The organism is Neisseria gonorrhoeae (assembly GCF_003315235.1).
GTDB classification, from domain to species: domain Bacteria; phylum Pseudomonadota; class Gammaproteobacteria; order Burkholderiales; family Neisseriaceae; genus Neisseria; species Neisseria gonorrhoeae.
The window spans coordinates 1-55018 of sequence record NZ_QNRU01000009.1; the positions used below are offsets into that span (position 1 = coordinate 1).

At 54.7% G+C, this 55018-nt stretch carries 56 protein-coding genes, 4 tRNA genes, 1 other RNA gene and 2 riboswitches (1 of these 63 cut by a window edge); of the genes, 20 read left to right on the forward strand and 41 right to left on the reverse strand.

The window, feature by feature from the left end:
• Positions 1–313: 313 nt before the first annotated feature.
• On the reverse strand, positions 314–2215 hold the full coding sequence (thiC, locus tag DFR77_RS05450) for a phosphomethylpyrimidine synthase ThiC (protein ID WP_082295455.1): 1902 nt from the start codon (positions 2213–2215) through the stop codon (positions 314–316).
• A gap of 90 nt (positions 2216–2305) precedes the next feature.
• Positions 2306–2405, reverse strand: a riboswitch (TPP riboswitch).
• Between the two features lie 148 nt (positions 2406–2553).
• Here thiC and DFR77_RS05455 point away from each other — a divergent pair.
• From DFR77_RS05455 to DFR77_RS05470, 3 genes are all read left to right on the forward strand, one after another.
• Positions 2554–2630: transfer RNA gene (locus tag DFR77_RS05455), tRNA-Met, on the forward strand.
• A 182-nt stretch (positions 2631–2812) separates the two neighbouring features.
• On the forward strand, positions 2813–3688 hold the full coding sequence (locus DFR77_RS05465; protein ID WP_003686971.1) for an NUDIX hydrolase: 876 nt from the start codon (positions 2813–2815) through the stop codon (positions 3686–3688).
• An 8-nt stretch (positions 3689–3696) separates the two neighbouring features.
• On the forward strand, positions 3697–4638 hold the full coding sequence (locus DFR77_RS05470) for an ABC transporter ATP-binding protein (protein WP_003686969.1): 942 nt from the start codon (positions 3697–3699) through the stop codon (positions 4636–4638).
• A gap of 126 nt (positions 4639–4764) precedes the next feature.
• Here the strand turns inward: DFR77_RS05470 and ptsP are convergent, their stop codons facing one another.
• From ptsP to DFR77_RS05495, 5 genes are all read right to left on the reverse strand, one after another.
• Positions 4765–6540, reverse strand: coding sequence for a phosphoenolpyruvate--protein phosphotransferase (gene ptsP / locus DFR77_RS05475; RefSeq protein WP_003686967.1), 1776 nt, complete (start codon positions 6538–6540; stop codon positions 4765–4767).
• Positions 6540–6809 (reverse strand): HPr family phosphocarrier protein, encoded by a 270-nt coding sequence (locus DFR77_RS05480; protein WP_003686964.1) that lies wholly within the window; start codon positions 6807–6809, stop codon positions 6540–6542. The genes ptsP and DFR77_RS05480 overlap by 1 nt, the downstream gene beginning before the upstream one ends.
• Positions 6810–7029: 220 nt before the next feature.
• Positions 7030–7467: a PTS sugar transporter subunit IIA gene (locus DFR77_RS05485; protein WP_003686962.1), complete on the reverse strand. Its 438-nt coding sequence runs from the start codon at positions 7465–7467 to the stop codon at positions 7030–7032.
• 83 nt (positions 7468–7550) lie between these two features.
• A complete protein-coding gene (locus DFR77_RS05490; protein WP_003694420.1) occupies positions 7551–8114 on the reverse strand; it encodes a hypoxanthine-guanine phosphoribosyltransferase in 564 nt (187 codons plus the stop codon).
• 68 nt (positions 8115–8182) lie between these two features.
• Entirely contained in the window at positions 8183–9007 is an 825-nt protein-coding gene (locus DFR77_RS05495) for a DNA ligase (protein ID WP_003686958.1), read from the reverse strand.
• A 92-nt stretch (positions 9008–9099) separates the two neighbouring features.
• On the opposite strand from DFR77_RS05495, the gene DFR77_RS05500 reads away from it, so the two are divergent.
• Positions 9100–9732, forward strand: a complete 633-nt coding sequence (locus DFR77_RS05500; protein ID WP_003686957.1) for an MBL fold metallo-hydrolase — start codon at positions 9100–9102, stop codon at positions 9730–9732.
• Positions 9733–9798: 66 nt separating this feature from the next.
• Here the strand turns inward: DFR77_RS05500 and DFR77_RS05505 are convergent, their stop codons facing one another.
• The 5 genes from DFR77_RS05505 to DFR77_RS05525 form a co-directional block, all read right to left on the reverse strand.
• A complete protein-coding gene (locus DFR77_RS05505; RefSeq protein WP_047923882.1) occupies positions 9799–11589 on the reverse strand; it encodes a DNA recombination protein RmuC in 1791 nt (596 codons plus the stop codon).
• 331 nt (positions 11590–11920) lie between these two features.
• Positions 11921–12709, reverse strand: coding sequence for a cytochrome c1 (locus tag DFR77_RS05510; protein WP_003686953.1), 789 nt, complete (start codon positions 12707–12709; stop codon positions 11921–11923).
• Between the two features lie 14 nt (positions 12710–12723).
• Positions 12724–14073: a cytochrome b gene (locus DFR77_RS05515; protein WP_002215003.1), complete on the reverse strand. Its 1350-nt coding sequence runs from the start codon at positions 14071–14073 to the stop codon at positions 12724–12726.
• An 18-nt stretch (positions 14074–14091) separates the two neighbouring features.
• The gene (gene petA, locus DFR77_RS05520) at positions 14092–14673 is read right to left on the reverse strand and encodes a ubiquinol-cytochrome c reductase iron-sulfur subunit (RefSeq protein WP_113852057.1); all 582 of its coding nucleotides are present in this window, start codon (positions 14671–14673) and stop codon (positions 14092–14094) included.
• Positions 14674–14795: 122 nt separating this feature from the next.
• Positions 14796–15545: a Nif3-like dinuclear metal center hexameric protein gene (locus tag DFR77_RS05525; protein ID WP_113852058.1), complete on the reverse strand. Its 750-nt coding sequence runs from the start codon at positions 15543–15545 to the stop codon at positions 14796–14798.
• Between the two features lie 128 nt (positions 15546–15673).
• On the opposite strand from DFR77_RS05525, the gene DFR77_RS05530 reads away from it, so the two are divergent.
• Both DFR77_RS05530 and DFR77_RS05535 read left to right on the forward strand, forming a co-directional pair.
• Positions 15674–16603, forward strand: a complete 930-nt coding sequence (locus tag DFR77_RS05530; RefSeq protein ID WP_113852059.1) for a LysR family transcriptional regulator — start codon at positions 15674–15676, stop codon at positions 16601–16603.
• Positions 16604–16795: 192 nt separating this feature from the next.
• Positions 16796–17290: a hypothetical protein gene (locus tag DFR77_RS05535; protein WP_003694428.1), complete on the forward strand. Its 495-nt coding sequence runs from the start codon at positions 16796–16798 to the stop codon at positions 17288–17290.
• A 380-nt stretch (positions 17291–17670) separates the two neighbouring features.
• Here DFR77_RS05535 and rpsI read toward each other — a convergent pair whose 3' ends face one another.
• The 7 genes from rpsI to ppc form a co-directional block, all read right to left on the reverse strand.
• Positions 17671–18063, reverse strand: coding sequence for a 30S ribosomal protein S9 (gene rpsI / locus DFR77_RS05545; protein WP_003686946.1), 393 nt, complete (start codon positions 18061–18063; stop codon positions 17671–17673).
• A 12-nt stretch (positions 18064–18075) separates the two neighbouring features.
• On the reverse strand, positions 18076–18507 hold the full coding sequence (gene rplM / locus DFR77_RS05550; protein WP_003686944.1) for a 50S ribosomal protein L13: 432 nt from the start codon (positions 18505–18507) through the stop codon (positions 18076–18078).
• Between the two features lie 177 nt (positions 18508–18684).
• A non-coding RNA gene (ssrS, locus tag DFR77_RS05555) (6S RNA) lies at positions 18685–18864 on the reverse strand.
• A gap of 5 nt (positions 18865–18869) precedes the next feature.
• A complete protein-coding gene (locus DFR77_RS05560) occupies positions 18870–19175 on the reverse strand; it encodes a cell division protein ZapA (protein WP_003686942.1) in 306 nt (101 codons plus the stop codon).
• 10 nt (positions 19176–19185) lie between these two features.
• On the reverse strand, positions 19186–19515 hold the full coding sequence (locus tag DFR77_RS05565; RefSeq protein WP_003686940.1) for a hypothetical protein: 330 nt from the start codon (positions 19513–19515) through the stop codon (positions 19186–19188).
• 53 nt (positions 19516–19568) lie between these two features.
• Positions 19569–20558 carry an NAD(P)H-dependent glycerol-3-phosphate dehydrogenase gene (locus DFR77_RS05570; protein WP_003686938.1) on the reverse strand — a complete coding sequence of 330 codons (990 nt, stop codon included), beginning with the start codon at positions 20556–20558 and terminating at the stop codon, positions 19569–19571.
• 122 nt (positions 20559–20680) lie between these two features.
• Positions 20681–23383 (reverse strand): phosphoenolpyruvate carboxylase, encoded by a 2703-nt coding sequence (ppc, locus tag DFR77_RS05575; RefSeq protein ID WP_082285319.1) that lies wholly within the window; start codon positions 23381–23383, stop codon positions 20681–20683.
• 42 nt (positions 23384–23425) lie between these two features.
• On the opposite strand from ppc, the gene DFR77_RS05580 reads away from it, so the two are divergent.
• Positions 23426–24319: a HesA/MoeB/ThiF family protein gene (locus DFR77_RS05580; RefSeq protein WP_003686936.1), complete on the forward strand. Its 894-nt coding sequence runs from the start codon at positions 23426–23428 to the stop codon at positions 24317–24319.
• A 399-nt stretch (positions 24320–24718) separates the two neighbouring features.
• Here DFR77_RS05580 and DFR77_RS05595 read toward each other — a convergent pair whose 3' ends face one another.
• The 8 genes from DFR77_RS05595 to tldD form a co-directional block, all read right to left on the reverse strand.
• Positions 24719–24943, reverse strand: a complete 225-nt coding sequence (locus DFR77_RS05595; RefSeq protein ID WP_003686929.1) for a SlyX family protein — start codon at positions 24941–24943, stop codon at positions 24719–24721.
• Entirely contained in the window at positions 24944–26332 is a 1389-nt protein-coding gene (locus DFR77_RS05600) for a Na+/H+ antiporter family protein (RefSeq protein ID WP_003686927.1), read from the reverse strand.
• An 85-nt stretch (positions 26333–26417) separates the two neighbouring features.
• Entirely contained in the window at positions 26418–27239 is an 822-nt protein-coding gene (gene prmC / locus DFR77_RS05605) for a peptide chain release factor N(5)-glutamine methyltransferase (protein ID WP_010355833.1), read from the reverse strand.
• Between the two features lie 415 nt (positions 27240–27654).
• Positions 27655–28509, reverse strand: coding sequence for an amino acid ABC transporter substrate-binding protein (locus tag DFR77_RS05610; RefSeq protein ID WP_003704691.1), 855 nt, complete (start codon positions 28507–28509; stop codon positions 27655–27657).
• 112 nt (positions 28510–28621) lie between these two features.
• Positions 28622–29353, reverse strand: coding sequence for an amino acid ABC transporter ATP-binding protein (locus DFR77_RS05615; RefSeq protein WP_003686921.1), 732 nt, complete (start codon positions 29351–29353; stop codon positions 28622–28624).
• A 1-nt stretch (position 29354) separates the two neighbouring features.
• Complete coding sequence (locus DFR77_RS05620; protein ID WP_047924682.1) at positions 29355–30023, reverse strand: amino acid ABC transporter permease; 669 nt, start codon at positions 30021–30023, stop codon at positions 29355–29357.
• The gene (locus tag DFR77_RS05625) at positions 30013–30672 is read right to left on the reverse strand and encodes an amino acid ABC transporter permease (RefSeq protein ID WP_003686917.1); all 660 of its coding nucleotides are present in this window, start codon (positions 30670–30672) and stop codon (positions 30013–30015) included. The genes DFR77_RS05620 and DFR77_RS05625 overlap by 11 nt, the downstream gene beginning before the upstream one ends.
• 143 nt (positions 30673–30815) lie before the next feature.
• On the reverse strand, positions 30816–32300 hold the full coding sequence (gene tldD, locus DFR77_RS05630) for a metalloprotease TldD (RefSeq protein ID WP_003686915.1): 1485 nt from the start codon (positions 32298–32300) through the stop codon (positions 30816–30818).
• A 74-nt stretch (positions 32301–32374) separates the two neighbouring features.
• Positions 32375–32479, forward strand: a riboswitch (TPP riboswitch).
• A 65-nt stretch (positions 32480–32544) separates the two neighbouring features.
• Between tldD and cytX the strand changes: the two genes are divergently transcribed.
• The 6 genes from cytX to DFR77_RS05670 all read left to right on the forward strand — a co-directional run bounded on the left by cytX (position 32545) and on the right by DFR77_RS05670 (position 37217).
• Positions 32545–33771: a putative hydroxymethylpyrimidine transporter CytX gene (gene cytX, locus DFR77_RS05635; protein ID WP_047924318.1), complete on the forward strand. Its 1227-nt coding sequence runs from the start codon at positions 32545–32547 to the stop codon at positions 33769–33771.
• Positions 33768–34868, forward strand: a complete 1101-nt coding sequence (locus DFR77_RS05640) for an FAD-dependent oxidoreductase (protein ID WP_003692007.1) — start codon at positions 33768–33770, stop codon at positions 34866–34868. Before cytX ends, DFR77_RS05640 begins: the two co-directional genes overlap by 4 nt.
• 21 nt (positions 34869–34889) lie before the next feature.
• Complete coding sequence (gene thiE / locus DFR77_RS05645; protein ID WP_003694432.1) at positions 34890–35507, forward strand: thiamine phosphate synthase; 618 nt, start codon at positions 34890–34892, stop codon at positions 35505–35507.
• Between the two features lie 421 nt (positions 35508–35928).
• Positions 35929–36123 carry a sulfur carrier protein ThiS gene (gene thiS, locus DFR77_RS05660; RefSeq protein WP_003686908.1) on the forward strand — a complete coding sequence of 65 codons (195 nt, stop codon included), beginning with the start codon at positions 35929–35931 and terminating at the stop codon, positions 36121–36123.
• A 78-nt stretch (positions 36124–36201) separates the two neighbouring features.
• Complete coding sequence (locus tag DFR77_RS05665; protein ID WP_003692011.1) at positions 36202–36990, forward strand: thiazole synthase; 789 nt, start codon at positions 36202–36204, stop codon at positions 36988–36990.
• 14 nt (positions 36991–37004) lie between these two features.
• Positions 37005–37217: a hypothetical protein gene (locus tag DFR77_RS05670; RefSeq protein ID WP_020996744.1), complete on the forward strand. Its 213-nt coding sequence runs from the start codon at positions 37005–37007 to the stop codon at positions 37215–37217.
• Between the two features lie 506 nt (positions 37218–37723).
• Here the strand turns inward: DFR77_RS05670 and DFR77_RS05680 are convergent.
• The 6 genes from DFR77_RS05680 to DFR77_RS05710 all read right to left on the reverse strand — a co-directional run bounded on the left by DFR77_RS05680 (position 37724) and on the right by DFR77_RS05710 (position 41435).
• The gene (locus tag DFR77_RS05680; RefSeq protein WP_003692015.1) at positions 37724–38548 is read right to left on the reverse strand and encodes an SPOR domain-containing protein; all 825 of its coding nucleotides are present in this window, start codon (positions 38546–38548) and stop codon (positions 37724–37726) included.
• A 112-nt stretch (positions 38549–38660) separates the two neighbouring features.
• Positions 38661–40439 (reverse strand): bifunctional biotin--[acetyl-CoA-carboxylase] ligase/type III pantothenate kinase, encoded by a 1779-nt coding sequence (locus tag DFR77_RS05685; RefSeq protein ID WP_003694435.1) that lies wholly within the window; start codon positions 40437–40439, stop codon positions 38661–38663.
• Entirely contained in the window at positions 40436–40942 is a 507-nt protein-coding gene (rfaE2, locus tag DFR77_RS05690; RefSeq protein WP_003686901.1) for a D-glycero-beta-D-manno-heptose 1-phosphate adenylyltransferase, read from the reverse strand. The genes DFR77_RS05685 and rfaE2 overlap by 4 nt, the downstream gene beginning before the upstream one ends.
• Before the next feature lie 211 nt (positions 40943–41153).
• Positions 41154–41229 (reverse strand) — tRNA-His (locus tag DFR77_RS05700).
• A gap of 27 nt (positions 41230–41256) precedes the next feature.
• Positions 41257–41333: transfer RNA gene (locus DFR77_RS05705), tRNA-Arg, on the reverse strand.
• A gap of 24 nt (positions 41334–41357) precedes the next feature.
• Positions 41358–41435 (reverse strand) — tRNA-Pro (locus tag DFR77_RS05710).
• A gap of 222 nt (positions 41436–41657) precedes the next feature.
• On the opposite strand from DFR77_RS05710, the gene folD reads away from it, so the two are divergent.
• Complete coding sequence (gene folD, locus DFR77_RS05720) at positions 41658–42512, forward strand: bifunctional methylenetetrahydrofolate dehydrogenase/methenyltetrahydrofolate cyclohydrolase FolD (protein ID WP_003686899.1); 855 nt, start codon at positions 41658–41660, stop codon at positions 42510–42512.
• Between the two features lie 61 nt (positions 42513–42573).
• Here the strand turns inward: folD and DFR77_RS05725 are convergent, their stop codons facing one another.
• On the reverse strand, positions 42574–43155 hold the full coding sequence (locus DFR77_RS05725) for an RDD family protein (protein ID WP_003686897.1): 582 nt from the start codon (positions 43153–43155) through the stop codon (positions 42574–42576).
• Between the two features lie 174 nt (positions 43156–43329).
• Between DFR77_RS05725 and asd the strand changes: the two genes are divergently transcribed.
• Complete coding sequence (gene asd, locus DFR77_RS05730; RefSeq protein ID WP_003694436.1) at positions 43330–44445, forward strand: aspartate-semialdehyde dehydrogenase; 1116 nt, start codon at positions 43330–43332, stop codon at positions 44443–44445.
• A gap of 92 nt (positions 44446–44537) precedes the next feature.
• Here the strand turns inward: asd and DFR77_RS05735 are convergent, their stop codons facing one another.
• The 7 genes from DFR77_RS05735 to obgE form a co-directional block, all read right to left on the reverse strand.
• The gene (locus DFR77_RS05735) at positions 44538–45068 is read right to left on the reverse strand and encodes an alpha/beta hydrolase (RefSeq protein WP_003686894.1); all 531 of its coding nucleotides are present in this window, start codon (positions 45066–45068) and stop codon (positions 44538–44540) included.
• 9 nt (positions 45069–45077) lie between these two features.
• Entirely contained in the window at positions 45078–45422 is a 345-nt protein-coding gene (locus tag DFR77_RS05740; RefSeq protein ID WP_003686892.1) for a hypothetical protein, read from the reverse strand.
• The gene (locus tag DFR77_RS05745) at positions 45409–46188 is read right to left on the reverse strand and encodes an exodeoxyribonuclease III (protein WP_003694437.1); all 780 of its coding nucleotides are present in this window, start codon (positions 46186–46188) and stop codon (positions 45409–45411) included. Before DFR77_RS05745 ends, DFR77_RS05740 begins: the two co-directional genes overlap by 14 nt.
• Before the next feature lie 170 nt (positions 46189–46358).
• Complete coding sequence (gene cysS / locus DFR77_RS05750; RefSeq protein ID WP_010355798.1) at positions 46359–47780, reverse strand: cysteine--tRNA ligase; 1422 nt, start codon at positions 47778–47780, stop codon at positions 46359–46361.
• A 15-nt stretch (positions 47781–47795) separates the two neighbouring features.
• Complete coding sequence (locus tag DFR77_RS05755) at positions 47796–48848, reverse strand: HaeII family restriction endonuclease (RefSeq protein WP_003686885.1); 1053 nt, start codon at positions 48846–48848, stop codon at positions 47796–47798.
• Positions 48845–49792, reverse strand: a complete 948-nt coding sequence (locus DFR77_RS05760) for a DNA cytosine methyltransferase (protein ID WP_003686883.1) — start codon at positions 49790–49792, stop codon at positions 48845–48847. The genes DFR77_RS05755 and DFR77_RS05760 overlap by 4 nt, the downstream gene beginning before the upstream one ends.
• Positions 49793–49845: 53 nt before the next feature.
• Positions 49846–51000 carry a GTPase ObgE gene (gene obgE / locus DFR77_RS05765; protein WP_003686881.1) on the reverse strand — a complete coding sequence of 385 codons (1155 nt, stop codon included), beginning with the start codon at positions 50998–51000 and terminating at the stop codon, positions 49846–49848.
• 278 nt (positions 51001–51278) lie between these two features.
• Here obgE and DFR77_RS05775 point away from each other — a divergent pair, with 278 nt between their 5' ends.
• Positions 51279–51809, forward strand: a complete 531-nt coding sequence (locus DFR77_RS05775; protein ID WP_003704702.1) for a cytochrome b — start codon at positions 51279–51281, stop codon at positions 51807–51809.
• Positions 51810–51843: 34 nt separating this feature from the next.
• Here DFR77_RS05775 and rsmI read toward each other — a convergent pair whose 3' ends face one another.
• Complete coding sequence (gene rsmI, locus DFR77_RS05780) at positions 51844–52719, reverse strand: 16S rRNA (cytidine(1402)-2'-O)-methyltransferase (protein WP_010951377.1); 876 nt, start codon at positions 52717–52719, stop codon at positions 51844–51846.
• A gap of 46 nt (positions 52720–52765) precedes the next feature.
• On the opposite strand from rsmI, the gene DFR77_RS05785 reads away from it, so the two are divergent.
• From DFR77_RS05785 to DFR77_RS05800, 4 genes are all read left to right on the forward strand, one after another.
• Positions 52766–53113, forward strand: a complete 348-nt coding sequence (locus DFR77_RS05785; protein ID WP_003686873.1) for a YraN family protein — start codon at positions 52766–52768, stop codon at positions 53111–53113.
• A gap of 4 nt (positions 53114–53117) precedes the next feature.
• On the forward strand, positions 53118–53711 hold the full coding sequence (locus DFR77_RS05790) for a phosphoheptose isomerase (protein ID WP_003692028.1): 594 nt from the start codon (positions 53118–53120) through the stop codon (positions 53709–53711).
• A gap of 63 nt (positions 53712–53774) precedes the next feature.
• Complete coding sequence (locus tag DFR77_RS05795) at positions 53775–54383, forward strand: BON domain-containing protein (protein ID WP_003686871.1); 609 nt, start codon at positions 53775–53777, stop codon at positions 54381–54383.
• Positions 54384–54390: 7 nt separating this feature from the next.
• On the forward strand, positions 54391–55018 hold the 5' portion of the coding sequence (locus DFR77_RS05800; protein ID WP_003694443.1) for a hypothetical protein. Its footprint extends 23 nt past the window's final position; the window shows 628 of its 651 coding nt (coding positions 1–628); it begins with the start codon at positions 54391–54393; its stop codon lies beyond the right edge, outside the window.

The window sequence follows — 55018 nt, forward strand, 5'->3', positions numbered from 1 at the left end:
CCGTTTAAACACGGTTTTTATCTGACAGGCGCGCAATCCGCCCCCTCATTTGCCGAACAAGCGGTCCGGACTCCCGCCCGCGCGGGAATGACGGCGGAAAGATTCTATTTTTCCCGATAATCGCCCACAATCTCAAATTCCTTCATTCTCTCAAAACAAAATCAGAACCCTAAATCCCATCATTCCCATCTATGTGAATATAAAAATTTTAAAAATTACTTTAATGATCGGTTGTTTAATCATTTTCACAAGCGAAAAAATCCCGTCTGAAGCCTTTTTTCCGGGCTTCAGACGGCATTTTTTGCTTGACGTTTCAACTGTAAATCTTCGCGCCTTTTTTGACGAACTCGACCGCTTTTTCCTCCATACCCTGCCGTTGGGCTTTTTGCTTGTCGGCGTAGTCGCGCACTTCCTGCGTGATTTTCATCGAGCAAAATTTGGGGCCGCACATTGAGCAAAAATGGGCGATTTTCGCGCCTTCGGCGGGCAGGGTTTCGTCGTGGAAGCTCTCGGCGCGTTCGGGGTCGAGGCTTAAGCGGAATTGGTCGCGCCAGCGGAATTCGAAACGCGCCTTGCTCAGGGCGTTGTCGCGTAATTGCGCGCCCGGCCAGCCTTTGGCGAGGTCGGCGGCGTGGGCGGCGAGTTTGTAGGTGATGATGCCGGTGCGCACGTCTTCTTTGTCGGGCAGCCCCAAATGTTCTTTGGGGGTAACGTAACAAAGCATCGCCGTGCCGTACCAGCCGATATTGGCCGCGCCTATGCCCGAAGTGATGTGGTCGTAGCCGGGGGCGATGTCGGTAACGAGCGGGCCGAGTGTGTAAAACGGTGCTTCAAAGCAGTGTTGCAACTCTTCGGTCATATTTTCTTTGACGCGTTGCAGCGGCACATGGCCGGGGCCTTCGATCATGACTTGTACGTCGTGTTTCCACGCTTTATCGGTCAATTCGCCCAAGGTGTGCAATTCGGCGAATTGGGATTCGTCGTTGGCATCGGCAATGCAGCCGGGGCGCAGGCCGTCGCCCAAGCTGAACGATACGTCATACGCCTTCATGATTTCGCAGATTTCGTCGAAATGCGTGTAGAGGAAGTTTTCCCGATGATGTGCCAAACACCATTTCGCCATAATCGAACCGCCGCGCGATACGATGCCGGTGAGGCGGTTGGCGGTCATCGGCACATAACGCAGCAACACGCCCGCGTGTATGGTGAAATAGTCCACGCCTTGTTCCGCCTGCTCGATTAAAGTGTCGCGGAACAAATCCCAAGTCAAATCTTCGGCGATGCCGCCGGTTTTTTCCAAAGTTTGGTAAATCGGCACTGTGCCGATGGGGACGGGCGCGTTGCGGATAATCCATTCGCGCGTTTCGTGGATGTGCGCGCCTGTGGATAAGTCCATAATCGTGTCCGCGCCCCAACGCAGCGACCACACCATTTTTTCGACTTCTTCGGTCAGGCTGGAGGTTACGGCGGAATTGCCCAAGTTGCCGTTGATTTTGACGCGGAAGTTGCGGCCGATAATCATCGGTTCGAGTTCGGGGTGGTTGATGTTGGCGGGGATAATCGCGCGTCCGGCGGCGATTTCTTGGCGCACGAATTCGGGGGTGATTTGGTCGGGACGGGTCGGGATGTTCGCACCGAAACTTTGCCCTGTGTGCTGTTTCAAGAGCTTGGCGTATTCAGGCCGTCTGAAAAGCTCGTCCAGCTTCATGCGTTCGCGTATGGCGGCGAACTCCATTTCGGGCGTGATAATGCCTTGGCGGGCGTAATGGAGCTGGGTTACATTGCGGCCGGCTTTGGCACGGCGCGGGCGGGTGATTTGGTTGAAGCGCAGATGGGCGGTTTTCGGATCGTGCGCACGTTCGATGCCGTATTCGCTGGAGAGTTTGGGCAGGATTTCGGTATCGCCGCGTTCGTCCAGCCACGCCGTGCGGATGTGCGGCAGGCCTTGTTTCAGGTCGATGTGCGCCGCCGGATCGCCGTATGCGCCGCTGGTGTCGTACACCGGAATAGGCGGGTTGGCTTCCGTACCTTGCGCCGTGTAGGTGTCGTCCTGACGGATTTCGCGCAAAGGTACGCGGATGTCGTCGCGGCTGCCTTGCAGATACACGCGTTCGGAGTTCGGATATTTGAAGCGGATGCCGATGTCTTCGCTCAAGTCGGAAAGTTCGCGCGCTTCGTTGCCGGAAATTTTGGCGGTTTTTTTTGGCGTAGTCATAAAAAATGCTCCTGTTTTCTCGTTTAGAATAAAGAAACAGGAGCGTTTTGCGTTTTCAGACGGCATTTGAAAACCAATGCCGTCTGAAAGACAGAATCCGTGAAAACTCCCCACGCAGGTATTATCCCGATCGGGTGTAAAGGGTATTTCTCAGCCGCCTGAACATCAGGCAGCACCCCTGTTTCGATGTTAACCAAAATTAAATCACGAACATGAACTTTTGTAAAGAAAATGATATTTCAAATCAGGCATAAGCCGCCGGACGGAAAACTTTATGATTTTTCACGGAAATAATGTTTGACAACATAAAAAATCTGCCGTATAGTTTCATCTTCTGACGCGGGATGGAGCAGCATGGTAGCTCGTCGGGCTCATAACCCGAAGGTCGTAGGTTCGAATCCTGCTCCCGCAACCAAATATCAAACCCCTCGGTTCAATGCCGAGGGGGTTTTGTTTTTCCTGTTTCCTGCCGCCTCCGTTTTTTGCCGGATTTTCCTTCCTGCCGCAATATCGGAACGGCAGACCGCCGTCTGTTTGCGGTTGCAAATTCAGGCGGTTTGGCTACAATCTTCCGCATTGTGTTCAAGAAAGCCGGCTATGCCGACCGTCCGTTTTACCGAATCCGTCAGCAAACAAGACCTTGATGCCCTGTTCGAGCGGGCAAAAGCAAGTTACGGTGCCGAAAGTTGCTGGAAAACGCTGTATCTGAACCGTCTTCCTTTGGGCAATCTGTCGCCGGAATGGGCTGAGCGCATCAAAAAAGACTGGGAGGCAGGCTGCTCCGAGTCTTCAGACGGCATTTTTCTGAATGCGGACGGCTGGCCGGATATGGGCGGACGCTTGCAGCACCTCGCCCGCACATGGAACAAGGCGGGGCTGCTTCACGGATGGCGCAACGAGTGTTTCGACCTGACCGACGGCGGCGGCAACCCCTTGTTCACGCTCGAACGCGCCGCTTTCCGTCCGTTCGGACTACTCAGCCGCGCCGTCCATCTCAACGGTTTGGTCGAATCGAACGGCAGATGGCATTTTTGGATAGGCAGGCGCAGTCCGCACAAAGCAGTCGATCCCGGCAAGCTCGACAATATTGCCGGCGGCGGTGTTTCCGGCGGCGAAATGCCGTCTGAAGCCGTGTGCCGCGAAAGCAGCGAAGAAGCCGGTTTGGATAAAACGCTGTTTCCGCTCATCCGCCCAGTATCGCGGCTGCACAGCCTTCGCCCCGTCAGCCGAGGTGTGCACAATGAAATCCTGTATGTGTTCGATGCCGTCCTGCCCGAAACCTTCCTGCCTGAAAATCAGGATGGCGAGGTAGCGGGTTTTGAAAAGATGGACATTGGCGGCCTATTGGATGCCATGTTGTCGAAAAACATGATGCACGACGCGCAACTGGTTACGCTGGACGCGTTTTACCGTTACGGTCTGATTGATGCCGCCCATCCGCTGTCCGAGTGGCTGGACGGCATACGTTTATAGGATGCGCCATGCTTGAACTGAACGGACTCTGCAAATGCTTCGGCGGCAAAACGGTCGCCGACAACATCTGCCTGACTGTCGGGCGCGGCAAAATACTCGCCGTACTGGGGCGGTCGGGCTGCGGCAAATCCACCCTGCTGAATATGATTGCGGGCATCGTCCGGCCGGACGGCGGCGAAATTCGGCTGAACGGGGAAAACATTACCTGTATGCCGCCCGAAAAACGCCGTATCTCGCTGATGTTTCAAGATTACGCGCTGTTTCCCCATATGAGTGCGCTGGAAAATACGGCATTCGGTTTGAAAATGCAAAAAATGCCGAAAGCCGAAGCCGAACGCCTCGCCTTGTCGGCACTTGCCGAAGTCGGGCTGGAAAACGAGGCGCACCGCAAGCCTGAAAAACTTTCCGGAGGCGAGAAGCAACGGTTGGCACTGGCGCGCGCTTTGGTTGTCCGCCCTTCCCTGCTGTTGCTGGATGAATCGTTTTCCAGTTTGGACACGCATTTGCGCGACCGGCTGCGCCGTATGACCGCCGAACGCATCCGCAAGGGCGGCATCCCTGCCGTTTTGGTAACGCATTCGCCCGAAGAGGCCTGCACGGCGGCGGACGAAATCGCCGTCATGCACGAGGGGAAAATCCTTCAATGCGGTACGCCCGAAACCTTGATTCAAACGCCTGCCGGCGTGCAGGTCGCCCGTCTGATGGGGCTGCCCAATACCGACGATGACCGCCATATTCCGCAAAATGCCGTGTGCTTGGACAATCATGGAACGGAATGCCGCCTGCTGTCCCTCGTCCGCCTGCCCGACTCGCTCCGGCTTTCCGCCGTCCATCCCGAACACGGCGAGCTGACCTTAAACCTGACTGTCGGACAACATACGGACGGTATTTCCGGAAACGGTACGGTCCGCATCCGCGTCGATGAAGGGCGTATCGTCCGTTTCCGATGATGCGGCAGAAATGCCTGCCAAACAAAATGCCGTCTGAAAATTTTTCAGACGGCATTTCTTGACCAAAGCAGCTGTATTTTTTAAGGGCGTTATTTGACTGCAACCCGCTCGCATTGTCAACAATATTTATTTCCGTCCCTTGACTTCGGCTTCTTCCGCGACAGACACGCTGTTGATCTGTTTGATCAGCTTTTCCGACTTCTCTTCGTCTTCGCAGCGGATGACTTTCGCAATATCGCCTTCGAGCTGTCCGGCATTGCTGTGCAGAATGATGTTTTTGACGGGCAGGATGTTGTTCGGATTCATGGAAAAACGGCGCAGCCCCATACCCAATAAAACGCGGGTAAACGCGGTATCGCCCGCCATCTCGCCGCATACGGACACGTCTTTGTCCATGCGGTTGGCGGTACGGATGACGTGTTGCAGCATTTTCAGCACGGAAGGATGTCCGGGTTGGTAGAGATGGCTGACGCTGTCGTCGCCGCGATCGACGGACAGAATATATTGGATCAAATCGTTGGTACCGACGGAGATGAAATCGACCAGTTTCAAAATACTGCCGACGGTCAGCGCGGCAGACGGAATTTCAATCATGCAGCCGATGCCGACTTCGCCGAAGGCATCGCCGCGTTCGGCAAGCTGGCGTTGCGCGGTGTCGAGGTGGATGAGGCACTGGCGCACTTCGGATACGGAGGTAATCATCGGCCACATCATGCGGACGGGACCGTGTACCGCCGCACGGAGGATGGCGCGCATCTGCGTGCGGAACATGACCGGTTCGGCAAGGCACAGGCGGATGCCGGTCATGCCCAGCGCGGGGTTGAGGCTGCCGTTGGGCGTGCTGTTTTTCCCGAACCAGCGCGGATTTTTGTCCACACCCAAATCGACTGTCCGTATCGTTACGCTTTTGCCCTTCATTTTTTTGACAATCGCGCTGTACACTTCGTACTGCTCGTCTTCAGACGGCATCGTATCGCGGTTCAGGTAAAGAAACTCGCTGCGGAACAGCCCGATGCCGTCTGCGCCGAGGTTGTGCAGCGGTTTCACGTCTTCGGCGGATTCTATATTGCCCACAAGCTCGATGCAGACCCCGTCGGCGGTAGCGGCGGCGGTTTTTTTGAGCTTGTTCAAATCGCGTTTGTGGCTGCGGTATTCGCGGGCGCGGCGGCGGTATTCGTTCAACACCGACTCATCCGGCGAAATAATCAACACGCCGTTGATGCCGTCCACGATGACCGTTTCGCCTTCGGTAATCAGTTTGCGCGCGTTGTGCAGCCCGACGACGGACGGGATGTCCAAGCTCCTGCCCAAAATCGCCGTATGCCCGGTGGGGCCGCCGGCATCGGTAACGAAGGCGGCAATGCGCTGCTCTTTAAACAAAACCGTGTCGGCGGGTGAAAGGTCGTTTGCAATCAGAACGGTTTCGTCAAACAGGTTGTCGGCAACCTCCAACTCGTTGCCCTGCCCGATCAGGTTGTTGTGGATGCGGCGGACGACTTGCAGCATATCCTGCTTGCGTTCGCGCAAATAGGCATCGTCCATATTGTCGAATTGGGCGGCGAGTTTGTCGCTCTGCTGCTTCAATGCCCACTCGGCGTTGATTTTTTGTTCCCTTAAAATATCGACGGGTTCGCGCGACAAGGTAACATCGGTCAAGAGCATCAGGTGCAGCGAGATGAACGCGCCCAACTCGGTCGGGGCGTTTTCGGGAATCGCGCTGCGGAGCTGTTCCAACTCTTTGCGCGTGGCTTTGACGGCGGCATCGAAACGTTCGGCTTCGGCATCGGTGTCCGCCTGAGCAACATCATACTGCGGCACTTCCTCCGTACCGCGCGCAATCAGGTGGGCGCAACCGACGGCAATGCCTTTGCCCGCCGCCACGCCGTGCAGCACGATACTCATTATTCGCCCTCGCCGAAGTAGTCGTTGATTAAGTCGGTCAATGCCTTCATGGCTGCGGCTTCGTCCAAGCCGTCGGTTTCCAGTTCGATGACCGTACCCTTGGCGGCTGCGAGCATCATCAGCCCCATAATGCTTTTGCCGTTGACGCGGCTGCCGTTTTTCGTAACCCAGACTTCGCTTTTGAATTGGGACGCGGTTTGGGTGAACTTGCTGGACGCGCGGGCGTGGAGTCCGAGTTTGTTGATGATTTCGATGGATTGTTTGAGCATTTCGGTTCCCGTGTTATGTATAGTGGATTAACAAAAACCAGTACGGCGTTGCCCCGCCTTGGCCCAAAGGGAACGATTCCCTAAGGTGCTGAAGCACCAGGCGAACCGGTTCCGTACCATTTGTACTGTCTGCGGCCCGCCGCCTTGTCCTGATTTTTGTTAATCCGCTATATATCGGCAGCAGACGCCGTTTAAAATGTTTTCCTGCCCTGCCGCTTCTTCAGACGGCATCGCCGCTGCGCCGGCACACCAAATCTTCGGGCGCGGACGTGATGGCGAAAATGCCTTTTACCGCCGCCTCCCTGACGCATTCGGTAAAGGCGGCAAAGTCTTCCGCCGCCGGCGAATATTGGACGGCCTTAATCATCATCGGCGCGTTCAGCCCGGTCAAAATCGCCGATTTGTTTTCGCGCACGAGCCGGCGGGCGGCATTGCAGGGGGTCGCGCCGAAGATGTCGGTCATAATCAATACACCGTGGTTTTCAGGAAACTCTTGCAGCGCGGAAATGGCGTTGTTGATAATGTCGTCTTGGTCTTCCGTCGGCTGCACGCCGAGTATGCGGACGTTTTCAGGCAGCCCGCCCGGAAAAAAATGATGCGCCAGCTTGCGGTAGGCTTCGCCTATGGTTTCGTGTGTGATGATTAAAAGCCCTATCATATTGATGCGTCCTGTTCCTCATTAATCCTGCCGGCGTATGGGCGCGATGCCGTCTGAAAGGCCTTCAGACGGCATCGCATCCCTTATTTTCCGCCCAATGCGTAAATCTCGCCCAGATTGCGCCAGCAGCCTGCCGCATCCATGCCGTAACCGAAAACATAACGGTTCGGCACATCCAGTCCGACATAATCGGCTTTGACCGGTTTTTCTTTGTCGATTAATTTATTGGCGAACACCGCCGCACGGCAGCTTGCCGCACCCATTTCCAAAAGTTTGGCTTGAATGGCGGACATCGTATGCCCTTCGTCCAAAATATCGTCCAACACGACCACGTGCCTGCCCCGGATTTGTTCCGCATCGGGCATACGCTTCCAGTTGAACGCGCCGCCCTCCAGCTTGTCGCCGTAACGGGAAACGTGAACATAATCAAAATCTAAGGGAAAACGCAACAGCGGCAGCAACTGCCCCGTAAACACCACCGCGCCGCCCATCACGGGCAGCAGCAACGGATATTTATCCCCCAAATCGCGCGTAATCTCGTCCGCCACTTTTTGCAGTGCGGCACGGCATTGGCCTTGGTCGAACAAAAGATCGGCGTTTTCAAGCATCGCCTGTGTTTCAAGGCGTTTGGTTTCTAAATCGGTCATATGTCGGAATCGGTCGGTAAAAGGAAAATTATAAACCAAAGTATCGGATGCCGTCCGAGCCGTCCTGCTCAACGGTCGGTACGCACGCGCACAAATGTGGCAAATTTCGGCGTGCCTTTCCGCGTAAAGCCACGGTAACGGTAGGTAATCAGCGTGCCGATTTTGGGCGGGTTGTCGCGGTCTTTGTCCTTGAAACCGCTGCCGATGCGGAATTCGCCGTGTCGGTTTTTGCAGCCGACCGCGCCCAGCCGTCCGGCGTTTCGCCCTTTGCCCTCATAGTGCCGCGTTACCGTGCATTCGTCGTCGTATTGGCTTTTCAGCTTCAATAATTGGCTGCTCCTGCCGCCGCTGTAACGGGATTCGGGCTGACGCAGCATCACGCCTTCGCCGCCCTGCGCTTCGATTTGTTTTAAAAAGTCCATCGCGTGCCGCCGGTCGCGCACTTTGATTTGCGGGATGATGGTAATCGGCGCGTTCGGATGCGTTTTCAGCCACTGCGTTGCGACTGCCAAACGTTGGTAGAGGTTGCCCTGCGCCTTGGGTACGTCGAAAACGTGCAGGCGGATACCGCGCCAGTCTGAAGAAACAGAACGCACGGTAGCGGAAATCTGCTCGAACTGACCGCGCCCGCTATACAATTCGCCGTCCAAAGGATAAGGCGGAAACTGCGCGGTAAAGCCTTTGGGCGGCGTAAACGCATAACCCTGACGGCTTATCAGGTGCTTTCCGTCCCAATACGCGCGCACGCCGTCGAGCTTCTCGCTCATCGCCCAGCCGGCAATGTCCTGCCCTTTGTATTCCTGCGCCAGCATCAAATCCGCCGCGCCTGCCGATGCAGGGATGAAAACCGCCGTAAAAATCGGTATGATGCCGCCGATTATCTTCTTAATCACCTGATTCCCCCAATATCAAAACAGGCGGCAAACCGCCATAAAACAAACGGCAAACCCGATGCCGTCTGAAAAACCGTTTTAGGAACACGCCGATGACCCTACGTTACGAAATTCTCCCCGTTACCCCCTTCCGCCAAAACTGCACCCTGATTTGGGACGACGAAAGCGGCGAAGCCGTCCTGACCGATGTCGGCGGCGACGTGCCGTTCCTGCTGCAAGCGTTGGCAAACCGCAAACTCACGCTCACGGCAATCTGGCTGACGCACGGTCATCTCGATCACGCGGGCGGCGTGGTCGAGATGCTGGAAACGCATAAAGTCCCCGTCCTCGGCCCGCACCGCGAAGATGAATTCCTGCTCCAATCGCTGCCGCAAACCACCGCGCAATACGGATTCCCCGTCTCGCCCGCCTTTGCGCCGAACCGTTGGCTCGAAGAAGGCGAAACGCTCACGGTCGGACGCTATGCCTTCCAAGTGCTGCATATTCCGGGGCACACGCCCGGACACGTGGTTTTCTATTGTGCCGAAGCGGAGCTGCTGATTGCGGGCGACGTGCTGTTTTACGAAACCATAGGCAGGACCGATTTTCCGCGCGGCAACCACGCCGACTTAATCAACAATATCCGCAACAAATTATTCGCCTTCCCCGAAACCGTGCAAGTTGTCGCCGGACACGGGCGTATGACTTCCATCGGACACGAAAAACGGCACAATCCGTTTTTCTAACCGACTTCCCAAAGTCTTCAGACGGCATCATCTGCACTGATGCCGTCTGAAACGCATCCGCCTTTCCTATTCGGCTTCGTCAGCCGCTTCCTGTTCCGAAGGTTTGCCCAAAGCAAATGCCGTCTGTTCGTTGGCACGCTCGACCAAATCCCGTTGAAGCTGTTTGCCTGCCTTCACGCCCAACAGACGCAGTTTCTCGGCGCGTCCGACCAGATTCCCGCGTCCCTCGGCAAGTTGCTTGAATGCCGTCTGAAAGCTGTTTTGCGCCTGATCGATGCCTTTGCCGACGCTTTCGAGCGTCTGTACGAAGCCGACAAACTTGTCGTACAGCTTGCCGCCTTCGTCCGCAATCGCCAGCGCGTTTTGGTTTTGCTGCTCGTTGCGCCAAATATTCGCCACCGTCCGCAAAGTCGCCAGCAGCGTACTGGGGCCGACCAGCATAATCCGTTTGTCGAAACACTCTTGGAACAAGCCCGCGTCATTCTGCAACGCCAGCAGGTAGGCCGGTTCGACAGGGATAAACATAAAGACGAAATCCAATGTGTTCACACCTTCCAAATCGGTGTAATCCTTCAGCGACAAGCCTTTCATATGCGCGCGTATGCTGGCGATATACGCCGCCAGTTCGCGTGCCGCCTCATCCGCATCCGCCGCCTGCGTGTAGCGCACATAAGCCGTCAGCGAAACCTTGGAATCAATGACAATCTGCTTGTTGTCGGGCAGGTTGACCAAAACGTCGGGCTGGAGGCGGCGCGTGCCGCCGTCTTCCTCTTTTCGGACGGATGCCGCCTGAACCACATATTCCCGCCCTTTCTGAAGGCCGGAATTTTCCAAAACCGTTTCCAGAATCATCTCGCCCCAATTGCCCTGAACCTTGTTCTGCGTGCCGGTCAGCGCGTTGGTCAGGGCCTTTGCCTCGCTGTGCAGCTGCGCATTCAACCCTTGGAGCCGTTTCAATTCGTTTTCCAAAGTCAGCCGCTCGCGCGATTCTTTATCATAAGTTTGCCTGACCAACTCGCCGAAACCGTGGATGCGTTCGTTCAACGGGTTCAAAACCTGATGGAGCTGCTCGCGGTTCTGCTCGGTAAAACGGCGGCTTTTTTCTTCCAAAATCGTGTTGGCAAGATTTTGAAACTGATCGCTCAAGCTTTTGCGCGCCTCGCCCAGCAAGGACAGCTTTTCTTCAGAAGCAAGGCGTTCCTGTTCGATTTGCGTTGCCAAACGTTCGTTTTCAACCGCCAAACCCTGCGCCTTTTCCTGCAACTCGGTATGCGACTGCCTCAACCGCTCCGCTTCCGCCTCTTTTTCCTGCAAATAGGCAATCTGTTTTTCGGCGGCGGCAAAACGGTTGCCCACATCGGAAAGGTCGTTTTGCACGTCGCGGACAGTTTGGCGGCTTTCTTCCAAATCGGTTTCGATTCTTTGGCGGATTTGGCGTTCCAAGGCATATTGGTCGGCAAACGCCTTCCGTTCCTGTCCGAGCTGCGTTGCCAAACGTTCGTTTTCAACCGCCAAACCCTGTGCCTTTTCCTGCAACTCGATATACGACTGCTTCAGCCGCGCCGACTCCGCCTCTTTTTCCTGCAAATGGGCAATCTGCTTTTCGGCTGCGGAAAAACGGTTGCCCAAAGCATAATTTTCGTCCTGCAAATGCTCGTATTTCCCATCCAAAGCGGCCAATTCTGATGCAATTTCTGCGTGTGCCTGTTCAATAAAATCACATCTTGCCGCCTTTTCCGCCAATTGCGCGTTCAAACCGGCAAACTCGCCCTGAAACCTGCCCTTCATCAGCAACCATGTAAACAACACGCCCGACACCAACGCCGCCAAAGGCAGCAAAACAGTCATCAGCTCCATCAATCATCCTAATATTCAAACATTTTCACACCGGACAAAACCGCCGCCATTCTACCTGTTTGCACGGTGCAGCTCCAAAAAATATAGCGGATTGGCTTTAAACCTGTTCGACATCGCCTTACCATGCTGCTTGCGGTTTCAGACCTTTTCCTAATTCAATATCAATCTGCCACAAACCCTGATTAAGTTCCCGATGTCTGACATTTTTAGAATGATGCCGTCTGAAATGTTGCAGCTATGTTCAGACGGCATACGGATTCAGGCTTTTCAAACGGCAGGCAAAATGAAAAAAGGGCAAACCCTAAAGGATTTGCCCTTTTGTTCCAAACGCTTAGTGTACGTCTTTCCAATATTCTTTTTTCAGGAAATACGCCAAAGGCAGCATAACCGCAAATAGGAAAATCATCACGACATAGCCTATACGTTTGCGTTGCAGTTGTGCAGGTTCGCCCATGTACACAAGGTAATTGACCAAATCGCGTACATATGCGTCGTACTCTTTCTGGATCACTTTGCCGTTAGGCAGGCGGCGGCTGTGCAAACCGGTAGATTCCCAATACAGCTTAGGCTTCATCTCGCCGTGTTCGTCTTTTACCATAACCGGCTGACCTTTGGCATCCAACTCAACGGCTTGAACGCCTTGCTGTTCCCACAACGGGTGGGGCATACCGACTTTATCGAATACAGTATTGTTCCAGCCGCTCGGACGGGTCGGATCTTTATAGAAGCCACGCATATAAGCGTAAAGGTAGTCTGCACCTTTGGAACGCGCAATCAATGTCAAATCGGGCGGAGCAGCACCAAACCATTTTGCCGCATCTTTCGGGTTCATCGCCGAATGCATGACATCGCCGACATTATCGGTGGTAAACATCAGGTTTTTCTTGATTTCTTCGTCAGTCAAACCGATGTCTTTCAAACGGTTGAAACGCATACCGCTTGCCGAGTGGCAGGACAGGCAATAGTTGGTAAAGATTTGTGCGCCGCGCTGCAGGCTGACTTGGTCGCGCAAATCGATATCGACTTTCTCATAGTGTGCATGACCGCCCGAAGCAAATGCCGCACCCATGGGTACTGCCGACAGCAAGGCAGCAAACCAATTTTTCATAGCTTGTTTCATTTTGACTGCCCTCATCAGATGTTGGTTGCAAACAGGTAAGCACCCACGGCGGTAATGCCGACGTAAACAAAGAACATGATTTTTTGTTTGGCGGTGCTCATGGTTACGCGTTCGGGAACCGGTTTGTTTTTATCCAGCTTGGTATAGAACGGCATACCCAGGAAGAATGCGAAATAGACGAAGGACAGGATGCGCGCGACCAAAGTACGCGTATCGGTTGCCACCATCGCGCCCAAAATACCCAAACCGATAAAGGAAATGATGAACAAGACCAATGCGGTTTTGAAAATCGGACCGCGGTAACGGACGGATTTCACCTCGCCCCTATCCAGCCAAGGCAGCAGGGCAATCAACACGACCGCCGCGCCCATACCGATTACACCCCAAACCTGCGTTCCCAAGAAGGAAGGAATCGCACGCAAAATGGCGTAGAACGGTGTGAAATACCATACCGGCGCAATGTGCGGGGGTGTTTTCAGCGCATTTGCCGCATCGAAGTTCGGCGCTTCCAGGAAGTAGCCGCCGCCTTCAGGGGCAAAGAACAATACGGCACAGAAGACAATCAGGAATACAACGACGCCCAGGATGTCTTTAACAGTGTAGTAAGGGTGGAACGGGATGCCGTCGCGCGGAATGCCGTTTTCATCTTTGTTTTTCTTGATTTCCACACCGTCGGGGTTGTTAGAGCCCACTTCGTGCAGTGCGATGATGTGTGCCACGACTAAACCGAGCAATACCAGCGGTACGGCGATAACGTGCAGGGCGAAGAAGCGGTTCAGGGTAACGTCGGAAACGTTGAAGTCGCCGCGAATCCAAGTGGACAAATCAGGACCGATGACGGGAATGGCGGAGAACAGGTTGATAATCACCTGCGCACCCCAAAAGGACATCTGACCCCAAGGCAGCAGGTAGCCCATAAAGGCTTCCGCCATCAATGCCAAGAAGATCAAAGAACCGAAAATCCACACCAATTCGCGCGGTTTTTTATATGAACCGTAAATCAAACCACGGAACATGTGCAGATAAACAACAATGAAGAAGAAAGATGCGCCGGTGGAGTGCATGTAGCGGATAATCCAACCGCCGGACACGTCGCGCATGATGTACTCTACTGCGGTAAAGGCAGCAGGCAGATGGTAGGCATTCAGGTTGCCGTCCGGTTTGTAGTTCATCGTCAGGAAAATACCGCTGACGATTTGAATCACGAGGACGAGCAGGGCTAAAGAGCCGAAATAGTACCAAAAATTAAAGTTTTTCGGCGCATAGTATTGCGCCAAATGCTCATTCCACATTTTAGACAGGGGGAAGCGAGCGTCCATCCAGCCTAACAATGCTTTTGCTTTGCTATTGGTTTGGTTTGCCATAATTATCGTTCCTTATTCTTAGTCTTCGCCCACCAAGATAGTTGTGTCGCTCAAGTATTTATATGGCGGGACAACCAGGTTGGTCGGGGCAGGAACACCTTTATATACGCGGCCGGCCAAGTCGAATTTCGAACCGTGGCAGGGGCAGAAGAAGCCGCCTTTCCAGTCTGCACCCAAATCGGCGGGGGCAATGTCGGGACGGAAGGTGGGCGAGCAGCCCAAATGGGTGCAGATACCGATGGCGACAAGGATGTTCGGCTTAATCGAACGGGTCTCGTTTTTAGCATACTCCGGCTGCTGTTCCGCATCGGAATTGGGATCGGTAAGTTCGCCGTTCAGGCCTTTCAGGTCTTTAAGCTGCTGATCTGTACGGTTGAGCACCCAAATCGGTTTGCCTTGCCACTCGGCGGTCAGCAGCTGACCCGCTTCGATTTTACTGACATCCACTTCGACGGCAGCACCGGCGGCCTTGGCTTTTTCCGAAGGGAAAAAACTGACCACAAACGGCGTTGCCACACCCAATGCTGCCACTCCGCCCGCGCCGCAGGTCGCAAGTGTCAGGAAACGGCGGCGGCCGTTGTTGATTTCTTGATTATCCATTATTCAGTCGTCCTAATATTTTGGGAATGCCGAGCCATTAAACATTGCAATTTTACCCAGTTTGCAGTGATACTCAAAGCATTATTTAAAATAAGGTAAAGTTTTATGATATTTCTCAAGACTCAAGCCGGGTTGTTTTCGTCAAAATGGCACACTTCCAACCCGAAAACCTCTGCCGCCGATTCTGCCAGCGCGCGTACGCCGTAACGTTCCGTCGCGTGATGCCCTGCCGAAATGAAAGCCGTACCCGTTTCATTGGCGAGGTGGTATTGGGCTTCGGAAATTTCACCCGTCAGATACAGATCGACGCCTTCATCTATTGCCGTCTGAAAAAAGCCCTGTGCACCGCCGGTACACCATGCGACCCGTCGGATTTCGCGTTCGGGTTTGCCGATGACGACAGGCTTACGTCGCAAAACTGTTTCAATATGCGCCGCCAATGCGCCGAGTGTCTTGGCTTGTTTCAGGCTGCCCGAGTTGAGCAGGTTTTGTTCGCCGAACCGTTTTTCTGTCGCAAAACCCAATCTGTCGGCGAGTTGGGCATTGTTGCCCAGTATGGGATGCACATCCAGGGGCAGATGGTAGCCTGCCATATTGATGTCGTGCCGTAACAGTGCGGCAATCCGTTCTTTTTTCCAACCGGTAACGGTCGGCAGCTCGCTTTTCCAGAACATACCGTGATGCACCAAAAGCAAATCTGCCTTCTGCTCCACAGCAAAATCAATCGCTGCCCTGCTTGCCGTTACCGACGTAACGATTTTCCCGATATATTCCCTCCCTTCAACCTGCAAACCATTGGGGGCGTAATCTTTAAACGATGCCGTCTGCAACGTTTCGTCGCACCAGGCTAAAAAATCTCTGCGCAAAACCATATTTTTCCTGTCATTTCCAAACAAGCGGGCATTCTAACCGCAAATGCCCGAAACGCCCATTTTTCCGATTTGCACCCGCATATGAATTATTTTAATATGCGCCGGTTCAATATGCCGTCTGAAGCCCCATGGATTCCATTATCGAATTGCGCCACCTCAAAACCCTGCTGGCACTTGAAGAAACCGGCAGCGTCTCCCTTGCCGCCAAACGGGTTTTCCTTACCCAATCCGCCCTTTCCCACCAGATCCGTATGCTCGAAAACCACTACGGCACGCCGCTGTTCGAACGCAAATCCACGCCCCTGCGCTTTACCCCGGTGGGCGAAAGGCTGCTGCGCCTCGCCCACGAACTGATACCTCAAGTTGCTGTTGCAGAACGAGATTTGGCGCGAATCACGGAAGGGGAGGCGGGAGAGCTGCGGATTGCCGTCGAATGCCATACCTGTTTCGACTGGCTGATGCCCGCCATGGGCGAATTCCGCCCGATGTGGCTCCAAGTCGAACTGGATATCGTATCAGGATTCCAAGCGGATTCCGTCGGGCTGCTGCTGCAACACCGCGCCGACCTCGCCATTGTCTCCGAAGCCGAAAAACAAAGCAGCATCAGCTTCCACCCACTGTTTGCCTACGAAATGGTCGGCATTTGCGCCCCGGACCATCCGCTTGCCGCCAAAAACGTTTGGACGGCGGAAGACTTTATCGGGGAAACCCTGATTACCTATCCCGTTCCCGACGAGATGCTGGATTTACCCAAAAAAATCCTGATTCCGAAAAACATCAACCCGCCGCGCCGGCACAGCGAGCTGACCATCGCCATTATCCAACTGGTTGCCAGCAGACGTGGCATTGCCGCCCTTCCCTATTGGACAGTCATGCCCTACCTTGAAAAAGGCTATGTCGTCCACCGCCAAATTACTGCCGACGGACTGCAAAGCAAACTGTATGCCGCCATCCGCACTGAAGACACAGATAAAAGTTATCTGAACAACTTTTGCCAAATCATACGTGAACGCGGCTTCGCGGACTTGCCCGGATTAAGTGAGTTGGAACCGGTCTGATTTCCCTTGTTCAAACTATACCCGGGCTATTTTTCTATTTTTTTATATTTAAGAAAACGGAATAGTTATTAGAGAAACTCTTTTAACATAGCCTCAAGGGGTTGTTAAACTTGAAACTATATGAGATGGGAACAGACTCATAACGGGTGAAATATATGGATCAACAGGACGTTTTAGACATGGAACAAAATAATGAGATTAACGAAATATCCTTATAACTCCATAAGAGAGTTAGAAGACTATTTAATAAACACCTATCAAAAATATATTATTCTACAAGAGGGAGGAAAAGAGATTTATCGATGTTTTATTCTTTCTTTTTATAAAGAATTCAATATAGGTATTGGATTAGCTGTTTCTTGCATAAGTATTCCCCCAAAAGTATTAATGCTTGATGATAAAAATATTTTTATCGGATTTGATTCAGTCGTTTTTTGTATTTCTATACAAAATTCAAAAGTTAACATACTAAATATAGATGGAATAGTTTTTGATATTTATTTATTGGATAATCAAAAAATTTGTATTATTCATGAGTTGGGTGCAATTATTACAGATAAAAATTTAATAAGAGAGAATTCAGTATCTACCGATATAATATCAGACTGGGAAATAGATAAAGTTAATAAGTTAATCATATTAAAAGAGTTAGACTCTGAAAAAATAATTTCTCTAAATTATGATTAAGGATGCTTGGTTATTTAAGATATTCTCCCCATTATATAATACAGGTTAGCTAAAAACTAGGAAACTGTTCCTTTACTGATCGGCTTGAACGGCGGCGGCGACACCTATGCTAACCCTAATAGATTGCCATTTTTATAGGCTAGTTGAAATAGCCGTTCTATTTTTTCAATAACTCTAAATAAATTAAAAGTTATTTTACAAAGTAGAAATACGATGTCCTCTCCAGTAACAGCCATCCCTGACGGTCAGTTCGTCCGTGTAGTCGATACCGGTGCTGTTTTTGATTTTTGCCCAATCCGTAATCTTTAGATTACCAATGGGAAACCGCCTGTTACAAATAAAAAACCCTGCGATAAGCAGGGTTTTTTGAATTTCCAAAATCAACGTTTGGAGAATTGTTTTGCACGGCGTGCTTTGCGCAGACCCGGTTTTTTACGTTCGACTTCGCGCGCATCGCGGGTAACGAAACCGGCTTGAGACAAGGCAGGTTTCAAAGCAGCGTCAAAATCAATCAGGGCACGGGTAATACCGTGGCGGATTGCGCCGGACTGGCCGGTTTCGCCGCCGCCGACAACATTTACTTTGATGTCGAGAGATTCGGCGTTTTCAGTCAGAACCAGAGGTTGGCGGACAACCATACGGCTGGTTTCGCGTGCGAAGAATTCGTCAACGGGACGGCCGTTTACGATGATTTGACCCGTACCTTTAGTCAGGAATACACGAGCCACTGAACTTTTGCGGCGGCCTGTGCCGTAGTAGTATTTACCGTTCATGTCGTGTCCTTATTATTTCAGTTCCAAAACTTTGGGTTGTTGCGCAGCATGGGCATGCTCCGCACCAGCGTACACTTTCAGTTTTTTAATCATGGCGTAACCCAGCGGACCTTTGGGCAGCATACCTTTTACAGCCTGCTCCAAAGCGCGGCCCGGGAATTGATCTTGCATTTCGCGGAAAGTGCGCTCGTAGATGCCGCCTGGAAAACCGGAATGGCGGAAGTATTTTTTATCTTCGAATTTGGCACCGGTTACACGCAGTTTGTCCGCATTGATGACGATGATGTAATCGCCGGTATCGACGTGGGGGGTGTATTCAGGTTTGTGTTTGCCACGCAGACGGCTGGCGACTTCGGTTGCAACGCGACCCAAGACTTTGTCTTGGGCATCGATGACGAACCATTCGCGCTTCACCTCGTGGGGTTTCGCTGAAAAGGTTTTCATAGTGGAAATCCAGATAGATATAGAAAGTTATGGATTTTAAAGACAGGATTTGATTTTGTCAATCGCATTACCGCGTTACGGAAGGATTTTCCGGATTTCGGCAGACTGCATACTGCTTTTTCGGGCGGGGCGGCGGCCAATGTGAAAAACCGCATCGTTGCGATGCGGTTTTGAATGGGAATCCCCGCGAGAGCCGTTTCGGCCGAATCCGCTTGAACCTTGCTGACAAGGCGGCTGCCCCGGGTAGTTTCGGGTGCGTCCGCAAAAGGACGCTCGCGCCCACTACTGCTCCCGGCAACCTTAAGCGAACTTATTGGTTCAAAGGAATATATGCCTTCGCGGACACCGCAGGGAAAAAGGGGTTATTCCTGCCCCAAGCGGGATAGTGCCTTTTGGCAGGCGTTGTCCATATCGGTTATTTTACGCGCAAAATCGCCGATTGCCAAATCGCCGCCGTTCAGGGAGGTTTTCAATAGGTCGTGGACGACGTTGAGCGCGGCCATAATGACGATTTTTTCGCTGTCCGCGACGCGGCCGCCTTCGCGGATGGCTTCGGCTTTGCCGTTGAGCATTCCGACTGCCTGCAACAGTGTGTCTTTTTCTTCTGCCGGCGTGTTGACGGTCAGCCGGGCGTGCATGACTTCGATGTAGACTTGTTCGATGTTCATCCTTTAATCCTTATTGCTGCGTTTCCTGCCGTTGGGGGAGGCGCGCTGCCAGTGCGCTGATTTTCTCCCTGCTCTGTTCGAGCAGGGCGCGGTATCGTGCATTTTCTTCCGTCAGGCTGTCGATTTTGTTTTGCAGGTCTTCTTTGAGTTTGCCGACTTGGACGAGCAGGGCTTCGCTGAGTTCGTCGACGGCGGTCTCGTGTTCGAGTTTTTGCCGCTCGTGCGCCCGTTCGAGTTCGGCGACGGTTTCTTTGAGGCGGCGGTTTTCGCTGACGAGGGTTTCGAATTTTTGTACCAACGTATAAACGCTGCTTTCGAGTTTTTCGATATTTTGTTTCATGACCTTACCTGTCTGTATGCCGTCTGGGGGTTCAGACGGCATCTGTTTGTTGTTTATTCGAAACGCGCGCTGCGTTCCATCAGCCTTTCGACGACCTGCTGAGGGGTCATTTCTTTGCGGATGAGTTGCAGCAGGGTTTGGGTAATCGGCATATCGATTTGGTATTTGCAGGCGGTATTGAAGACTTCTTCTATGGTGCTGACCCCTTCGGAAACGTGCCCGATTTCGACCAGCACCTGATGCAGTTCCTTGCCTTCTGCCAAACCCAAGCCGACGCGGCGGTTGCGCGAAAGTGCACCGGTACAGGTCAAGATGAGATCGCCGATGCCGGCAAGCCCCATCATGGTTTTGGGCTGCGCGCCCATTGCGGAGGCAAGGCGGGTGATTTCGGCCAGTCCGCGCGTAACCAGTGCGGCACGGGCGTTGAGTCCGTATTCGAGTCCGTCGGAGAGTCCGGTAGCGATTGCCATGACGTTTTTGACTGAACCGCCTACTGCCACGCCGATAACGTCGGTACTGCCGTAAAGCCTCATGACGGTCGTGTTGAGCTGCGGTACGAGTTCTTCAATCCACTCTTGGTTTTCGGAGGCGAGGACGACGGCGCAGGGCAGTTGTTTGGCGAGTTCCTGTGCAAAACTCGGACCGGAAAGTACGCCGATTTTCTTATTGTCGGGCAATACTTCTTTCAAGACTTGGAAGGTCAGCAGCCCTGTATCCTGCTCGAAGCCTTTGCAGGCGGCGAGGACGGGGAGGTGTCCCGCGCCGTACTGTTTGAGCAGCTCTGCGCTGCTTCTCAATCCGGCAACGGAGGTTACGATAAGGACAAGTCCGCTGTCTTTGAGCGCCTCTGCCAAATCCGCACACACTTCCAAGGTTTCGGGAAAGGAAAAGCCGGGCAGTCCGCGTTTGTTTTCACGCGCTTCCTGCATTTGGCGGACTTGGTCTGCGTTGCGCGTCCACAGGGATACGCGGTTGCCGTGTTGGGAAAAATGCAGGGCGAGCGCCGTACCCCACGAACCTGCGCCGATAACGGTAATTTTCATTGGTCGTCTTTCAACATATCACTGCCGTTCACTTTAAAACAATCGGTGTTTCTCTGCAAGTGCGGTCAGGTAAATGCCGTCTGAAAGGCGTTCAGACGGCATTTTACCCCGATGCGGCACTATCAGCCGGTATTGCGCAAACCTTGCGCCACGCCGTTGATGGTCAGGTGCACCATCAGCAGGGCGTGCGGATTGTCGGGTTCTTTGCGCAGGCGTTTGAGCATGGCGACTTGCAAACCGTTGAGCGCGTTCAGGTATGGAATCCTCAAAGCGAGCGAACGGGCGAGGCTGCGGTTGTCGCGCAAAAGTTCTTCGGTTTGCAGCAGGTCGAGCAGGGCTTTGCGGCTGCGTCGGTATTCTTCCTTAATCATGCCGAAGATGACTTTTGCCTTTTCGGGTGATTCGCTCAAACCGGCGTAGTTTTCCGCCAAGGTGATGTCGGTTTTCGCCATCACTTGTTCCATATTGGAGAGCATCGCTTGGAAGAAGGGGTTGTTTTGGGCGTGTCCGCGCAGGGCGGCGAGGGTTTCGGGGCTGCCTTCGCACAAGGTTTCCACCGCGCTGCCGAAACCGTACCAAGCCGGCAGCATGAGGCGGTTCTGCATCCAGGAGAATACCCACGGAATCGCGCGTAAATCCTGAATTCGCGCCAGGGTTTTGCGGCTGGCGGGACGGCTGCCGAGGTTGAGGGTGGCGATTTCCTGAATCGGGCTGGTTTGCAGGAAGTAGTCGATGAAGTCGGGGTGGGTAATCAGTTCGCGGTAGTATTTGAACGATACGTCCGACAATGCCTGCATCAGTTTGGCATCAGGGTCTTTTTTATCCGGCAGGATGCTGGCTTCCAAAGTCGCGGCAACCAAGGTTTCCAAGTTGCGTTGGGCGTTGCCGGGGTCGGCGTATTTGGCGGTGATGACTTCGCCTTGCTCGGTAATGCGGATTTGTCCGGCAACGCTGCCTGCGGGTTGCGCCAAGATGGCTTGGTAAGACGGGCCGCCGCCGCGTCCGACGCTGCCGCCTCGACCGTGGAACAAGCGCATACGGACATCGTATTTTTTGAAGAGTTCGACCAAGCCCAATTCCGCCTGATGCAGACACCATGAGCTGGTAACGTAGCCGCCGTCTTTGTTGGAGTCGGAATAGCCGAGCATGATTTCTTGGATGTTGCCGCGGCTTTCGAGCAGGGCATCATACCAGTCGAGGCGGAACATGGTTTCCATGACCGGACAGGCATTTTCGAGCGCTTCGATGGTTTCAAACAGAGGCACGATGTTGATGCGGCTGTGCGGTTTGCCGTTTTCCACCGCCAACAGGCCGCTTTCTTTCAGCAGCAATGCCAAGGCGAGCAGGTCGCCGGGTTGTTCGCAGTTGGAAATAATGCTTTGTGTTACGGCATCTTCGCCAAATTCGTCTTTGATTTTGCGCGCTTCGTTGAAAATCGCCAATTCGCGGCGGGTATGGTCGCTGTATGTGATGAACGGGCTGTACAGCGGACGTTGGTGGCCCAATTCGCGCAACAAGGCGGCTTGTTTTTGCTCTTCGTTCAGGCTGTTGTAGTCTTCCAAGCCTGCGTGTTGGAAAAGCTCGGCAACCACATCGGCGTGTTTGCCTGCGTGTTGGCGCAGGTCGAGCGGCATCATGTGGAAGCCGAACACGGACACGGAACGGATGAGGTCTGCCAAACGGCCTTCGGCAAGCAGGCGGCTGCCGTTGTCGATAAGGGAACGTTGCAATTTTTTCAAATCATCGAGAAATTTTTGGGCCGAAGCATAAGGCTCGAGAAAGCCGAATTTGCAGCCCATGCCCAAACCGAGCGAGCGCGCTTTGCCCATAGCGCGCGCCATAATGTAGGCAATGGCGCGGCGGTAAGGTTCTTCGGTGCGGGCGATTTCTTCGTCAGGCGAGAGGGCTGCCAGTGCCATTACGTCGTCGTTGACTTTGACGCGGCGGATGGAAAGCGGCAGTTCGCGGTAAAGTTTGTCGAGTTCGCTGCGGTAAAAACGGAACACGGCATCGGCGTGGCGGCGGAAGGCAAAGCGCAGGGTTTCGCCAGAAACAAACGGATTGCCGTCGCGGTCGCCGCCGATCCAGCCGCCGATTTTAAGGATGTTCGGAACGCGGACATCGGGATAGGCCGTCTGAAAGTCGTGTTCCATCTTGCGGTAGAGTTTGGGCAGGGCTTCAAAAAAGCTCATCGGGAAGATGGACACGCCGTTGTTGATTTCGTCGTTGACGCTGAGTTTGTGGCGGCGCGTTTCGCTGGTCTGCCACAAGCCCAGAAGCACGGTGTCGATTTCGCGGCGCAGCCGTGCCAGCGCGTCGGCATTGGTGCAGCGTTCGCGTTGCGGCAGCAGCGCGCGGATGCGGCGGTTGAAATTCAAAACGGTTTGGCGTTGCACTTCGGTCGGGTGCGCGGTCAAAACGGCGGTAACGGACGTATTGTCCAACTGCCGCTGCACCGATTTGCCGTCGGCTTTCCCCGCTTTGAGCCTGCGGACGGTTTCCGTCAGGCTGCCTTCTGCTGCGTTGTGGCCGGCATCTTCGTGGATTTGGCGGCGGCGTTCGTGGTGCACGTCTTCGGCGATATTCAGAATCTGGGCGAACAGCCCGCAGGCAAACGTCAGATCGTAGGTCTGCCGTTCGTCCAATTGCGGCAATACTTTTTCAATCAATGCCGCGCTGTCGTCGGAAGTGGACAAGAGTTTGACCGTTTCGACAACCAACGGCGAGGCTTCTTCGTGCAGGAGGTTGAACAGGGACTGTTTCAAAAATTCCGCGTCCGCCGCCAAAGCCGCGTCCTTCGGATTGTTCAGGATATGCAGTTGCATGATTTTCCTCTCATTGCCGTAAATACTGTAAATGTACCTCAAATGCCGCATCCGTGCCAAACCGTTCACACTTTAACCACTCATGTCCCGAAATGCCGTCTGAAGTTGAACGCCGCCCGACGGCGGCGTTACAATCGCCCGCAACTGTTTTTTCCGAACATCATCATGACCGCGACCGAACACGACAACGACGACGCACTCCTGCTGCGGTACAGCCGCCACATCCTCTTGGACGAAATCGGCATCGAAGGGCAGCAGAAACTTTCCGCCGCGCATATTTTGGTCGTCGGCTGCGGCGGATTGGGCGCCGCCGCCCTGCCCTATCTCGCCGCCTCGGGCGTCGGCACGCTGACCATAGCCGATTCCGACACGGTCGAGCTGCACAACCTGCAACGCCAAGTCGCATTTGACGAGGGCGATGTCGGCAAGCCTAAAGCCGAAACCTTGGCAGGCCGCCTGAAACGCATCAACCATACTGTCGATGTCCGCGCCGTCAACGAAAAACTCGACGGCTGCCGCCTGACCGGTTTGGTTCAAACCGCCGACATCGTTTTAGACTGCTGCGACAACTACGCCACGCGGCAGGCGGTCAACCGTGCCTGCGTGCAAACGAAAACACCGCTGGTTTCAGGGGCGGCGGTACGTTTTGAAGGACAGCTTGCCGCATACCGTCCCGACTTGCCCGACTCGCCGTGTTACGCCTGCCTGTTCGACGGCGGATCGGCTTCAGACGGCATCTGTTCCCTCTTCGGCGTGCTCTCGCCGCTGGTCGGCATCGTCGGCTGCACACAGGCGGCGGAGGCTCTGAAAATCCTGCTGGAAGCGGGCGAACCGTCGCACGGCAGGCTGGCGGTTTACCGTGCCTTGGAAGGGGGCTGGCAATATTTCGACCTGCCGCGCAACCCCGAATGCCCGGTTTGCGGCGCGGCACGGTAAAACCCTGCCGCCGTTTCAGACGGCATCCGAACGGATGCGGCGGAACGGTTTTAAAAATTTAAAAATTTACATTTCTTTGCAAAAAAATAAACTTACCTTATAATTGCAGTTGTTTTAGCAATGTCTGTTTCGCAGACTCATTGAGTAAGACGTTTTCCCCGTAATGTGTTTGGCCGTCTGTCCCCTTTGGGTTCGGACGGCTTTTTTTGGCTGTGTTTGAATACCCGGTTGGTTTTATCTGTTTGCAGCGGGGGAAGCCGCTCATCGCCGTTCGGACAAGAACCGGTTTCATCGGATAAAAGGCATTTTGTCCGACTGATTAAGGTTACATCTTAGGGTTGCACCGGCGGAATATTCAAACACAGCCTTTATTTAAGGAAATCCGGATACGGCGGCGCATCAATAATGCGGCGGAATCTCGTCGCGCAGGGAATACGGCTCTTGCGCGTCGGGATTCCTGTCCTGCATTTTTTGATACAGCAGCCTCAACTGAGCCTGCTGCAAATCCAACGTCTGCCGCAATTCCGCCACCATCGCGTTCAGACCGGAGATTACGTCCTCCTGAAGCGCGGTTTGGATTTCCAGTTCGACAATACGGCGTTCCAACTCTTGAACCGCGTCCATTTACAGCACCATCGCGGCAATCCAGCCGGCAATCAGAAGCGGGATGTTGTAGTGGATGAAGGTCGGGATGACGGAATCGCGGATATGGTCGTGCCGCCCGTCGGCGTTCAGCCCCATCGTCGGGCCCAGCGTGGAATCGGACGCGGGCGAACCGGCATCGCCCAACGCCCCCGCCGTGCCGACAATGGCGGCGGTGGCAAGCGGCGAAAAGCCCAAACCGGTACACAGCGGCACATAAATCGCGGCAATAATCGGCAAAGTGGAAAAGGACGAACCGATGCCCATCGTTACCAAAAGCCCCACCACCAGCATCGCCAACGCCGCCATACCTTTGCTGTTGCCGAATATCGCCATACTGCTTTCCACCAGCGGCTGAATATGCCCGGTCGCATTCATCACGGCGGCAAAACCCTGCGCGGCAATCATAATGAAGCCGACCATCGCCATCATCTTGATGCCTTCGCCGAATACGTCGTTTGCCTTGTCGCGGTTAATGACCCCCAACATCATAAATACGGCGAAACCGAGCATCGCGCCCAACACCAGCGAATCTTCATACATCAACTGTATGGCAAAGCATACGGCGATGGCGGCGGCGGCAACCAGGCTGCGGTAGGCGGACGGCTGCGGACGGTTTGCCGCATCGGCGTTGCCCGCCGTATCGGCATTGTTGCTTTGGTACAGTCGCGGTTTGCGGTAGTGGACAAACGCCAGCAGGAGTCCGGCCAGCATTCCCAATGCGGGAATCGCCATTGCCGCCATCACGTTGATGTTTTTCACATCAAGCTGCGGCGCGGCGGAATGGATGTTGCCCAACAGGATTTCGTTCAAAAAAATCGCGCCGAAGCCGTAAGGCAGGAACATATAAGTCGTAACCAGCCCGAAAGTGATGACGCACGCAATCAGGCGGCGGTCGATTTTCAGGCGGTTAAACACCAAAAGCAGCGGCGGAACAATCATCGGGATAAAGGCGATGTGGATGGGTATGACGTTCTGACTCATAATGCCCATCACAAGGATGATGGAAAGCAGCAGCCATTTGACCGCGCCCTCGCCCGAACGCACGCTGTCGGGCATACCGCCCCGGTTCAGCTTGCGGACGACCGCGCCGGCAAGCTGCTGCGGCAGGCCGGAATGGGTAATCGCCATCGCAAACGCACCAAGCATCGCATAAGAAAGCGCAATCTTCGCGCCGCCTTCCAAACCTTTGTTGAACACGGGGATAATCCCCGCCTGACTGACCTGTCCCGCCGCATCGGCAATGTTTTGCAGCGGCATACCCGCCACCGCGCCGCCGACAAACGCGCCGACCGTCAGGCTCAATACCACGTGCACGCGCGACAGCGACAGCACCAGCATAACGATTACGGCAACTACGACTGCATTCATTGTTTATCGCTCCAAACCTATAAATGTTTACATATCAAAACACATCATAACCCAATAACGGAAAATCCGCCAATTTTGCAAACAATTATTTCAAATGCTTCATATACTTCCCCAGCGTAACCCTGTCCAAACCGGCCAAATCCGGCAGGATTTCCACTCCCGAAAAACCATTCTCCGCCAACACGCCGCGCACCGCCGCGCCCTGATCGAAACCGTGTTCCAACAACAAAAAACCGCCTTCCGCCAAACGGTCGGGCGCGCCTTGCGCCAAGGTGCGGATGCAGCTTAGGCCGTCTGAAAAGTCGGTCAGCGCGATTTGCGGCTCAAACCGCAAATCGCCTTGCGACAAATGTTTATCGCCGTTTTCGATATAGGGCGGGTTGGACACGATGATGTCCCATTGCCTTTCAGACGGCATATCGGTGTCGAACCACGAACCGTGTGCAAATTCGACCCGCGCGCCCAAATCCGCCGCATTTTTCCGCGCCGTTTCAAGGGCGGGCGTGCTGATGTCGGATGCGCGCACAAACGCATCGGGGCGTTCGAGCGCGACGGTTACGGCAACTGCGCCGCTGCCCGTCCCCAAATCCCACACGCGCCCGTTTTCGGGCAGGCGCGCCAATACGGCTTCGACCAAGTGTTCGGTTTCGGGGCGTGGAATCAGCACGTTCGGGTTGACTGTAAAGCGTCTGCCATAAAATTCGCGCACACCTAAAATATAGGCAACCGGCTCGCCGTTCAGACGGCGTTGCGCCAGCCTGTCCGCCCGCTGTCGGATTTCGTCCGGCATTTCTTCCCCGCCCCGCGTCAACAACTGCACGCGCGTATATTCCGAAACATATTGCAGCAGCATCCTTGCTTCAATTTTAGGCAGTTTTGACAAGCCCAACCATTCGTCAAACGTCATTTTTCGTCCCGTCTGCCGCCGATGCGGCTTGAACATTTTTTCCGGCTTTGCGGCACGCTTGTTCAAAAAATATCATTTTGCATTGAAATTATATAATAAAGGAAAACACCTTATTGCCGTTTCAATACCGTAGGAATTTATCCGAATAACAGAAACGCTCCGCCGTCATCCCGCGAAAACGGTCATCCGGAAACATAAGGCTGAAGCGTTTTATCTGGAATGACGATTTGGAAGTTTCCCGAAATTCAAAAACAGGCAAAACCGGACGAACTTGATTTCCGCACGCGCAAGAATAATAAAATAAATAAAACGATGAGATAGTTGATTTTTCCTTTGAATTTGCAATATTTTCGGCGGCTGAAAAAAATCCGCACCCGCCTTCAAATGCGGATACGGATTTTCTTGTCAAACAAACTTATTCGGCCAACAATGCTTCCGGTTTGACTTTCTCGCCATACACGGGCAAGAGGGTTTTTTCATAGGCGGCTTTCAGACGGCCGTCTTTTTTCATGGCGGCGATTTCGCCGTTGACCCAGTTCAGGAGGTCGGCGTTGCCTTTTTGAACGGCGGGGGCGATAAATTCGGCAGGACCGAGATTGCCGATGGCGACTTCAAAGTTCGGGTTTTCTTTCGCCCACGCCCACAGCAGGGCGTTGTCGTGCGCGAGTGCTACGCCGCGACCGTCTTTCAGCGCGTCGAAGGTTTCAGTGTTTTGGTCGAATTTCAACAGCTTGACTTCGGGATGGCTTTTGGTGAAGAAAGCGTCGGCGGTGGTGCCTTTGTTGACCAGCAGGGTTTGGTCTTTCAATTGCGCCATGTCGGTAATCGGTTTGTTTTTGGGGGAAACCACGCCCAACGCCACTTTCATGTAAGGATCGGCGAAATCGACGGCTTCGGCGCGTTCGGGGGTTTGGGTAAAGTTGGCGAGGATGAGGTCGACTTTGCCGGAACGGACGTATTCGACGCGGTTTGCGGCCTCGGTCAGGACGAATTCGACTTTGTCGGGGCTGCCGAGCAGGTCTTTGGCCAGGTCTTTGGCGATTTCAACGTCAAAGCCTTGGTTTTTGCCGTTTGCGTCAACATAGCCGAACGGGGGTTTGTCGCCGAATACGCCGATGCGGATAACGCCTTTTTCTTTGATGGCGGCAACGGTTGCCGCACCGCTGCTTTGTGAAGATTGGGCATCGCCGGAGCCGCCCCCGCAGGCGGTCAGACCGACGGCGATGGCGGCGGAAGCCAAAAGGGCTTTGAGTTTGGCGTTCAATTTCATTGGAAATCTCCTTTTTGAATGTTTGCTTGGGATGTTTCAACACACAGGACGACACATAAAGCACTGCCCTATGAAATGCCGTCTGAAAAGGGTTCGGACGGTTTGCGGTAAATCAGTAGTCCATACCTGCCAGAAATTGGCGGGCGCGTTCGCTTTTTGGTGCGGAAAAAAAGGTTTCGGGGTCGGACGATTCGACGATGCCGCCTTTGTCCATAAAGACGATGCGGTCGGCAACTTTGCGTGCGAACCCCATTTCGTGGGTTACGATGAGCATACTCATCCCTTCGCGGGCGAGTTCCAAAACCACTTCCAAGACTTCGCGCACCATTTCGGGGTCAAGTGCGGCGGTGATTTCGTCCAGCAGGATGACTTCCGGATTCAGGCACAGGGCGCGGACAATGGCGATGCGCTGTTTCTGACCGCCGGAAAGTTCGCGCGGATAGGCGTTTTTGCGGTCTAGCAGTCCGACGCGTTCCAACAGTTTGCCGGCTTGCGCCTCTGCTTCGGCACGGTCGCGGTTTTGTACCTTTACCGGGCCTAAGAGGATGTTTTCGATGACGGTCATGTGGGCAAACAGTTCGTAGCTTTGAAAGACCATACCGACTTTTTGCCGGGCGGTTTGCCAGGAAACGTCTTTGCCGAATTCGCCGACACCGTCCATCACGATGCTGCCGCCTTGGTGCGGCTCCAAACCGTTGACGCAGCGCAGGAGGGTGGATTTGCCGCAGCCGGACGGGCCCAGCAGTACGATGACTTCGCCTTTTTCCAAGTCCAAGTCTAAGGATTGGATGGCGGTTACGCTGCCGTATTGTTTGTGCAGCTTGCGGATGCTCAGTAAAGCCATGTCAGTGTTCCCATTTTTGTTCAAGTTTTGCCGCCAGTAGAGATAGCGGCCAGCAACAGAAGAAATACAGCATAAAAATCAGGCCGTAAACCCAAAATGAAGCATTGGGCTGCGTCAGCAACGAGTTTTCAATAATTTGCTGCCCGACTTTGACGACTTCGATCACGCCGATAAGCCAGGCGAGCGAGCTGGTTTTGATCATGCGCGTGAACAGGTTGACCGCGCCGGGCAATACGCGGCGGATGCTTTGCGGCAGCTCGATGCAGCGGAATACCTGCCCCCGGCTCAAGCCGAGCGCAAGACCCGATTCGACCTGGTGTTTTTCAATCGATTCCAGTGCGCCGCGCACCAAGTCGCCCATTTCGGCAACGCCCCACAGGGAAAATACCCAGACGCAGACCCAAAATCCGCCGATATGGATGCCTGTCCAGACGGATAGGCCGAAATACAGGCCGAACAGCCACACCAAAATCGGCACGATTCGGATGGTTTCGAGATAAAACCGTCCGACAAAGCGGACAAGCCGGTTGCGCGAACGCAAAACCAAGCCGAACAGCGTGCCCAATACGCAAGAAGCCGCAACAGAGATTAAAGAAATTTGTGCCGTTAAGAGCAGGCCTTCGCCCAACCGTGCCGCATTTTTTCCTTCAAACAGCCATTCAAACGCCATATTTCGCACTCCGTACGCGGTTTTCAATCCGCCGCGCCAACAAAGAAACAGGCAGCAGGATAATCAAATAAGCGGCAAACAGCAGGAACAAGGCTTCATTGGTTTTGTAGTCCATACCGATGACGTCTTTGGTAACAAATAACAATTCCGCAATGCCGACCGTGCTGACGACGGATGTTTCTTTCATTAAAAACAATATATTTGCGCCGATGGCGGGAACGGCGACCGCCCAAACCTGCGGCAATTCGACATAGCGGAACACTTGAAAGCGGCTCAAACCGATTGCCTTGCCCGCTCCGACCTGCCCTTTGGGGACGGCGAGGATGCCGGCGCGGACAGCTTCCGCCATATAGCTTGCGCCCAAGAAAACCAGCGCGATTACGCCGCAGGTGAAACCGTCCCATTTGATGCCCATTTTCGGCAGACCGTAATATAGGAAAAACAATTGGATCAGCAGGGGCGTATTGCGCGACAGCTCGATATAGGCGCGCGCCAATGCGTAGAAGGGGCGGATGCGGTATGCCGTTACCACGGCGACGGGCAGGCCGAACAGCAACGACAAAACAACGCCGTAAACGGACAATTCCAGCGTCAGCTTTGCCGCATCGGCGAATTTGGGTACGGCATCGATTAAATAAGGCCAGTTCATCAGAAATCAGCTTAACGAAAGGCGGTATTTTAATGAACTTGTAAGATAATGTTAAAGAATGCTTAGGAATATCAAACATCGGAAAAAAGAATAAGGCGATGCCGTCTGAAAACCTTTCAGACGGCATCGTGCCGGATTCCGCGTCAGATTGCGCTGCCGCCGACGGTCAGCCCGGCATCGATACGCAGGGTCGGCTGCCCCACGCCGACGGGGACGCTCTGCCCTTCTTTGCCGCACACGCCGACACCGCTGTCGAGCGCGGTATCGTTGCCTATCATCGAAACGTGTTTCAGCACTTCGGGGCCGTTGCCGATAATGGTCGCGCCTTTGACGGGGTATTGCAGCCTGCCGCCTTCCACCCACCACGCTTCGGACGCGCCGAAGACAAATTTCCCGCTGGTGATGTCCACCTGTCCGCCGCCGAAGTTGACGGCGTAAATGCCCTTGTCGATGGACGCGATGATTTCTTCCGGCTCGTAGCTGCCGTTTTCCATAAAGGTGTTGGTCATACGCGGCATCGGGACGGAGGCGTAGCTTTGGCGGCGGCCGTTGCCGGTCGATTGCGTACCCGTCAGGCGGGCGTTGGTTTCGTCCTGCATATAGCCGACCAAGATGCCGTCTTCAATCAATACGGTGCGGCGTGTTTCGTTGCCTTCGTCGTCGATGTTGAGCGAACCGCGCCGGCCGGCAATATCGCCCTGATCGACGACGGTAACGCCTTTGGCGGCGACGCGTTCGCCGATCCGGCCGGAAAAGACGCTGGTCCCCTTGCGGTTGAAATCGCCTTCCAAACCGTGTCCGACCGCTTCGTGCAGCAACACGCCCGGCCAACCGTTGCCCAAAACGACGGTCATCTCGCCGGCAGGCGCAGGACGGGATTCGAGATTGGTCAGGGCTTGTTTGACGGCGGCATCGACAAACTGCCGCACCAAGGTTTCATCGAAATAAGCCAAGTCGTAGCGTCCTCCGCCGCCCGCGCCGCCCTGTTCGCGGCGTTCGCCCTGTTTGGCGATGACGGTAACGTTCAGGCGCACCATCGGGCGGATGTCGGCGGCGTGTTTGCCGTCCAGACGGGCGAGGTAAACCATATCGTATTCGCAGGTCAAACCGGCCATCACTTGCACGATGCGCGGATCGGCGGCTTTGGCGATTGCTTCCACTTTGTTCAACAGCGCGACTTTGGCGGCGGAATCGAGGCCGGCAATGGGGTCGGATGCGGAACAAACCGGCTTGCCGCGCGTTTCAGACGGCATTTTGGCGGACACCTTGCCGCCTGCCGCCCCAATCGCGCGGACGGCGCGGGCGGAACGGTTTATCGAATCGATGCACAGGCTGTCGGCGTAGGCAAAGGCGGTTTTGTCGCCCGAAACGGCGCGCACGCCCACACCCTGATCGATTTGGAAGCTGCCCGATTTGACGATGCCCTCTTCCAAATGCCAGCTTTCATAAGCGGTGCGCTGGCAGTAGATATCGGCATAATCGACGTGGTGCGCGCCGATGATGCACAGGCTTTTGGCGAGCAGTTCGGGGGAAAGGCGGTTGGCTTCGAGCAGCCGCGCCTGTACGGCGGAATAGGTCGGATGCATAGTGTCGGCGCATAAAAAATCAGGGGCTTGATTATACGGCATTTGTTATGGAAATGCGCCGTGCCGTCGAAAATGTAAGAATTTTGCCAACGCACGTTGCTTTGTGTAAACTTAAAGCCTTCTTGTCGGAGTGCCGCCCGCCGGGCGGCTGAGATTGCGAAAGCAAAATCCGTAGAACCTGTCGGGGTAATGCCTGCGTAGGAAACAAAACCTCCCCGCCCTTTCGGGCTTCCGTTCCCTTTTCCGCACTTCCCCGCCCACCTTCCTTCTTTTTAAAGGACGTCATATGTCGGGCAATGCCTCCTCTCCTTCATCTTCCGCCGCCATCGGGCTGGTTTGGTTCGGCGCGGCGGTATCGATTGCCGAAATCAGCACGGGTACGCTGCTCGCCCCCTTGGGCTGGCAGCGCGGTCTGGCGGCCCTGCTTTTGGGTCATGCCGTCGGCGGCGCGCTGTTTTTTGCGGCGGCGTATATCGGCGCACCGACCGGACGCAGCTCGATGGAAAGTGTGCGCCTGTCGTTCGGCAAATGCGGTTCAGTGCTGTTTTCCGTGGCGAATATGCTGCAACTGGCCGGCTGGACGGCGGTGATGATTTACGTCGGCGCAACGGTCAGCTCCGCTTTGGGCAAAGTGTTGTGGGACGGCGAGTCCTTTGTCTGGTGGGCATTGGCAAACGGCGCACTGATCGTGCTGTGGCTGGTTTTCGGCGCACGCAGAACGGGCGGGCTGAAAACCGTTTCGATGCTGCTGATGCTGCTTGCCGTGTTGTGGTTGAGCGTCGAAGTGTTCGCTTCGTCCGGCACAAACGCCGCGCCCGCCGTTTCAGACGGCATGACCTTCGGAACGGCAGTCGAACTGTCCGCCGTCATGCCGCTTTCCTGGCTGCCGCTGGCCGCCGACTACACGCGCCAAGCACGCCGCCCGTTTGCGGCAACCCTGACGGCAACGCTCGCCTATACGCTGACGGGCTGCTGGATGTATGCCTTGGGTTTGGCGGCGGCTCTGTTTACCGGAGAAACCGACGTGGCGAAAATCCTGTTGGGCGCGGGCTTGGGCATAACGGGCATTCTGGCAGTCGTCCTCTCCACCGTTACCACAACGTTTCTCGATACCTATTCCGCCGGCGCGAGTGCGAACAACATTTCCGCGCGTTTTGCGGAAATACCCGTCGCTGTCGGCGTTACCCTGATCGGCACGGTGCTTGCCGTCATGCTGCCCGTTACCGAATATAAAAACTTCCTGCTGCTTATCGGCTCGGTATTTGCGCCGATGGCGGCGGTTTTGATTGCCGACTTTTTCGTCTTAAAACGGCGTGAGGAGATTGAAGGCTTTGACTTTGCCGGACTGGTTCTGTGGCTGGCAGGCTTCATCCTCTACCGCTTCCTGCTCTCGTCCGGTTGGGAAAGCAGCATCGGTCTGACCGCCCCCGTAATGTCTGCCGTTGCCATTGCCACCGTATCGGTACGCCTTTTCTTTAAAAAAGCCCAATCTTTACAAAGGAACCCGTCATGACCCGTATCGCCGTCCTCGGAGGCGGCCTTTCCGGAAGGCTGACCGCATTGCAGCTTGCAGAACAAGGTTATCAGATTGAACTTTTCGACAAAGGCACCCGCCAAGGCGAACACGCCGCCGCCTATGTTGCCGCCGCGATGCTCGCGCCTGCGGCGGAAGCGGTCGAGGCAACGCCCGAAGTCATCAGGCTGGGCAGGCAGAGCATTCCGCTTTGGCGCGGCATCCGATGCCGTCTGAACACGCACACGATGATGCAGGAAAACGGCAGCCTGATTGTGTGGCACGGGCAGGACAAGCCATTATCCAGCGAGTTCGTCCGCCATCTCAAACGCGGCGGCGTAGCGGATGACGAAATCGTCCGTTGGCGCGCCGATGAAATCGCCGAACGCGAACCGCAACTCGGCGGACGTTTTTCAGACGGCATCTACCTGCCGACCGAAGGCCAGCTCGACGGGCGGCAAATATTGTCTGCACTTGCCGACGCTTTGGACGAACTGAACGTCCCTTGCCATTGGGAACACGAATGCGCCCCCCAAGACCTGCAAGCCCAATACGACTGGGTAATCGACTGCCGGGGCTACGGCGCGAAAACCGCGTGGAACCAATCCCCCGAGCACACCAGCACCTTGCGCGGCATACGCGGCGAAGTGGCGCGGGTTTACACGCCCGAAATCACGCTCAACCGCCCCGTGCGCCTGCTGCACCCGCGCTATCCGCTCTACATCGCCCCGAAAGAAAACCACGTCTTCGTCATCGGCGCGACCCAAATCGAAAGCGAAAGCCAAGCCCCCGCCAGCGTACGTTCCGGGCTGGAACTCTTATCCGCGCTCTATGCCGTCCACCCCGCCTTCGGCGAAGCCGACATCCTCGAAATCGCCGCCGGCCTGCGCCCCACGCTCAACCACCACAACCCCGAAATCCGCTACAGCCGCGAACGCCGCCTCATCGAAATCAACGGCCTTTTCCGGCACGGCTTTATGATTTCCCCCGCCGTAACCGCCGCCGCCGTCAGATTGGCAGTGGCACTGTTTGACGGAAAAGACGCGCCCGAACGTGATGAAGAAAGCGGTTTGGCGTATATCGGAAGACAAGATTAAAGCCGCCCGAAAGGACACCCTATGACCTTCCCGCCCCTAAAATCCCTACTTAAATTCTACGCCGTCGTTCCCACCGCCGATTGGGTGGGGCGCATGGTCAAAGCAGGTGCCGACACGGTGCAACTGCGCTGTAAAACCTTGCACGGCAACGAATTGAAACGCGAAATCGCCCGCTGCGTCGCCGCCTGTCAAGGCAGCCGCACACAGCTTTTCATCAACGACCACTGGCGCGAGGCAATCGAAGCGGGCGCATACGGCGTACATCTCGGGCAGGAAGACATGGACACCGCCGACCTTGCCGCCATCGCCGCCGCCGGTTTGCGTTTGGGTTTGAGTACGCACTCCGTCGCCGAACTCGACCGCGCCCTGTCCGTACACCCCGGCTACATCGCCAGCGGCGCGATTTTCCCGACCACGACCAAACAAATGCCCACCGCCCCGCAAGGCTTGGACAAATTGCGCGAATATGTGGAACAGGCTCGCGGCACGCCCGTCGTCGCCATCGGCGGCATCGATTTGAACAACGCCCGAGCCGTGCTGGCCACCGGAGTTTCCTCACTCGCCGCCGTCCGCGCCGTAACCGAAGCGGCAAATCCCGAAGCGGTGGTTAAAGCGTTTCAGGCTTTGTGGGATGGATAAAACCGAAAGAAGAAAATTCAATTGCCGTGTAGGCAAAACTTAGCCCGTTATCGCAAATATGCTTAACTTTAAATGTGGCATATCATCAAATTCCGTCATTCCCGCTCAGGCGGGAATCCGCCGTAAAACTTGAGAAACCATCATTTGAAAAACAGTTTCCGAATTTCAAAAATGGATTCCCGCCTGCGCGGGAATGACGGCAACCGGCCGGTTGCGTATCAAAAAATAAAGTAATTCGGCTAGATATAGTGGATTAACAAAAATCAGGACAAGGCGGCGAAGCCGCAGACAGTACAAATAGTACGGAACCGGTTCGCCCGGTGCTTGGGCACCTTAGGGAATCGTTCCCTTTGAGCCGGGGCGGGGCAACGCCGTACCGGTTTTTGTTAATCCGCTATAAATACAGAAACATCGAGAAACCATGAACATCATCTTAAACGGCGGACCCGCCGAACTTCACGGCACAAGCGTTGCCGACCTCATCGCCCAAACCGCGCCGCAAAAGCCCTTTGCCGTGGCGGTCAACACCGTTTTCATCCCCAAAGGCGCGTATGCGGAAACCGTTTTACACGAAAACGACAAAATCGACATCGTCCGCCCCGTCGTCGGCGGCTGAATGCCGTCTGAAACCCCAAAGGCACGCCGCCGGCTTTCAGACGGCATCGCGTCCGACAACCATACCAAAGAATCCATCATGCTCACCCTGTACGGCGAAACTTTCCCTTCGCGGCTGCTGCTCGGCACGGCCGCCTACCCGACCCCTGAAATCCTCAAACAATCCGTCCGAACCGCCCGGCCCGCGATGATTACCGTCTCGCTGCGCCGCACGGGATGCGGCGGCGAGGCGCACGGTCAGGGGTTTTGGTCGCTGCTTCAAGAAACCGGCGTTCCCGTCCTGCCGAACACGGCAGGCTGCCAAAGCGTGCAGGAAGCGGTAACGACGGCGCAAATGGCGCGCGAAGTGTTTGAAACCGATTGGATAAAATTGGAACTCATCGGCGACGACGACACCTTGCAGCCGGACGTGTTCCAACTCGTCGAAGCGGCGGAAATCCTGATTAAAGACGGCTTCAAAGTGCTGCCTTATTGCACCGAAGACCTGATTGCCTGCCGCCGCCTGCTCGATGCGGGCTGTCAGGCGTTGATGCCGTGGGCGGCTCCCATCGGCACGGGTTTGGGGGCGGTTCACGCCTATGCGCTCAAAATCCTGCGCGAACGCCTGCCCGACACGCCGCTGATTATCGACGCGGGCTTGGGTTTGCCTTCCCAAGCGGCACAAGTGATGGAATGGGGTTTTGACGGCGTATTGTTAAACACCGCCGTTTCCCGCAGCGGCGACCCCGTCAACATGGCGCGCGCCTTCGCACTCGCCGTCGAATCCGGACGGCTGGCATTTGAAGCCGGGCCGGTCGAAGCGCGAACCAAAGCCCAAGCCAGCACGCCGACAGTCGGACAACCGTTTTGGCATTCGGCGGAATATTGAAAAAGGCGGCAAAAATGCCGTCTGAAGGCTTCAGACGGCATCGCGGCCCCAAACGGGCAAACCGCCATTCCCCGGCATCACGGCTTTGTCGTGAGGAACAGGGAAACCGGCCGGAAAACCTTGCCGCCCGCCCCGACACCGCAACCAACGAAACACCCGGACTCCCCGGCGCGCAGGCTGCTGCGCAAGCCCTAAGTACGGCAATAGAAGGGAGTTTTGTCGTTTGAATACATTTAAAAATACCTCGGGGCATCCGTAAGCCTTCATCCGCAACGGTTTCACCGCTTTTGCATCCCCGAATCCGCGCTCAAACACCCCCGAATGGCAACCCTGTCCGCACCAAATCGGACGGTTGTTCAAACACGGGCAACCTTATTTCCGTCAGGCACGAAGCCCCCGTCCATGCCTGCCGACCCCGATTTGTCCGGCGCAATGAAAGTTTGCCGACCCAAATCACAAACATCGGCGGACAGATTAATTTGTTTATTTTTCATCGCATTACAAAAAATCCGCATTTATTTTTAAATTTTTATTGATAATTATTATTATTAGCGTATAATCAAAACCACTCGGAAGCCGTCCGTTCCGAACCATTAAACACTGTATTCCCTCACAATTCACTTTCACACTTGGAGTCGGCATATACGAGACATACATTCCCTTTTTAATCAGATACTCAAAACCGAAACGCCAAACCCACCCTAGCGGTGGGTTTGGCGTTTTTGGTCTGCACTTATTTGCAAGACTTGAGGTTCAGTTTGCCGTATAGGGACGTGATTTTACGGATTTCGTCCGCATCGGCGGCATTCACGCCCGTAAACAAAACCGTCATACGCGACACGCTCAAAGAATCGTCCTGCCTGTCGGCTTCGGCAAAGTGTTCGACAATATGCGCCCCGCCGAATCCGGCATCGGCAAGCCGGTTTTGCAGGGCTTGGGCGTTTTCCCGGCTGTTGCCGACACCCAAACTCAATGCTCCGTCAAACGGTACGGGGTTGAAACCTTTGGCAGACAGCTCCGCCGCCTGATTTTCGGCATCGGCGGAAACGGGCAGGACGACGCGGTAGGTTTTGTCGGCAGGTTTGGCTTTGGCGGTGCGTTTTTCGACGCTCCTGCTGGCAACGTGCGACCATTTGCCCAAAAGCCCTTTGATGCGGTGGTAGTCGTCTTCGTCCATCGTGAGGCTTGCCTGCGCGGCGCATAAGGCATCCGCCGCGCCGTTTTCACGTTCCGCCTGCGCCTTTTCGGCGGCGAGTTTTTCGCGGCGGGCTTTTTCTTCACGCTGTTTTTTCTCCCTCAGTTTTTTCTGTTCCGCTTCTTTTTTCAAGCGCAACTGCTCCGCCTGTTCTTCGCTCAGGATGTCGCCCGGTTTGAGCAGTGCCGCCGTATCCTCCACGGATGCCGCCGCATTGCCGGCGGCGGGCGTTGCGGGGGGCGTGTTTTCGACGGCCCGGTTTTCCGGCACGCCGCCCGCCGCTTTAACGGCCAATTTATAGCCCACCGTGCCGCCGAATACGGCAATATTGAGTACCGCCAAAAGGGTGAAGAGCCATTTCATTAGAATTTCCTCAATGTTTGAAACCCCGCCCGCCCGGGCGGCAGTCTGTCGGGCGGCAGAATCCGGACAGATTCGGACGGATGCCGCCCCGTGTTGAAAAAAGGCATATTTTTTAAGCGTGTTCCGATTCCCCGCCTTCGGCGGCAATCAGGTTCAGCAGCCCGTGGATGACGAGGTTGTCCGCCACGCGCACGGTATTTTCCGCCAAAAATGCAGGCGGCAGGGCTTCGGCGACTTTCGCCGCGCCGCCGCCGGTAATGATGACATCGACAGGCTTGCCCGCGCCGTTTTTTTCTTTCAAACGGCCGTGCATCATCATTATCGAGCCGCAAACCGCGTCCATCATGCCGCTTGCGACGGCGTTGCCCGTTGTGGTCGGGAAAGGGTAACGTTTGCCGGCGGGGCGGTTGAGGTTGGCGGTTCGGACGGCGAGCGATTCTTTCATCAGGTGGAAGCCGGGCATGATGGTTCCGCCGAGATAATGTCCGTCATCGGTGAGCGCGTCAACCGTTACCGCCGTGCCGCAACTGACGACGACGCAGGCGTTGCGGCTGAAGCGGCGGCTGCCCAAGGCGTTGAACCAACGGTCGGAACCGTGTTCTTCGGGGTGGCGGTAGTGGTTGCGTATGCCCAAAGCCTGTGCGGAAGACGGCAGCCACTCGATTTTTCGGGCGAGCTGTTCCTTCACTTGTGCCTTTTTGGATTCTCCGCACACGGCGCAACCGACGATGCGGACATTTCCATCCGCCTTTTCCGCCCACTCCGCGCCCAAAGGCGACAAATCGCGGTACGGCGCGCTGCCGACGGTTGCGAACGTGCCGTTTTCCACCCACGCCCACTTGAGCCGGCTGTTCCCGCCGTCCAACAGCAAAAAACGTTCCGAATCCCGCCGCTTCGGCACGGAAACCGACCTGTCGTCGGGCCGCAGGCTGATTTCGCCGCTGACGACCGTCTGTTCGCCCTCTGCCGTTTCCAAGTGCAGAACGCCTCGTCCGTCCACGCCTTTAACCGTGCCTTCGCACACGGTTTCGCCGTCGCGCAACAGCAATACCGCCTTGCCGTGGTCGCGGTTGGCCGTTTCATACTCATTTAAAAATGGCGCGAACCCTTCTTCCGCATATTGTTCCAACACCGCGCCCAGTTCCGCAAGCAATGTTTCCAGCAATACGGCGGCATCGGCATTGCCCCGCCGCGATGCCGTCTGAAACAGCGACTGCACGGAAGCGGCGTTTTCCACTTCCTTGGGCAGCACGAAATTGATGCCGATACCGACCACGGCAACCGTTTTACCGCCCGCCCTGACTGTTTCAATCAGAATGCCGCCCAATTTGTCGCGTCCGACGACCAAATCGTTTGGCCACTTGATTTGCGTTTCCAAACCCAAACACCCCAAAGCGCGCCGGCACGCAAGTGCCGCAACAGGCGACAGCGAACCCAACTCATACTGCGGCCGGTCAAACGCCCAGCCGAAACTGAACATCAGGCACTCGCCCAAACGGTGCGACCACTTCCGCCCCTGCCGCCCCCTGCCCTTACTTTGCAGGTGGGTCACGCATATGGTTTTGTGCGCCTTGTCCGGCGCAATCCGCGCCAATTCCAGTATCTCGTCGTTGCTGGACGCGCACTCGTGCTTCAATGCCGTCTGAAAACCCGACCTTTCCCCCAGATCGCGCAAACCTTCGGCATCGAAAACCGCCAAGGGGCGCACCAGCCGCCAATAGCCGTCGTGTTGGCGCAACAGCCCGCGTATATGCGCCGGCATCTGCTGCCAAAAACCGTTGAGCTGCTGCGGCTTCATGTCCGCCTCACGCGCCAATTGCGATACGTGTTGCGGCAAACCGTCGGCAAGCTCCGCCAACACCCGCCAGTGCGAAGGCTTCAAAACCGTCATTTTCCGCCCTCTGCCGCACGGATTTTTGCCAAAGTCTTCGTTGTCGAAGTCTGATGCAGAAACGGAATTGAAAACACCTGACCGCCGCGTGCCAGCGTTTCCGCCGCACCGACAATCTTATCCACGACCCAATCGCCGCCCTTGACCAACACCTCCGGCTTGACCGCCTCAATCAACGCCGCCGGCGTATCCTCGTCAAACCAAGTAACCAAATCCACACTTTCCAACGCGGCGGCAACGGCGGCACGGTTCTCCAAAGGATTAACCGGGCGGTCGCCGCCCTTGCCCAAACGCCGCACCGAAGCATCGGTATTCAACGCCAGCACCAACGCCGCCCCTGCCGAACGCGCCTGCGCCAGATAAGTAACGTGCCCCCTGTGGAGGATGTCGAAACAGCCGTTGGTAAACACCAGCGGGCGCGGCAACAACGCCAAACGCGCCGCCAACGCCTCGGGCGGACAGATTTTCGATTCAAAATCAGGGACAGACCAAGCGTCAACCATCAAAGCCTCCGACAAAAACCATAAAAGACAGAAAAACCCACATGATACAGAAGCATATGCGAAAGGCAAAGCCGGCGGCGCAAATGCCGTATGAAGCGGTTTCCGTATGACCGGCCCGGCTTTCAGACGGCATACCGCCGCACCGGTACGACGGCGCGGACAGTACGCGCAAACAGGAAAAGACCCGTACCGAAAAGTACGGGCCTTTATCTGGGGTGGCTGATGGGGCTCGAACCCACGACAACCGGAATCACAATCCGGGGCTCTACCAACTGAGCTACAGCCACCATAAAAACGGTTTTCAATCAAATTCTTGGCACGCCCGACAGGAATCGAACCTGTAACCCCCGACTTAGAAGGTCGGTGCTCTATCCGGTTGAGCTACGGGCGCTCATGCCGATTCGTGCTGATTGATTGGTCGGGGCGGTGGGATTCGAACTCACGACCCTCTGCTCCCAAAGCAGATGCGCTAACCGGGCTGCGCTACGCCCCGACTTGAAGAAGCGGAATATACAGTTCAGGGAAAGATGCGTCAACATTTATTTTCAAAACACCAAGATGAAAAATATAGTTTTTTGATTTGAAAAAATATTTAATCCGTCCAAACAGCCGTATTTTATTTCGGGGCAAATTTATTTTCGGCATTCTGCTGTAAAAACAAACGGAAAATGCGATAATTTTCAGCATTTTCTACCTGTTTAACAAAAGGACGGATATGTCGGCACAACTGATCAACGGTAAAGAAGTTTCGCAAAAACACCTGCAGGCGATTGCCGAAGCGGTGGCGCAACGCCAACAGGACAATCTGCACACGCCTTGCCTGGCCGTGGTTTTGGTCGGAGGCGACCCTGCCGGCGCAGTTTATGTCCGCAACAAGAAAACCGCCTGCCAAAAATGCGGCATCAAGTCGCTGTCGTACGAACTGCCCGAATCAACATCGCAGGAAGAACTGCTGGCATTGGTCGACCGTCTGAATGCCGATTCCGAAGTGGACGGTATTCTGGTTCAGCTTCCACTGCCGAAGCACCTCGACAGCCAAGCGATCTTGGAACGTATTTCGCCGGATAAGGACGTGGACGGCTTCCATCCTTACAATGTCGGCAGGCTGGCGGTCAAAATGCCGCTGATGCGCCCGTGTACGCCCAAGGGCGTGATGACGCTTTTGGAGGCTTACGGCATTGATCCGAAGGGGAAAAAAGCGGTCGTGGTCGGCGCGTCGAATATTGTCGGCCGCCCGCAGGCGTTGGAATTGCTGCTGGCGCGCGCAACGGTAACGGTCTGCCACAGTGCGACCGAAAATCTTGCCGATGAAGTTGCCGCCGCCGATATTTTGGTGGTCGGCGTGGGCATTCCGAACTTTGTCAAAGGCGGGTGGATCAAACCCGGCGCGGTCGTTATCGATGTGGGCATCAACCGTTTGGACGACGGCAGCCTGTGCGGCGACGTGGAATTTGAAACGGCAAAAGAACGGGCGGCGATGATTACGCCCGTTCCCGGCGGCGTGGGTCCGATGACGATTGCCACATTAATGGAAAACACTTTGCACGCAGCTTCGCTGCACGATGCTTGAGCGGTTCTGAAGATAAAAATGCCGTCTGAAAGCCTTTCAGACGGCATTTTGCCGCGTCCGTTTATTTGGGCAGCTTGACGACAACCGTATCCGCCAATATGTCGTAAAGCGTGCGGCGGTCGCGTTTGACCATAAAGAGCAGGACAAAGTTGGCAAGGAATGCCAGCAGGTTGATGGCGTTTTCCCCGTTTTCACCTACTGCAAGACCGATAACGGCGGCAATAATGGCAACCAAAACCGACCACGCGATTTCGCGTACCAAAACCGTGCCGACAAAACCCGGATTGCGGCCGTCGGTTTTCAACACGCGGATTCTCATGATTTTCTTACCCAATGACTGCCCGTCCCTGCTCATATAGTAGATTTGGATGACGGTGTACGCCAAAATGCCCGCCAGTCCGACCCAAAAGGAAGTCATGCCCAAAAGCAGCCCGAATATTTCCTCACGGCCGCCAATCCTGCCTTCATTTTTGACGGCGAAGGCAATCAGTCCGACAAACGGCACCAACAAAATCAAAAAGGTAAACAATTGGTTCAGCAGCGCGGCAAGTATCCGGTCGCCTGCGCCGGCAATTCCGACTTCAATTTCCTGCCCGTTGCGGTTGTCGGATACCGCGTCGGTGTAGTCGTTTTTTTCTTCCATATCCGTTCCTGATAATTGTTCTTAAACAGATGGAATTCTACCGCCCTACTGCTGCAAACGCCAATCCCAAAAAGAAAATTCGATAAAGAACTTTACATTTTCCCAATACGGCGTTAAAACGCTTTCTTTACGCCATACATAATTTTATTAACGATTTTCCTCAAGGAGCAATACATGAAAGTAGGTTTCGTCGGCTGGCGCGGTATGGTCGGTTCGGTTTTGATGCAGCGTATGAAAGAAGAAAACGACTTCGCCCACATTCCCGAAGCGTTTTTCTTTACCTCTTCCAACGTCGGCGGCGCGGCACCTGATTTCGGTCAGGCGGCTAAAACATTATTGGACGCGAACGACGTTGCCGAGCTGGCGAAAATGGACATTATCGTCACCTGCCAAGGCGGCGATTACACCAAATCCGTCTTCCAAGCCCTGCGCGACAGCGGCTGGAACGGCTACTGGATTGACGCGGCGTCCTCACTGCGCATGAAAGACGACGCGATTATCGCCCTCGACCCCGTCAACCGCAACATCATCGACAACGGTCTCAAAAACGGCGTGAAAAACTACATCGGCGGCAACTGTACCGTCTCCCTGATGCTGATGGCTTTGGGCGGCCTGTTCCAAAACGATTTGGTCGAATGGGCGACCAGCATGACCTACCAAGCCGCTTCCGGCGCGGGCGCGAAAAATATGCGCGAACTCATCAGCGGCATGGGCGCGATTCACGCCCAAGTGGCGGACGAGCTTGCCGATCCTTCCAGCGCGATTCTCGATATCGACCGCAAAGTGTCCGATTTCCTCCGCAGCGAAGACTATCCGAAAGCCAACTTCGGCGTACCGCTCGCCGGCAGCCTGATTCCGTGGATTGACGTGGATTTGGGCAACGGCCAGTCCAAAGAAGAATGGAAGGGCGGCGTGGAAACCAACAAAATCCTCGGACGCAGCGGCAATCCGACCGTCATCGACGGCCTGTGCGTCCGCATCGGCGCGATGCGCTGCCACAGCCAAGCCATCACTCTGAAGTTGAAAAAAGACCTGCCTGTTTCCGAAATCGAAGCGATTTTGGCAGGCGCGAACGACTGGGTGAAAGTCGTCCCCAACGAAAAAGAAGCCAGCATCCGCGAGCTGACGCCCGCCAAAGTTACCGGCACGCTGTCCGTCCCTGTCGGACGCATCCGCAAACTGGGCATGGGCGGCGAATACATCAGCGCGTTCACCGTCGGCGACCAACTTTTGTGGGGTGCAGCCGAACCGATGCGCCGCGTGTTGCGTATCGTGTTGGGCAGCCTGTAAGCCCTGTTTGAATGGAAATGCCGTCTGAAGCCTGTTTCAGACGGTATTTTCCTTGCAACCCCGGTTAACCGAAATTCCGATAAAGCGACCGTTCACGCCAGCAACATTTCCTGCATCAGCTTCATACCCCACTGCCAGCCGCCGAGCATACCGTTCAAACTGCCCGAATGCGGGGAAACCAACAGGCGGGCGTTCCACAAATCCGCCTGTTTTTGCGCCCAACCGTGCGGCACGCCGCCGTGTTCGGACACCACCAATGCGGCACGGCAAGGACAGCGGACGCGTTGGAAAGTGTGTTCCGCATCGTCGGGAAAAATATCGGGACGCGGAGATACGAGAATGATACCGGCGAGTTTCTTCTGCGTCAGGATGTCGGCGCGGTACAGCCACGCCAAGAATGCGGCCGCGCCCGCGCCGTGTGCGACAACGGCGATATGCCTGCCCTGTATCCGTTCGAATGCCGTCTGAAGCGCGCTTTGCCACGCTTCCGTGCTGCCGTTTGCGGACGCTTCGGACATCTGCACAACGGGATAACTGACCGCCCAACGGTCTATCCACATTTCCGCTTCATCCGCATCGCGTATCAGCCACAGCGTCAAATCCTCAAGCTCGAAACTTTCCATTGTCCGCGACTATTTGAGCAGGTCCCGGAGGGTAAAGGCGATGAGCAGCGAAGCGGGTACGCTCAATATGGCGCAGACGGTCAGGCAGACAAAAATATTCACCACCCGCCGCCAGCCTTTCCAACCCAAACATTTGGCCGCAATCAGCAGGCAGGGCAGACAAATCAGCAGCCACACCAACGCCCATATCGGGTTTGCCTTGGTCGGCGCAAGCCAGCCTTGCATCCGCGACAACATAAACACCGCCCACACCAATATGGGCAGGATAAACGCAGCGACAACCCATGCCGCGCCTATTCCTGTTTTTCCGTCCACATTCCAATCATATTTACCCAAAACCTTATTCGGCAGCATAGTCATACTCCACAACTAAAGGGGCGTGATCCGAGAATTTTTCATCTTTATAAACGTGTGCGGACACGGCTTTGGCGGCAAGTTCGGGCGTAACCATCTGATAATCGATGCGCCACCCGACATCTTTCGCATACGCCTGCCCGCGGTTGCTCCACCATGTATAACCCGGCACATCGGGATAGAGCGTGCGCCACATGTCCGTCCAGCCCAGCGTATGGATGACTTTGCCTATCCACTCGCGCTCTTCGGGCAGGAAGCCCGAATTTTTCTGATTGCCTTTCCAATTTTTCAGGTCGATGTTTTGGTGGGCGATGTTCCAGTCGCCGCAGACGACGATGTCGCGCCCTTCGTTTTTCATCGCTTCGAGCATAGGGTAAAACGCATCGAGGAAACGGTATTTCACCTGCTGGCGTTCTTCCGCGCTGCTGCCGCTGGGCAAATAAAGCGAAATGACGCCCAACCTGCCGAAATCGCAACGCACAAACCGCCCTTCGCGGTCGAATTCCTCAATGCCCATGCCGATTTGCACATTGTCGGGTTTGCGTTTGCTGTACACCGCCACACCGCTGTAACCGCGCTTCTCGGCGCAATGCCAATGACCGTGCATCCCGTGCGGATTTTTCATATCGGCAGACAAATCAGCCTCCTGCGCTTTGAGTTCCTGCACGCAGACAATGTCTGCGCCCGATGCGGCGATGTATTCGTAAAAACCTTTTTTGTAGGCGGAGCGGATGCCGTTGACGTTGGCGGAAATGATTTTAAGCATAATAAAAATAAGTTCTCACAATGTTCCCATACACAAAGCGGCACCCGGTGCGCCGCCCGGTATTTCCCATTCGGTCCTGCCTGCTGAAAACGGCGGGGCTTCAAGCGGGAAATGCCGTCTGAAAACGAAAAAAGGGCAAAAGGCGGTACTTTTGCCCTTTCCGATACAGTTCAACCGCGCCGCCAAGTCGTGCCGCCGGCGCTGTCTTCCAAAATGATTTTGTGTTCGTTCAGAAGGTCGCGGATGCGGTCGGACTCCGCCCAGTTTTTATCCGCGCGAGCCTGTTTGCGTCGGGCAATCAAGTCTTCGATTTCTTCGTTGGAGAGGCCGTCTGAAACTGCGCCGCCTTGGAGGAACTCAATCGGGTTGCGTTGCAGCAGGCCGATGATGCCGCCCAAAGCTTTCAGGCAGCCGGCGAGGTGTGCGTCATTGGTTTTGTTCACTTCGCCTGCCAGCTCAAACAACACGGCAACCGCTTCGACCGTACCGAAATCGTCGTTCATGGCGGCGTAGAAACGGCGGGTGTAGCCGTTGGCGTTTTCAGACAAATCAAACTCAGCCGCCGGTGTGTTTTTCAAGGTGGTGTACAGACGGGTCAACGCGCCTTTCGCGTCGTCCAAATGCGCGTCGGAGTAGTTCAACGGGCTGCGGTAGTGGGCGCGCAGGATGAAGAAACGCACGACTTCGGGGTCGTATTGTTTCAATACTTCGCGGATAGTAAAGAAGTTGCCCAGCGATTTGGACATTTTTTCGCCGTCCACACGGATGAAGCCGTTGTGCAGCCAGTATTTGACGTGGCTGGCAATACTTTGACCGTGGTGGGTTTGCGCGTGGTCATGACCGCAGGTGTGACCGCTGGCACCGACGCTTTGGGCGATTTCATTTTCATGGTGCGGGAACTGCAAATCCGCGCCGCCGCCGTGAATGTCGAACGTATCGCCGAACAGGTTTTCACTCATCGCGGAACATTCGATGTGCCAACCCGGACGGCCGTTGCCCCACGGGCTTTCCCACGCCGGTTCGCCTGCTTTCGCCGCTTTCCACAATACAAAATCAAGCGGATCGCGTTTGAAACCGTCCACTTCCACGCGTTCGCCCGCACGCAGGTCGTCCAACGATTTGCCCGATAATTGTCCGTAAGCGGCAAACTCGCGCACGGCGTAGTAAACGTCGCCGTTTGCGGCAGGATATGCCTTGCCGTTTTGAATCAGGGTCTCAATCATGGCAATCATTTGCGGGATGTTTTCCGTCGCCTTCGGCTCGATGTCGGGACGCAACACGCCCAAAGCATCGGCATCTTCGTGCATCGCCTGAATGAAACGCGCGTTCAGTTCGCCGATGGTTTCGCCGTTTTCAGCCGCACGGGCGATGATTTTGTCGTCGATGTCGGTGATGTTGCGCACATAAGTGAGCGGATAACCGCACTCGCGCAACCAGCGGGCAATCATGTCGAACACCACCATCACACGGGCATGGCCTAAGTGGCAATAGTCGTAAACGGTCATGCCGCAGACGTACATACGCACGTTTTCAGGGTCGATGGGGGCGAAGGGTTCTTTTTGACGGGTAAGGGTGTTGTAGATGGCGGTCATATTCATCAAGTAAGTTTAGAAATGAGTAACAGTAATGTCATATCCGCGATTTTGGGCGAAATCTAAAAATTCATTGGCTTCATTAACGGCAGGAAATTCACGCATAATTTCAGTTTTAATATTTTCCAACAACGCTTCTGCAATCGGATATTGGCCTCTCAATGCTTTTTCGTACCAACTTATCAAATCATCCTCAGTTACGATGTTTTGAATTCGGCTTTTCCAGCCTATTTGCGTCAGTAATGAAACAATCACCGATTGTTCTGCCTTTTTGCAGACAATGACAATTCTATCTGCGCTAATGGAGGATACAATATCTTCTGCCAACTCTTCGTCTAAAGAGAGATGTTTGACCTGTATGGCCAATCCGAAGTTAGACCACATATCCAACCCTCTATCGGCAGCATTGGTTACGCCTACACGATGGATTTTTGCAGGAAGTTTTAAATGCTCATTTTTCGGCATAGTGATGATTTTTTCGGCAAAATCTTGATATTCCTCCCATAAAAACAGGTTTTCCTTAGGAAAATCAATTGAAACCGTTATGCCTAATTCTGAAACCAATGCATCAAACAACGCATAAACAACGATTTCATATATCTTGTCTATACTTCTTTTCAATCCCGGCTCGAGCCAAAATAAATTTAGAAATTCAGACAGTTGGAAGGAGTATCTGTCTGTATTGCCGACATAAGCCAATGCTTCGCTCATTTGGGAAAAACGATTGAAAAACTGTTTATAAATGTACGATTCTACCCCGCCGTCCGACTGTCTGTTTAATGTTCCCAATACCGCTAGTTTTTCAGGCGGTATTGCATTTTTTTCAAACAGATTATCTTGGAATTTTGCAGATGAAGTAGAAATCCGCCCTAAAAACCGACGGCAGATTTCATCCCTCCAGCGTTTAGATTGGTTGCGGTAAGTATCTAAATTTAAAAAATCCAACTGTTTTATACAACGGTCATGATATAAAATTTCTGCAATTTGAATGGGTTTATAAAGGTGGACACGGGATTTTTTGATAATGCCGTCCAATGCTTCTTTGGCTTGTTGTTCTTCAAGCGTCATCCTGCCTCCAATAAATCCAATTGCCCTTTTTGTTCGACCTTGCCGGAAAGAGAAGCGAGCATATTTTCCGCGATGGCTTCTATTACAGGGACGGATACAGAATTTCCGGCGACTTTCCTGACTTGCGAGTAGGGGATATTGATTTCAAAATCATCGGGAAAACCTTGTAATCTTAACATTTCCCTTCCTGTTAGCCTTCTTACTCCGTTTACCACCAAATAATTGTAACTTCCCCCGGCCCTTAAGGCACAGGAATATGGAAGTGCGGAAACATTCCCGCCAATATTTTCATGCCAAATTGATGGGGTGGGCGGAGCTTTTTTTAAGGCTGCCAAACGTTTTTGTTTCAAGGTATCTGATAAAAAATAGCTTGGTTCGACATCTCGATCGTTTTCCAGCAGTTCGCCCAATGGCCGATATTGGTTTATGGGTTCGGGAAAGTAAAAAGGGATGTTGTCTGAAAAACCCACAATATAAATTCTCTCGCGTTTTTGCGGCAATCCGAAATCCAAAGTATTTAAAACCTTAAAATAAACCGTATAACCAAGCTGTTTAAGGGTTTCTAAAACAATACGGAAAGTCCTGCCCGAATCGTGCGTAGTCAGCCGCTTAACGTTTTCCAGAAGAAAAGCCTTCGGCTGTTTGGTTTTCAGGATTTCGGCAATATTGAAAAACAATGTTCCGCGCGTATCTTCAAATCCCAATCCCTTACCTGCGATACTGAAAGGTTGGCACGGAAATCCCGCAAGCAGAATATCATGATCGGGAATATCTGAAGGATCGATGCCGTTAATGTCGCCAAAAGGTTTTTCTCCAAAGTTTGCTTCATACACTTGTCGGGCATATTTGTCCCATTCCGATGAGAATACATTGGTGCACCCGTATTTTTCAAAGCCTAGGCGTATTCCGCCAATGCCTGAAAATAAATCTATTGTTTTGTACATAGCACATCTCTGCAGAATGAGCCGCCTGAAAACTTTCAGACGGCCTTGTCCTTTTACTCCGGCTTAAACACGCCAGTATCCGTTTTAGGCTGCTGTTCGATAATTTCAACATTTGCCGCTGCTTTCTCCGCTTCGGCTTTTTCAGCCTCGATACGTTTTTTCTCGGCCAGGTATTGGTTGATTTGGTGTACCAACTCCTGCGTGCCTTGATGTGTCAGCGCGCTGATTTGGAAGAGGCGCGGGGTTTCCATGTCGAATTGGAAACGGTCATCAGGTTCGGGGTAGTCCCAGCCGACGGCTTCGAGGAAGGCGGCTGTTCGCGCCCGGGCTTCTTCTTCGTCGAGCATATCGAGTTTGTTCAGCACCAGCCAGCGCGGTTTGCCGTAAAGTTCTTCGTCGTATTTGCGTAATTCGTTGATGATGGCGAGTGCTTCTTCGGCGGGATTGACGGTTTCGTCGAAGGGTGCCAAATCGACAACGTGTAACAGCAGACCGGTGCGTGATAGGTGTTTGAGGAAGCGGTGGCCGAGGCCTGCGCCTTCTGCCGCGCCTTCAATCAGGCCGGGGATGTCGGCCATCACGAAGCTGTGGTTTTCGTCGATGCGTACCACGCCCAAGTTCGGATGCAGGGTGGTGAAGGGGTAGTTGGCGATTTTGGGGCGTGCGGCGGAGACGGCGGTAATCAGGGTGGATTTGCCGGCGTTGGGCATGCCTAACAAGCCGACATCGGCGAGGACTTTGAGTTCGAGTTGCAGGGAACGGGTTTCGCCTTCTTCGCCGGGCGTGGATTGTTTTGGGGCGCGGTTGACGGAGGATTTGAAGTGGATGTTGCCCAAGCCGCCTTTGCCGCCTTTGGCGAGGCAGACGCGCTGTCCGTGGTAGGTGAGGTCGGCAACGATTTCGTCGGTGTCGAGGTCGCGGATAAGGGTGCCGACGGGCATTTTGAGGACAATGTCGTCCGCACCTGCGCCGTAGCGGTCGGAACCGTGGCCTTTTTCGCCGTTTTTGGCTTGGTAGCGTTTGACGAAGCGGTATTCGACGAGGGTGTTGGTGTTTTCGTCGGCTTCTGCCCAGACGCTGCCGCCTTTGCCGCCGTCGCCACCGTCCGGGCCGCCGCGGGGTACGAATTTTTCGCGGCGGAAACTGGTTGCGCCATTACCGCCTTTGCCTGCGGCGACTTCGATTTTTGCTTCGTCGATGAATTTCATTAAATGCTCTTGTTTGTTGGTTTTAAATAGGGTTTCAGGCGGATTGCCATATGTTTTGATGCCGTCTGAACAGATTTTCTGCCGACATTATAAGGTATAAGCGGTATTTCAATATACCGCGGAGAAACTATTTGTTCTGCCCATCTTAATGAATTTTTAAGCAAATCTTCAGCCTGCAAACAAAATATGTCCAACTTCTTTGGTACAATCGCGCCTTTTTGACATTCCGACCCGACGGAATGTCCGTTCAAACCGTTACATATGATAAGGATTTTTTTATGAACACAAACCAACCTGCCGTTTACGACCCGTTGACACGCGCGCTGCACTGGCTGACCGTTGCCGGCTTCATCGGCATTCTGACCACCATTGTCCTGTGGACAATTTACGAAGAGGCGGAATGGGCGGGCAGCCTGTTCGGCCTGCACAAATCTTTCGGTTTCCTCATGCTGACGGTGATTGCATTGCGCATCGTGTGGGCGGTTGCCAACCGCGCCAAGCGTCCGCAAAGCGACAGCAAGGCGGCAGCGGCAGGACACGGCATTCTGTATCTGCTCATGCTTGCCGTTCCCGTTATCGGCATGATCCGCCAATACGGTGGCGGACGCGGCCCGTTGAAAGTGTTCGGCGTTGAAGTAATGCAGGGTTCGCCGGAAAAAATCGAGTGGATGGCAAACTTGGGCAACACGTTCCACGGCAATTTGGGCTGGCTGCTGTTTGCCGCCGTCGTCGGACACGTCGCCATGGTCGTCGTCCACCGTGTTCAAGGCAAAGACGTGCTGTACCGCATGACGGGGCGTGTCCGTTGATTCCGTTCGCACTATGGTGCCGGTCCATCCGGCATCATTTGTTTTTCCACGACAGTGCCAAATCGTACAAAGCCTTTTTGCCCTCACCTGTAATCTTGGCGGCAAGCTCCGCCGCCTGCTTGGTCGGCAGCTCGGCCGCAAGGATTTTCATCGCATTTTGCGCAGACTCGGACAAGCCTTCGTGTTTTTCATCCTGCGCCGGATAAAGCACCAACACCATCTCGCCGCGCGATTGGTTGCCGTCCGCCGCCAATGCCGTCTGAATTTCCCCAACCGTGCCGCTTAAGAACGTTTCAAACGTTTTCGTGATTTCGCGCGCCAGCATCAGACGGCGTTCGGGGAACAATTCCGCCATATCGGCAAGCGTTGCCCCGATTCGGTGCGGCGTTTCAAACATGACGACAGGAAATGCCGCCCGCACCCATTTGGCAAACAATTTCCTACGTTCGCCCGATTTCGGCGGTACAAAACCGTTGAAATAAAAATCGGATTCCGCCACACCGGCCACACTCAACGCCGCCATTACCGCGCTTGCGCCCACGACGGGAACGACTTTGAACCCTGCTTCGCGCACGCGGCGGGCGAGTTTCGCGCCCGGGTCGCACACGGCCGGCGTACCCGCATCGGAAACCTGCGCCACAACCAGGCCGTCTGAAAGGAAACCGATTACCTTGTCCGCCATCTGCCGCTCGTTGTGTTCGCGCACACTGACCAACCTGCCCTGAATGCCGTACGCGCTCAAAAGCTGCGCAGTAACGCGCGTGTCTTCGGCACAAATGATGTCCGCCTTTTGCAATACCGCCAAAGCGCGCAGGGTAATGTCTGCCAAATTGCCGATGGGCGTGGCAACCACGTATAATGTCCCTCCGACGACGCTGTCGGAGGCTTTCTGCAAGTGTTTCTGAAACATAAAAAATGCCGTCTGAAAAACAGACATTATAAAGGTTAAACCGATTATGCGCTTAAACCACAAACAGGGTACGGCAGGGGAAGATGCCGCACTTGCCTTCCTCCAATCCCAAGGCTGCACGCTGCTTGCCCGCAACTGGCACTGCGCCTACGGCGAAATCGACCTGATTGTCAAAAACGGCGGCATGATTCTGTTTGTTGAAGTAAAATACCGCAAAAACCAACGGTTCGGCGGCGCGGCATACAGCATTTCTCCGTCCAAATTATTGAAACTGCAACGAAGTGTAGAGTATTATCTGCAACAGAACAGGCTGACAAACGTACCGTGCCGCCTCGATGCGGTACTTATCGAAGGAAACCGCCCGCCCGAGTGGATAAAGAATATTACAGGTTGACGATATGACGACATTACAAGAACGCGTTGCCGCACATTTTGCCGAAAGCATCCGTGCCAAACAGGAAGCCGAAAAAATACTGGTCGAGCCGACCGTACAGGCTGCCGAGCTGATGCTGCAATGCCTGATGAACGACGGCAAAATCCTGGCCTGCGGCAACGGCGGTTCGGCTGCCGACGCGCAACACTTCGCCGCCGAAATGACCGGGCGTTTTGAGAAAGAACGCATGGAACTCGCCGCCGTCGCCCTGACCACAGACACCTCCGCGCTGACCGCCATCGGCAACGACTACGGTTTCGACCACGTATTCAGCAAACAAGTGCGCGCGCTCGGACGTGCAGGCGACGTCCTCGTCGGCATTTCCACCTCCGGCAATTCCGCCAACGTCATCGAAGCCGTCAAAGCCGCACACGAACGCGATATGCACGTCATCGCCCTGACCGGCCGCGACGGCGGCAAAATCGCCGCCATGCTCAAAGACACCGACGTTCTGCTCAACGTCCCCCATCCGCGCACCGCCCGCATTCAGGAAAACCACATCCTGCTGATACACGCCATGTGCGACTGTATCGACTCCGTACTGCTGGAAGGAATGTAACCCTTTTCAGACGGCATGGCGCAAAGCAATGCCGTCTGAAACGCCCAAGAAAGGAAGTCCCCGATGAAACCCAAACCACACACCGTCCGCACCCTGATTGCCGCCGTCCTCAGCCTTGCCCTCGGCGGCTGCTTCAGCGCAGTCGTCGGCGGGGCCGCCGTCGGCGCAAAATCCGTCATCGACCGCCGAACCACCGGCGCGCAAACCGATGACAACGTTATGGCGTTGCGTATCGAAACCACCGCCCGTTCCTACCTGCGCCAAAACAACCAAACCAAAGGCTACACGCCCCAAATCTCCGTCGTCGGCTACAACCGCCACCTGCTGCTGCTCGGACAAGTCGCCACCGAAGGCGAAAAACAGTTCGTCGGTCAGATTGCACGTTCCGAACAGGCCGCCGAAGGCGTATACAACTACATTACCGTCGCCTCCCTGCCGCGCACTGCGGGCGACATCGCCGGCGACACTTGGAACACGTCCAAAGTCCGCGCCACGCTGCTGGGCATCAGCCCCGCTACACAGGCGCGCGTCAAAATCATTACCTACGGCAATGTAACCTACGTTATGGGCATCCTCACCCCCGAAGAACAGGCGCAGATTACCCAAAAAGTCAGCACCACCGTCGGCGTACAAAAAGTCATTACCCTCTACCAAAACTACGTCCAACGCTGACTCGGCAATGCCGTCTGAACCGCCTTCAGACGGCATTGCCCGACACCCCAAAAGCACAATCAAAATGGCAAAAAAACCGAACAAACCCTTCAGGCTGACCCCCAAACTCCTGATACGCGCCGTATTGCTCATCTGTATCACCGCCATCGGCGCATTGGCAGTAGGCATCGTCAGCACATTCAACCCGAACGGCGACAAAACCCTCCAAACCGAACCGCAACACACCGACAGCCCCCGCGAAACCGAATTCTGGCTGCCAAACGGCGCCGTCGGACAAGATGCCGCCCAACCCGAACACCACCACGCCGCCTCATCCGAACCCGCACAGCCGGACGGCACAGAAGAAAGCGGCAGCGGACTGCCGCCCCCTGCCGCACCCAAGAAAAACCGGGTCAAACCGCGCCCTTCGGATGCGGCCCGGGCAGCCGATTCGTTAACCGGCACCGGAACACAAGCTGAAAACACACTCAAAGAAACCCCCGTACTGCCCACAAACGCCCCCCATCCCGAACCCCGAAAAGAAACACCCGAAAAACAGGCGCAGCCCAAAGAAACACCCAAAGAAAAAGAAACGCCCAAAGAAAACCATACCAAACCGGACACCCCGAAAAACACGCCGGCCAAACCCCATAAAG

Excerpts from the sequence above, each read along its gene's own strand:
- DFR77_RS05510 (WP_003686953.1), bottom strand. The coding sequence starts at position 12,709 with ATGAAACAAGCTATGAAAAATTGGTTTGCTGCCTTGCTGTCGGCAGTA.
- thiS (WP_003686908.1), top strand. The coding sequence starts at position 35,929 with ATGAACATCATCTTAAACGGCGGACCCGCCGAACTTCACGGCACAAGC.
- DFR77_RS05725 (WP_003686897.1), bottom strand. The coding sequence starts at position 43,155 with ATGGAAGAAAAAAACGACTACACCGACGCGGTATCCGACAACCGCAAC.
- DFR77_RS05760 (WP_003686883.1), bottom strand. The coding sequence starts at position 49,792 with ATGTACAAAACAATAGATTTATTTTCAGGCATTGGCGGAATACGCCTA.
- rplM (WP_003686944.1), bottom strand. The coding sequence starts at position 18,507 with ATGAAAACCTTTTCAGCGAAACCCCACGAGGTGAAGCGCGAATGGTTC.
- DFR77_RS05745 (WP_003694437.1), bottom strand. The coding sequence starts at position 46,188 with ATGCTTAAAATCATTTCCGCCAACGTCAACGGCATCCGCTCCGCCTAC.
- asd (WP_003694436.1), top strand. The coding sequence starts at position 43,330 with ATGAAAGTAGGTTTCGTCGGCTGGCGCGGTATGGTCGGTTCGGTTTTG.
- DFR77_RS05570 (WP_003686938.1), bottom strand. The coding sequence starts at position 20,558 with ATGAAAATTACCGTTATCGGCGCAGGTTCGTGGGGTACGGCGCTCGCC.
- DFR77_RS05530 (WP_113852059.1), top strand. The coding sequence starts at position 15,674 with ATGGATTCCATTATCGAATTGCGCCACCTCAAAACCCTGCTGGCACTT.
- DFR77_RS05490 (WP_003694420.1), bottom strand. The coding sequence starts at position 8,114 with ATGACCGATTTAGAAACCAAACGCCTTGAAACACAGGCGATGCTTGAA.
- prmC (WP_010355833.1), bottom strand. The coding sequence starts at position 27,239 with ATGACGTTTGACGAATGGTTGGGCTTGTCAAAACTGCCTAAAATTGAA.
- thiC (WP_082295455.1), bottom strand. The coding sequence starts at position 2,215 with ATGACTACGCCAAAAAAAACCGCCAAAATTTCCGGCAACGAAGCGCGC.
- DFR77_RS05615 (WP_003686921.1), bottom strand. The coding sequence starts at position 29,353 with ATGGCTTTACTGAGCATCCGCAAGCTGCACAAACAATACGGCAGCGTA.
- DFR77_RS05535 (WP_003694428.1), top strand. The coding sequence starts at position 16,796 with ATGAGATTAACGAAATATCCTTATAACTCCATAAGAGAGTTAGAAGAC.
- DFR77_RS05610 (WP_003704691.1), bottom strand. The coding sequence starts at position 28,509 with ATGAAATTGAACGCCAAACTCAAAGCCCTTTTGGCTTCCGCCGCCATC.
- DFR77_RS05670 (WP_020996744.1), top strand. The coding sequence starts at position 37,005 with ATGCCGTCTGAAGGCTTCAGACGGCATCGCGGCCCCAAACGGGCAAAC.
- DFR77_RS05785 (WP_003686873.1), top strand. The coding sequence starts at position 52,766 with ATGCGCTTAAACCACAAACAGGGTACGGCAGGGGAAGATGCCGCACTT.
- folD (WP_003686899.1), top strand. The coding sequence starts at position 41,658 with ATGTCGGCACAACTGATCAACGGTAAAGAAGTTTCGCAAAAACACCTG.
- DFR77_RS05795 (WP_003686871.1), top strand. The coding sequence starts at position 53,775 with ATGAAACCCAAACCACACACCGTCCGCACCCTGATTGCCGCCGTCCTC.
- DFR77_RS05775 (WP_003704702.1), top strand. The coding sequence starts at position 51,279 with ATGAACACAAACCAACCTGCCGTTTACGACCCGTTGACACGCGCGCTG.
- ppc (WP_082285319.1), bottom strand. The coding sequence starts at position 23,383 with ATGCAACTGCATATCCTGAACAATCCGAAGGACGCGGCTTTGGCGGCG.
- DFR77_RS05465 (WP_003686971.1), top strand. The coding sequence starts at position 2,813 with ATGCCGACCGTCCGTTTTACCGAATCCGTCAGCAAACAAGACCTTGAT.
- DFR77_RS05595 (WP_003686929.1), bottom strand. The coding sequence starts at position 24,943 with ATGGACGCGGTTCAAGAGTTGGAACGCCGTATTGTCGAACTGGAAATC.
- DFR77_RS05580 (WP_003686936.1), top strand. The coding sequence starts at position 23,426 with ATGCCGCATCCGTGCCAAACCGTTCACACTTTAACCACTCATGTCCCG.
- DFR77_RS05790 (WP_003692028.1), top strand. The coding sequence starts at position 53,118 with ATGACGACATTACAAGAACGCGTTGCCGCACATTTTGCCGAAAGCATC.
- cysS (WP_010355798.1), bottom strand. The coding sequence starts at position 47,780 with ATGACCGCCATCTACAACACCCTTACCCGTCAAAAAGAACCCTTCGCC.
- DFR77_RS05680 (WP_003692015.1), bottom strand. The coding sequence starts at position 38,548 with ATGAAATGGCTCTTCACCCTTTTGGCGGTACTCAATATTGCCGTATTC.
- DFR77_RS05485 (WP_003686962.1), bottom strand. The coding sequence starts at position 7,467 with ATGATAGGGCTTTTAATCATCACACACGAAACCATAGGCGAAGCCTAC.
- DFR77_RS05500 (WP_003686957.1), top strand. The coding sequence starts at position 9,100 with ATGACCCTACGTTACGAAATTCTCCCCGTTACCCCCTTCCGCCAAAAC.
- thiE (WP_003694432.1), top strand. The coding sequence starts at position 34,890 with ATGACCTTCCCGCCCCTAAAATCCCTACTTAAATTCTACGCCGTCGTT.
- DFR77_RS05740 (WP_003686892.1), bottom strand. The coding sequence starts at position 45,422 with ATGCTGCCGAATAAGGTTTTGGGTAAATATGATTGGAATGTGGACGGA.
- DFR77_RS05685 (WP_003694435.1), bottom strand. The coding sequence starts at position 40,439 with ATGACGGTTTTGAAGCCTTCGCACTGGCGGGTGTTGGCGGAGCTTGCC.
- ptsP (WP_003686967.1), bottom strand. The coding sequence starts at position 6,540 with ATGAGTATCGTGCTGCACGGCGTGGCGGCGGGCAAAGGCATTGCCGTC.
- obgE (WP_003686881.1), bottom strand. The coding sequence starts at position 51,000 with ATGAAATTCATCGACGAAGCAAAAATCGAAGTCGCCGCAGGCAAAGGC.
- petA (WP_113852057.1), bottom strand. The coding sequence starts at position 14,673 with ATGGATAATCAAGAAATCAACAACGGCCGCCGCCGTTTCCTGACACTT.
- DFR77_RS05515 (WP_002215003.1), bottom strand. The coding sequence starts at position 14,073 with ATGGCAAACCAAACCAATAGCAAAGCAAAAGCATTGTTAGGCTGGATG.
- rfaE2 (WP_003686901.1), bottom strand. The coding sequence starts at position 40,942 with ATGGTTGACGCTTGGTCTGTCCCTGATTTTGAATCGAAAATCTGTCCG.
- DFR77_RS05640 (WP_003692007.1), top strand. The coding sequence starts at position 33,768 with ATGACCCGTATCGCCGTCCTCGGAGGCGGCCTTTCCGGAAGGCTGACC.
- DFR77_RS05560 (WP_003686942.1), bottom strand. The coding sequence starts at position 19,175 with ATGAACATCGAACAAGTCTACATCGAAGTCATGCACGCCCGGCTGACC.
- DFR77_RS05505 (WP_047923882.1), bottom strand. The coding sequence starts at position 11,589 with ATGGAGCTGATGACTGTTTTGCTGCCTTTGGCGGCGTTGGTGTCGGGC.
- DFR77_RS05525 (WP_113852058.1), bottom strand. The coding sequence starts at position 15,545 with ATGGTTTTGCGCAGAGATTTTTTAGCCTGGTGCGACGAAACGTTGCAG.
- cytX (WP_047924318.1), top strand. The coding sequence starts at position 32,545 with ATGTCGGGCAATGCCTCCTCTCCTTCATCTTCCGCCGCCATCGGGCTG.
- DFR77_RS05480 (WP_003686964.1), bottom strand. The coding sequence starts at position 6,809 with ATGCTCAAACAATCCATCGAAATCATCAACAAACTCGGACTCCACGCC.
- tldD (WP_003686915.1), bottom strand. The coding sequence starts at position 32,300 with ATGCCGTATAATCAAGCCCCTGATTTTTTATGCGCCGACACTATGCAT.
- DFR77_RS05755 (WP_003686885.1), bottom strand. The coding sequence starts at position 48,848 with ATGACGCTTGAAGAACAACAAGCCAAAGAAGCATTGGACGGCATTATC.
- rsmI (WP_010951377.1), bottom strand. The coding sequence starts at position 52,719 with ATGTTTCAGAAACACTTGCAGAAAGCCTCCGACAGCGTCGTCGGAGGG.
- DFR77_RS05600 (WP_003686927.1), bottom strand. The coding sequence starts at position 26,332 with ATGAATGCAGTCGTAGTTGCCGTAATCGTTATGCTGGTGCTGTCGCTG.
- DFR77_RS05735 (WP_003686894.1), bottom strand. The coding sequence starts at position 45,068 with ATGGAAAGTTTCGAGCTTGAGGATTTGACGCTGTGGCTGATACGCGAT.
- DFR77_RS05620 (WP_047924682.1), bottom strand. The coding sequence starts at position 30,023 with ATGGCGTTTGAATGGCTGTTTGAAGGAAAAAATGCGGCACGGTTGGGC.
- DFR77_RS05565 (WP_003686940.1), bottom strand. The coding sequence starts at position 19,515 with ATGAAACAAAATATCGAAAAACTCGAAAGCAGCGTTTATACGTTGGTA.
- DFR77_RS05665 (WP_003692011.1), top strand. The coding sequence starts at position 36,202 with ATGCTCACCCTGTACGGCGAAACTTTCCCTTCGCGGCTGCTGCTCGGC.
- DFR77_RS05625 (WP_003686917.1), bottom strand. The coding sequence starts at position 30,672 with ATGAACTGGCCTTATTTAATCGATGCCGTACCCAAATTCGCCGATGCG.
- DFR77_RS05470 (WP_003686969.1), top strand. The coding sequence starts at position 3,697 with ATGCTTGAACTGAACGGACTCTGCAAATGCTTCGGCGGCAAAACGGTC.
- rpsI (WP_003686946.1), bottom strand. The coding sequence starts at position 18,063 with ATGAACGGTAAATACTACTACGGCACAGGCCGCCGCAAAAGTTCAGTG.